The organism is Arthrobacter sp. 92, assembly GCF_050260325.1.
Taxonomy (GTDB): Bacteria; Actinomycetota; Actinomycetes; order Actinomycetales; family Micrococcaceae; genus Arthrobacter.
Genome location: NZ_CP189863.1, coordinates 1,020,034 through 1,076,649, shown reverse-complemented (window position 1 = coordinate 1,076,649; position 56,616 = coordinate 1,020,034). Strand labels below are relative to the sequence as shown.

General features: G+C 65.2%; 49 protein-coding genes (2 of these 49 cut by a window edge). 17 read left to right on the top strand and 32 right to left on the bottom strand.

Annotated elements, in window-relative coordinates:
• On the bottom strand, positions 1-122 hold the beginning of the coding sequence (locus ACP4XC_RS04975) for a glycosidase (protein WP_427173757.1). Its footprint begins 754 nt before the window's first position; 122 of the gene's 876 nt are visible here — the first part of the coding sequence; the start codon lies at positions 120-122; its stop codon lies off the left edge, out of view.
• A 322-nt stretch (positions 123-444) separates the two neighbouring features.
• On the opposite strand from ACP4XC_RS04975, the gene ACP4XC_RS04970 reads away from it, so the two are divergent.
• Together ACP4XC_RS04970 and ACP4XC_RS04965 are read left to right on the top strand one after the other, a co-directional pair.
• Positions 445-1,419: an aldo/keto reductase gene (locus ACP4XC_RS04970; RefSeq protein ID WP_427173756.1), complete on the top strand. Its 975-nt coding sequence runs from the start codon at positions 445-447 to the stop codon at positions 1,417-1,419.
• Positions 1,420-1,469: 50 nt separating this feature from the next.
• A complete protein-coding gene (locus ACP4XC_RS04965; protein ID WP_427173755.1) occupies positions 1,470-1,787 on the top strand; it encodes a DUF6457 domain-containing protein in 318 nt (105 codons plus the stop codon).
• 57 nt (positions 1,788-1,844) lie between these two features.
• Here ACP4XC_RS04965 and ACP4XC_RS04960 read toward each other — a convergent pair whose 3' ends face one another.
• Together ACP4XC_RS04960 and ACP4XC_RS04955 are read right to left on the bottom strand one after the other, a co-directional pair.
• Positions 1,845-4,145, bottom strand: a complete 2,301-nt coding sequence (locus ACP4XC_RS04960; protein ID WP_427173754.1) for an FdhF/YdeP family oxidoreductase — start codon at positions 4,143-4,145, stop codon at positions 1,845-1,847.
• Positions 4,146-4,337: 192 nt separating this feature from the next.
• Positions 4,338-5,459: an adenosine deaminase gene (locus ACP4XC_RS04955; RefSeq protein WP_427173753.1), complete on the bottom strand. Its 1,122-nt coding sequence runs from the start codon at positions 5,457-5,459 to the stop codon at positions 4,338-4,340.
• 48 nt (positions 5,460-5,507) lie between these two features.
• Between ACP4XC_RS04955 and ACP4XC_RS04950 the strand changes: the two genes are divergently transcribed.
• Both ACP4XC_RS04950 and ACP4XC_RS04945 read left to right on the top strand, forming a co-directional pair.
• Complete coding sequence (locus tag ACP4XC_RS04950) at positions 5,508-8,159, top strand: ABC transporter (RefSeq protein WP_427173752.1); 2,652 nt, start codon at positions 5,508-5,510, stop codon at positions 8,157-8,159.
• A gap of 231 nt (positions 8,160-8,390) precedes the next feature.
• Entirely contained in the window at positions 8,391-9,062 is a 672-nt protein-coding gene (locus ACP4XC_RS04945) for a transglycosylase family protein (protein ID WP_427173751.1), read from the top strand.
• 184 nt (positions 9,063-9,246) lie between these two features.
• On the opposite strand, the gene ACP4XC_RS04940 is transcribed toward ACP4XC_RS04945, so the two are convergent.
• Positions 9,247-9,819, bottom strand: a complete 573-nt coding sequence (locus ACP4XC_RS04940; protein WP_427173750.1) for a hypothetical protein — start codon at positions 9,817-9,819, stop codon at positions 9,247-9,249.
• Between the two features lie 185 nt (positions 9,820-10,004).
• On the opposite strand from ACP4XC_RS04940, the gene ACP4XC_RS04935 reads away from it, so the two are divergent.
• From ACP4XC_RS04935 to ACP4XC_RS04925, 3 genes are all read left to right on the top strand, one after another.
• Positions 10,005-10,916 (top strand): MSMEG_6728 family protein, encoded by a 912-nt coding sequence (locus tag ACP4XC_RS04935; RefSeq protein WP_427173749.1) that lies wholly within the window; start codon positions 10,005-10,007, stop codon positions 10,914-10,916.
• 20 nt (positions 10,917-10,936) lie between these two features.
• Complete coding sequence (locus ACP4XC_RS04930) at positions 10,937-11,878, top strand: NAD-dependent epimerase/dehydratase family protein (RefSeq protein WP_427173748.1); 942 nt, start codon at positions 10,937-10,939, stop codon at positions 11,876-11,878.
• Between the two features lie 124 nt (positions 11,879-12,002).
• Positions 12,003-12,473, top strand: coding sequence for a DUF1622 domain-containing protein (locus ACP4XC_RS04925; RefSeq protein WP_427173747.1), 471 nt, complete (start codon positions 12,003-12,005; stop codon positions 12,471-12,473).
• A gap of 105 nt (positions 12,474-12,578) precedes the next feature.
• Here the strand turns inward: ACP4XC_RS04925 and ACP4XC_RS04920 are convergent, their stop codons facing one another.
• The gene (locus tag ACP4XC_RS04920) at positions 12,579-13,169 is read right to left on the bottom strand and encodes a cysteine hydrolase family protein (protein WP_427173746.1); all 591 of its coding nucleotides are present in this window, start codon (positions 13,167-13,169) and stop codon (positions 12,579-12,581) included.
• A 309-nt stretch (positions 13,170-13,478) separates the two neighbouring features.
• Here ACP4XC_RS04920 and ACP4XC_RS04915 point away from each other — a divergent pair, with 309 nt between their 5' ends.
• Together ACP4XC_RS04915 and ACP4XC_RS04910 are read left to right on the top strand one after the other, a co-directional pair.
• Positions 13,479-14,156 carry a YqjF family protein gene (locus ACP4XC_RS04915; RefSeq protein WP_427175020.1) on the top strand — a complete coding sequence of 226 codons (678 nt, stop codon included), beginning with the start codon at positions 13,479-13,481 and terminating at the stop codon, positions 14,154-14,156.
• 187 nt (positions 14,157-14,343) lie between these two features.
• A complete protein-coding gene (locus ACP4XC_RS04910; protein WP_427173745.1) occupies positions 14,344-16,218 on the top strand; it encodes a DUF222 domain-containing protein in 1,875 nt (624 codons plus the stop codon).
• A gap of 238 nt (positions 16,219-16,456) precedes the next feature.
• On the opposite strand, the gene ACP4XC_RS04905 is transcribed toward ACP4XC_RS04910, so the two are convergent.
• The 4 genes from ACP4XC_RS04905 to ACP4XC_RS04890 form a co-directional block, all read right to left on the bottom strand.
• Complete coding sequence (locus ACP4XC_RS04905) at positions 16,457-18,247, bottom strand: gamma-glutamyltransferase family protein (protein ID WP_427173744.1); 1,791 nt, start codon at positions 18,245-18,247, stop codon at positions 16,457-16,459.
• A 4-nt stretch (positions 18,248-18,251) separates the two neighbouring features.
• Entirely contained in the window at positions 18,252-18,380 is a 129-nt protein-coding gene (locus ACP4XC_RS04900) for an MFS transporter small subunit (protein WP_427173743.1), read from the bottom strand.
• 1 nt (position 18,381) lies between these two features.
• Positions 18,382-19,776 carry an OFA family MFS transporter gene (locus ACP4XC_RS04895; protein WP_427173742.1) on the bottom strand — a complete coding sequence of 465 codons (1,395 nt, stop codon included), beginning with the start codon at positions 19,774-19,776 and terminating at the stop codon, positions 18,382-18,384.
• 158 nt (positions 19,777-19,934) lie between these two features.
• Positions 19,935-22,445, bottom strand: coding sequence for a Tex family protein (locus ACP4XC_RS04890; protein WP_427173741.1), 2,511 nt, complete (start codon positions 22,443-22,445; stop codon positions 19,935-19,937).
• Positions 22,446-22,564: 119 nt separating this feature from the next.
• Between ACP4XC_RS04890 and ACP4XC_RS04885 the strand changes: the two genes are divergently transcribed.
• Positions 22,565-22,861 carry a hypothetical protein gene (locus tag ACP4XC_RS04885; protein WP_427173740.1) on the top strand — a complete coding sequence of 99 codons (297 nt, stop codon included), beginning with the start codon at positions 22,565-22,567 and terminating at the stop codon, positions 22,859-22,861.
• Here ACP4XC_RS04885 and ACP4XC_RS04880 read toward each other — a convergent pair.
• The 3 genes from ACP4XC_RS04880 to ACP4XC_RS04870 are packed head-to-tail and all read right to left on the bottom strand — an operon-like array spanning position 22,858 to position 24,480.
• Positions 22,858-23,337, bottom strand: a complete 480-nt coding sequence (locus tag ACP4XC_RS04880; protein WP_427173739.1) for a hypothetical protein — start codon at positions 23,335-23,337, stop codon at positions 22,858-22,860. The two genes, ACP4XC_RS04885 and ACP4XC_RS04880, sit on opposite strands and share 4 nt — an antisense overlap.
• A complete protein-coding gene (locus ACP4XC_RS04875; RefSeq protein ID WP_427173738.1) occupies positions 23,312-23,884 on the bottom strand; it encodes a nucleoside deaminase in 573 nt (190 codons plus the stop codon). The genes ACP4XC_RS04880 and ACP4XC_RS04875 overlap by 26 nt, the downstream gene beginning before the upstream one ends.
• The gene (locus tag ACP4XC_RS04870) at positions 23,881-24,480 is read right to left on the bottom strand and encodes an SOUL family heme-binding protein (protein ID WP_427173737.1); all 600 of its coding nucleotides are present in this window, start codon (positions 24,478-24,480) and stop codon (positions 23,881-23,883) included. The genes ACP4XC_RS04875 and ACP4XC_RS04870 overlap by 4 nt, the downstream gene beginning before the upstream one ends.
• Positions 24,481-24,609: 129 nt before the next feature.
• On the opposite strand from ACP4XC_RS04870, the gene ACP4XC_RS04865 reads away from it, so the two are divergent.
• Positions 24,610-28,371, top strand: a complete 3,762-nt coding sequence (locus ACP4XC_RS04865; protein ID WP_427173736.1) for a TM0106 family RecB-like putative nuclease — start codon at positions 24,610-24,612, stop codon at positions 28,369-28,371.
• A 139-nt stretch (positions 28,372-28,510) separates the two neighbouring features.
• On the opposite strand, the gene ACP4XC_RS04860 is transcribed toward ACP4XC_RS04865, so the two are convergent.
• The 14 genes from ACP4XC_RS04860 to ACP4XC_RS04795 all read right to left on the bottom strand — a co-directional run bounded on the left by ACP4XC_RS04860 (position 28,511) and on the right by ACP4XC_RS04795 (position 42,708).
• Positions 28,511-29,332 carry a triose-phosphate isomerase family protein gene (locus ACP4XC_RS04860; protein WP_427173735.1) on the bottom strand — a complete coding sequence of 274 codons (822 nt, stop codon included), beginning with the start codon at positions 29,330-29,332 and terminating at the stop codon, positions 28,511-28,513.
• A 40-nt stretch (positions 29,333-29,372) separates the two neighbouring features.
• Positions 29,373-30,722: an MFS transporter gene (locus ACP4XC_RS04855; protein ID WP_427173734.1), complete on the bottom strand. Its 1,350-nt coding sequence runs from the start codon at positions 30,720-30,722 to the stop codon at positions 29,373-29,375.
• 138 nt (positions 30,723-30,860) lie between these two features.
• The gene (locus tag ACP4XC_RS04850; protein ID WP_427173733.1) at positions 30,861-31,031 is read right to left on the bottom strand and encodes a hypothetical protein; all 171 of its coding nucleotides are present in this window, start codon (positions 31,029-31,031) and stop codon (positions 30,861-30,863) included.
• Positions 31,032-31,042: 11 nt separating this feature from the next.
• Entirely contained in the window at positions 31,043-31,810 is a 768-nt protein-coding gene (locus ACP4XC_RS04845; protein WP_427173732.1) for an SDR family NAD(P)-dependent oxidoreductase, read from the bottom strand.
• A gap of 100 nt (positions 31,811-31,910) precedes the next feature.
• Positions 31,911-32,903: a 3-hydroxyacyl-CoA dehydrogenase family protein gene (locus ACP4XC_RS04840; protein ID WP_427173731.1), complete on the bottom strand. Its 993-nt coding sequence runs from the start codon at positions 32,901-32,903 to the stop codon at positions 31,911-31,913.
• A 2-nt stretch (positions 32,904-32,905) separates the two neighbouring features.
• Positions 32,906-33,400 (bottom strand): ribose-5-phosphate isomerase, encoded by a 495-nt coding sequence (locus ACP4XC_RS04835; RefSeq protein WP_427173730.1) that lies wholly within the window; start codon positions 33,398-33,400, stop codon positions 32,906-32,908.
• Complete coding sequence (locus tag ACP4XC_RS04830) at positions 33,397-35,148, bottom strand: dihydroxyacetone kinase family protein (protein ID WP_427173729.1); 1,752 nt, start codon at positions 35,146-35,148, stop codon at positions 33,397-33,399. Before ACP4XC_RS04830 ends, ACP4XC_RS04835 begins: the two co-directional genes overlap by 4 nt.
• Positions 35,149-35,255: 107 nt before the next feature.
• Positions 35,256-36,260 carry a sugar phosphate isomerase/epimerase family protein gene (locus ACP4XC_RS04825; RefSeq protein WP_427173728.1) on the bottom strand — a complete coding sequence of 335 codons (1,005 nt, stop codon included), beginning with the start codon at positions 36,258-36,260 and terminating at the stop codon, positions 35,256-35,258.
• A gap of 223 nt (positions 36,261-36,483) precedes the next feature.
• On the bottom strand, positions 36,484-37,194 hold the full coding sequence (locus ACP4XC_RS04820; protein ID WP_427173727.1) for a GntR family transcriptional regulator: 711 nt from the start codon (positions 37,192-37,194) through the stop codon (positions 36,484-36,486).
• A 188-nt stretch (positions 37,195-37,382) separates the two neighbouring features.
• Complete coding sequence (locus ACP4XC_RS04815; protein WP_427173726.1) at positions 37,383-38,453, bottom strand: alkene reductase; 1,071 nt, start codon at positions 38,451-38,453, stop codon at positions 37,383-37,385.
• Positions 38,454-38,666: 213 nt separating this feature from the next.
• Positions 38,667-39,434 (bottom strand): amino acid ABC transporter ATP-binding protein, encoded by a 768-nt coding sequence (locus tag ACP4XC_RS04810; RefSeq protein WP_427173725.1) that lies wholly within the window; start codon positions 39,432-39,434, stop codon positions 38,667-38,669.
• Positions 39,431-40,417, bottom strand: coding sequence for an amino acid ABC transporter permease (locus ACP4XC_RS04805; RefSeq protein ID WP_427173724.1), 987 nt, complete (start codon positions 40,415-40,417; stop codon positions 39,431-39,433). The genes ACP4XC_RS04810 and ACP4XC_RS04805 overlap by 4 nt, the downstream gene beginning before the upstream one ends.
• A gap of 6 nt (positions 40,418-40,423) precedes the next feature.
• Entirely contained in the window at positions 40,424-41,326 is a 903-nt protein-coding gene (locus ACP4XC_RS04800; RefSeq protein ID WP_427173723.1) for an ABC transporter substrate-binding protein, read from the bottom strand.
• 92 nt (positions 41,327-41,418) lie between these two features.
• On the bottom strand, positions 41,419-42,708 hold the full coding sequence (locus ACP4XC_RS04795) for an alpha-hydroxy acid oxidase (protein WP_427173722.1): 1,290 nt from the start codon (positions 42,706-42,708) through the stop codon (positions 41,419-41,421).
• Between the two features lie 234 nt (positions 42,709-42,942).
• Here ACP4XC_RS04795 and ACP4XC_RS04790 point away from each other — a divergent pair, with 234 nt between their 5' ends.
• Positions 42,943-44,481, top strand: coding sequence for a PucR family transcriptional regulator (locus tag ACP4XC_RS04790; RefSeq protein WP_427173721.1), 1,539 nt, complete (start codon positions 42,943-42,945; stop codon positions 44,479-44,481).
• Here ACP4XC_RS04790 and ACP4XC_RS04785 read toward each other — a convergent pair.
• Both ACP4XC_RS04785 and ACP4XC_RS04780 read right to left on the bottom strand, forming a co-directional pair.
• The gene (locus ACP4XC_RS04785; RefSeq protein ID WP_427175019.1) at positions 44,478-45,533 is read right to left on the bottom strand and encodes a 2,3-butanediol dehydrogenase; all 1,056 of its coding nucleotides are present in this window, start codon (positions 45,531-45,533) and stop codon (positions 44,478-44,480) included. The two genes, ACP4XC_RS04790 and ACP4XC_RS04785, sit on opposite strands and share 4 nt — an antisense overlap.
• Positions 45,534-45,682: 149 nt before the next feature.
• Positions 45,683-47,473, bottom strand: a complete 1,791-nt coding sequence (locus tag ACP4XC_RS04780) for an NAD(P)/FAD-dependent oxidoreductase (RefSeq protein WP_427173720.1) — start codon at positions 47,471-47,473, stop codon at positions 45,683-45,685.
• A gap of 149 nt (positions 47,474-47,622) precedes the next feature.
• Here ACP4XC_RS04780 and ACP4XC_RS04775 point away from each other — a divergent pair, with 149 nt between their 5' ends.
• Entirely contained in the window at positions 47,623-48,963 is a 1,341-nt protein-coding gene (locus ACP4XC_RS04775) for a GAF domain-containing protein (RefSeq protein ID WP_427173719.1), read from the top strand.
• Between the two features lie 36 nt (positions 48,964-48,999).
• On the opposite strand, the gene ACP4XC_RS04770 is transcribed toward ACP4XC_RS04775, so the two are convergent.
• The 3 genes from ACP4XC_RS04770 to ACP4XC_RS04760 form a co-directional block, all read right to left on the bottom strand.
• The gene (locus tag ACP4XC_RS04770) at positions 49,000-49,452 is read right to left on the bottom strand and encodes a hypothetical protein (protein ID WP_427173718.1); all 453 of its coding nucleotides are present in this window, start codon (positions 49,450-49,452) and stop codon (positions 49,000-49,002) included.
• A gap of 495 nt (positions 49,453-49,947) precedes the next feature.
• Entirely contained in the window at positions 49,948-50,595 is a 648-nt protein-coding gene (locus tag ACP4XC_RS04765; protein WP_427173717.1) for a DUF6318 family protein, read from the bottom strand.
• A 390-nt stretch (positions 50,596-50,985) separates the two neighbouring features.
• Entirely contained in the window at positions 50,986-52,707 is a 1,722-nt protein-coding gene (locus tag ACP4XC_RS04760; RefSeq protein ID WP_427173716.1) for a purine-cytosine permease family protein, read from the bottom strand.
• A gap of 173 nt (positions 52,708-52,880) precedes the next feature.
• Between ACP4XC_RS04760 and ACP4XC_RS04755 the strand changes: the two genes are divergently transcribed.
• The 3 genes from ACP4XC_RS04755 (at position 52,881) to ACP4XC_RS04745 (ending at position 54,408) form a co-directional block, all read left to right on the top strand.
• Positions 52,881-53,315 (top strand): pyridoxamine 5'-phosphate oxidase family protein, encoded by a 435-nt coding sequence (locus tag ACP4XC_RS04755; protein WP_427173715.1) that lies wholly within the window; start codon positions 52,881-52,883, stop codon positions 53,313-53,315.
• A 100-nt stretch (positions 53,316-53,415) separates the two neighbouring features.
• A complete protein-coding gene (locus tag ACP4XC_RS04750) occupies positions 53,416-53,841 on the top strand; it encodes a very short patch repair endonuclease (RefSeq protein ID WP_427173714.1) in 426 nt (141 codons plus the stop codon).
• A 207-nt stretch (positions 53,842-54,048) separates the two neighbouring features.
• Positions 54,049-54,408: an Hpt domain-containing protein gene (locus ACP4XC_RS04745; protein WP_427173713.1), complete on the top strand. Its 360-nt coding sequence runs from the start codon at positions 54,049-54,051 to the stop codon at positions 54,406-54,408.
• A 29-nt stretch (positions 54,409-54,437) separates the two neighbouring features.
• Here ACP4XC_RS04745 and ACP4XC_RS04740 read toward each other — a convergent pair whose 3' ends face one another.
• Positions 54,438-55,190, bottom strand: a complete 753-nt coding sequence (locus ACP4XC_RS04740) for a response regulator transcription factor (protein WP_427173712.1) — start codon at positions 55,188-55,190, stop codon at positions 54,438-54,440.
• Positions 55,191-55,291: 101 nt separating this feature from the next.
• On the opposite strand from ACP4XC_RS04740, the gene ACP4XC_RS04735 reads away from it, so the two are divergent.
• Positions 55,292-56,616, top strand: partial view of a sensor histidine kinase gene (locus ACP4XC_RS04735; protein ID WP_427173711.1) — the 5' portion only. 343 nt of this gene lie beyond the right edge of the window; the window shows 1,325 of its 1,668 coding nt (coding positions 1-1,325); the start codon lies at positions 55,292-55,294; its stop codon lies off the right edge, out of view.

Sequence of the window (56,616 nt, the reverse complement as noted above, 5' to 3'; positions counted from 1 at the left end):
ACCGTGGCCTGGGCCAGGACAGCGCCTGCGCCGAGGGTCTCTCCTGACAGGACGCTTTCTGCAAGGATGTCGAGCACCGACTTGAGTCGAATCGTGGTGTTGTCTGCAATAGCCGTGGGCATGTTTGTCCTTTCGAGCATGTGATCACTGAGTATTTTGCCAGTGATCCGTTAATTGATGCGACCAGAAGCGTTAACAGTGCGTGTCATGACCCACTGTGACGCCGCACGCGGCTCAAGTGATTCTAGGGTGTCAGCATATTTTCAGAATTATCACGGCCTTTAGGCCCGTTGACAAACCGTTGCCCCTACGCAAGGGAACCCGCTGGGGCGCCAGGCGTTGTGGCCCCGGAACGGACCTGCTTATAGTGGCGTCCTGCCTTTAACTAAGCAACCTTCCCATGAAGCCACTCCAGTCCGACATTCCCTCGATGAGGAGATCACCATGGAAACCCGCACACTTGGCACTTTGACCGTCTCTGCCCTTGGCCTCGGCTGCATGGGCATGAGCGAGTTCTACGGCACGGGCGACGAACAGGAGTCCGCGGCCACCATCCATGCGTTCCTTGACGCCGGTGGCACACTCCTGGACACGGCGGACATGTACGGGCCGTTCACCAACGAGAAATTGGTGGGCCGGGCCATAGCCGGGCGCCGGTCCGAAGTTGTCCTTGCCACCAAGTTTGGCAATGAGCGCCGGGAGGACGGCTCCTGGGTTGGCATCAACGGCCGGCCTGAATACGTCCGCTCGGCCTGCGACGCGAGCCTGCAGCGCCTGGGGGTGGACCACATCGACCTCTACTACCAGCACCGCGTGGACAAGACAGTGCCCATCGAGGACACCGTAGGTGCCATGGCCGAACTGGTCCAGGCCGGCAAGGTCCGCCATCTGGGCCTCTCCGAGGCCAGCCCGGACACCATCCGCCGTGCCCACGCTGTCCACCCGATCACAGCGCTCCAAACGGAGTACTCCCTCTGGGAACGGGAACCGGAGACGAAGGTCTTCCCACTGCTGGCGGAGCTGGGCATCGGCTTCGTGCCCTACAGCCCGCTGGGCCGGGGTTTCCTGACCGGCCAGCTGCGCACCCCCGAGGACTTCGGGCCGGACGACTTCCGGCGCCACTCGCCCCGGTTCCAGGGGGAGAACTTCACCCGGAACCTGGAGCTGGTGGACCGCGTGAAGGAGCTGGCAGACCAAAAGAAGTGCACCCCGGCACAGCTGGCGCTGGCGTGGCTGCTGGCGCAGGGCGAGCACATCGTCCCCATCCCCGGCACTAAGAAGCGCGAACGCCTTCGGGAAAACCTTGGCGCGCTCGACGTCGAACTCTCTGACGAGGACCTCCGCCGGCTCGATGAGCTGGCCCCGGCAGGGGTTGCCGCTGGCGCACGGTACCCGCACATGGATTCGATCGACGTCTGAGACCTCCTGCCCAAAACTGAACGATCCCCACCCGCAATGAAGGAGCTGCCGTGACCGAACGCAATGAGGAAGATCTGGCTTTGGCCCAATGGAGCCGGCGGCTGGCACATGCGCTGCAAATCCTGGACCTGGAGCTTGATCACGCGCTGATTCGTCGGCTGGCCAAGGAATCCTCCGAGGCCGTCAGCGGCGATGCGGGCCCCATCAGCGCGGTGGTGGTGGGCTACGCGGCAGGATTGTCCGCCGCCAAGGGGAAGGCCAGCCCCAGCGAGGCCATCGAGTCCGCCACGGACGTGGCGCTGAAGCTCTGCGAGCACGGTGCCGACGGCGGGCCAGACAGCGAAGGCTGGGGCGGAACCGCCCAGTAGCCCAGTAGCGAATGCGCGGGCATCCCGGGTCCTTAGAAGGCCCGGGATGCGCGTTGGCTACGCGGCGCTGGGCTCCAGCCGCACAATGACGGCCTTGGACACCGGAGTGTTGCTGCCCTCGGCCACACTCTCCAACGGAACCAGCACGTTCGCTTCCGGGTAATAGGCCGCAGCGCAACCGCGGGCCGTGGGGTACGAGACCACACGGAATTTCCGGAGCACACGTTCCACGTTGTCCTCGTAGACGCCGTGGATATCCACGTGCTGACCATCGGAGAGGCCCAGTTCGGCGATGTCCTCCGGGCTCACAAAGACCACGTCGCGGCCTTTCTTGATGCCGCGGTAGCGGTCGTTGTGGCCGTAGATGGTGGTGTTGAACTGGTCGTGCGACCGCATGGACTGCAGGATCAGTGTGCCCGCCGGGCGCTCCACGTGCTCGAGGTGGTTGACGGTCAGGATGGCCTTGCCCGTGGGTGTGGGGAACGTGCGCGAATCCCGGGGCCCGTTGGGCAGCACAAAGCCGCCCTTCTGGCGGATCTTCCTGTTGTAGTCCTCGCAGCCGGCCACCACATGGGAAATGTGGTCCCGGATGAGGTCGTAGTTGCGCTCGAACCCGGCCCAGTCGGCGTCGGTTGCTTTTCCATCGAGGGTGGCGCGGGCCAGCCTCGAGATGATGGCCACCTCCGAGAGCAGGTTCGGTGCGACGGGCCTCACCGTGCCATGCGAGGCGTGGACGGCGCAGACGGTGTCCTCCACCGAGACGAACTGCGGGCCGGAGGCCTGCATGTCGATCTCGGTGCGTCCCATGGTGGGCAGGATCAGGGCTTCCTGGCCCGTCACCGTGTGGGAGCGGTTCAGCTTGGTGGAGATCTGGACTGTCATCTCAGTGTTCTCCATGGCGGCTTCGGCTGCCTGGGAGTCGGAGATGGCCCCCACCAGGTTGCCGCCGAGGCCCACGAAGACCTTGATGTCGCCGTCGCGCATCCTGCGGATGGTTTCCACGGCGTCGGCGCCGTGCTCCCGGGGTGGAGCGAAGTTGAACTCCTTGCCCAGGGCATCAAGGAAGGCTGGCGGCATCTGCTCCCAGATGCCCATGGTGCGGTCACCCTGCACATTGCTGTGGCCGCGGATGGGGGAAGCCCCGGCGCCCGGCTTGCCCATGTTTCCACGCAACAGCAGGAGGTTGATGATCTCCTTGATGGTGGCCACGCCCTTCTTGTGCTGCGTGATGCCCATGGCCCAGGTGATGATGACCTTCTCGGCCTTCAGGTAGCGGTCGGCGAGTTCGTCGATTTCCTCGCGGCGCAGCCCCGTGGCCTCAAGCACTTCGCCCTCGTCCAGTTCCGCGAGGTGCTCCTTGAGTTCCTCCAGCCCCTGGCAGTGCTCCTGGAGGAACTGGTGGTCCAGCACGGTGCCGGGGTTCCTGGCTTCGGCGTCGAGAACCCGCTTGGAGACCGCCTGCAACAGCGCCATGTCCCCGCCGAGACGGATCTGCAGGAACTGGTCCGCAATCTGCGTCCCGTGCCCCACTATGCCCTTGACCTTCTGCGGGTTCTTGTACCGCCGCAGTCCGGCCTCGGGCAGCGGGTTCACGGCAACGATCTCGGCGCCGGCTTCCTTGGCTTCCTCGAGGGCGGTGAGCATGCGCGGGTGGTTGGTGCCCGGGTTCTGCCCCATGATGATAATCAGGTCCGCCTGCGCGAAGTCGTCGTAGGAGATGGTGGCCTTGCCGATGCCGATGGTCTGGCCCATGCCCCAGCCAGAGGACTCATGGCACATGTTGGAGCAGTCCGGCAGGTTGTTGGTTCCATAAGCCCGTACGAACAACTGGTACAGGAAGGCCGCCTCGTTGGACGTGCGGCCGCTGGTGTAGAACGCGCCCTCGTCCGGGCTTGCCAGGCTTTTCAGCTTGCCGCCCAGGATGGAAAAGGCCTCGTCCCAGCTGACCGGACGGTAGTGGTCCTCCCCGGCTGGCTTGTACACGGGTTCCGTCAGCCGGCCCTGCATCCCGAGCCAGTACTCGGACATCCCCCGCAGTTCGGTGACCGTGTGCTCGGCCCAGAATTCCGAGGGGACCAGTACCGGGGTTGCTTCCCACGTGACGGCCTTGGCGCCGTTCTCGCAAAACTCAAACGCCTTGCGGTGCCCGGGGTCAGGCCACGCGCAGCTCATGCAGTCGAAGCCGTCCTTCTGGTTCAACGCCAGCAGCGTCTTGCGGGTCCGGTCAACGCCCATCTTCTCAATGGCAGGCTTCATGGAGTGGTAGACGCCGGGAAAACCCGCGGCCCAGTCCTTAGGCTTGCCCACCTCAATGTTCTTTTCGTCAGCTTCTTCCACACGAGGGGTCTTGCGGGGCATGCTGCACTCTCCTTGTTGAGAACGGGGTGTTGAGTACCGGGGCGCGGTTCGGGGCCGCACTTGTTAACTAAGTTGGCTTAGGTTCAGGATTAGCAGGTCCGGGAAGCCTCTGCAAGGACGCCGCGCGCTGCCTGCCCGCGGCCCGGGCAGGCAGCTCCGGCCCTCGCGCAGCGTGGCTCCGTTTCCCGGTACTCAGGAGTAGCCAAGTTCGGCGAGCAGTTCGGCCTTCCGTTCCTCTCCGGCGAACGAGGACCGGATGGAGTTCGACGCCAGGCGGACACGATCGAATTCCGAGAACCCCAGCACCGCTTCCAGCTGCCCGAAGTTGTCGTCCACATACCCGCCGAAGTAGGCCGGATCATCCGAATTCACGCTGACGTTCAGCCCCGCGGCGAGCATGGCCGGCAGGGGGTGGTCCGCCAATGTGTCCACGGCGCGCAGCCGCACGTTGGACAGCGGGCACACCGTCAGCGGCACGCGGTCCGCCACGAGGCGCTCCACCAGTTCCGGGTCTTCCATGCAGCGGATGCCATGATCAATTCGCTCTACGCCGAGCAGTTCCAGGGAATCGACAATGTACGACGGCGGGCCCTCCTCGCCGGCGTGCGCGATCCGGTGCAGCCCCGCCTCCGCGGCCCGCGCGAACAGCCGCTGGAACTTGGCTGGCGGGTTGCCCACCTCGGCCGAGTCCAGGCCGATCCCGGCGATGGGCGCATCCATCGCCAGCAGCTTCTCCAGCACCTCCAGCGCCGAGTCCTCCGGGAGGTCCCGCAGGAACGCCGCGATCAGCAGGCTGGTCACCCCGAACTCCTCCTCGGAGGTGGCCAGCACCGATGCCACGCCGTTTACGCATGTTTCCAGCGCCACCCCGCGGGACAGATGGGCCTGGGGATCCATCATGATCTCCGCGTGGCGCACTCCGGCGAGCGTCGCACGGGCCAGATAGGCGCGGGTCATGTCCGCGAAGTCCTGCTCCGTCTGCAGCACCGCCATGTTGGCGTAGTAGAGGTCCAGGAACGACTGCAGGTCAGAGAATTCGTACCGGGCGCGCAGCTCGTCCAGCCCGGCGTACGGCAGCTGGATCCCGTTGCGTTCGGCAAGGGCAAAGATCAGCTCCGGCTCCAGGGTCCCCTCGATGTGCAAGTGCAGCTCGGCCACCGGTAAGAGCTTGCTGGGCTTTTCCCCGGCCTCCGCGTCGGGTTGTTCCTCGGGCACTTCTTCCCCGTGACTGTCAGGGGTTTCCGGCAGCGCCTCCGCGGCCTCATCGACGGGTTTGGGCTCGATGAGTTCGGTGCCGGCGTGGTTAGTTTCCATCCGGTAAGAATAGTGCCCGGATATGCCATCGCCGCTAGAGTCAGACCAATGTCTATTGAACAGCGTGCTGATGATTTGCTCCAGCTGTCCGCCGACTTCGCCACCGACGGCTTTGTGCGGGTCCGGGGAGCGCGTGAGAACAACCTCAGAAACGTGGACGTTGACGTTCCCCGCGACGCCATCGTGGCCTTCACCGGGGTGTCAGGCTCGGGCAAGTCGTCGCTGGCCTTCGGCACCATCTACGCCGAGGCCCAGCGCCGCTATTTCGAATCGGTGGCGCCGTACGCGCGCCGCCTGATCCAACAGGGCCACAACCCCAAGGTGGAACAAATCACCGGGCTGCCTCCCGCCGTCGCGCTTCAACAGCGGCGCGGAACACCCAGCAGCCGGTCCACGGTGGGAACGGTCACCACACTTTCGAATTCGCTCCGGATGCTGTTCTCCCGCGCCGGCACCTACCCACCCGGCGTGGCGCAACTGGATTCGGACGCGTTCTCGCCCAACACCGCCGCCGGCGCCTGCCCGGTATGCCACGGACTGGGCGTGGCACACACGGTCAGCGAAACGTCCCTGGTGCCGGACACCAGCCTGAGCATCGCCGAGGGCGCCATCGCCGCGTGGCCGGGCGCGTGGCAAGGAAAGAACCTCCGGGACATCCTCAGCCACCTCGGCTACGACGTCCACACCCCCTGGCGGAAGCTCCCCAAGAAACACCGCGACTGGATCCTGTTCACCGAAGAGCAGCCCGTGGTGGAAGTAACCCCGCAGCGGGACCGCGTGGCCAAGCCCTACAAGGGCCGCTTCTGGAGCGCGAAGAGCTACGTGCTGCACACCCTGGCCGATTCCAAAAGCGACACCATGCGCCAGCGGGTCCTCCGGTTCATGGAAACAGGCCCGTGTGAGCGCTGCAGCGGAAGCGGGCTGACGCCCGAGGCGTTGGCCGTGACCTTCGCCGGACGCACCATCGCCGAGTTCAATGCCGTGCCCATGAGCGGGTTGGCGGACATCATCCGGCCCACCACCAAGCTCACGGATGCCGGGACGGCTTCGCGGTCATCCTCCTCCGGCGAGACCAACGAAATAGCCGTCACCATCACCCGGGACCTGCTGCTGCGCATCACAGTTCTCCTGGAACTGGGCCTGGGCTATCTCGCGCTGGGCCGCGCCACTCCCACGCTCTCCCCCGGCGAAATGCAGCGACTGCGCATCGCCACCCAGCTCCGTTCCGGGCTGTTCGGTGTGGTCTATGTGCTGGACGAGCCCTCCGCCGGGCTGCACCCGGCCGACGCCGAACCGCTGCAGGCCGTGCTGGAAGCCCTCAAGTCATCCGGAAATTCGGTGTTTGTGGTGGAGCACAACATGGACGTGGTTCGCCGGGCCGACTGGCTGGTGGACGTGGGACCGCGCGCCGGTGAGGGCGGCGGCGAGATACTCTACAGCGGACCCGTGGCGGGGCTGGCGGAGGTGGAGGCTTCGGTCACGCGGCCCTTCCTGTTCGCCGGCGGCTCGCTCACGGCCGGGGACACCAGCTCTGGCCACGGCTCTGCTGACGGCGGCTCGCTCACGGGCGACGGCGGCTCTGCCGGAGGTACCCGGGCGGCTTTACGCCGGGAGCCGGAGGGCTGGCTGGAGCTCAAGGGCATCAGCCGGCATAACCTGCGTCAGCTCGACGCCGACTTTCCGCTGGGCATCCTCACCGCGGTCACCGGAGTGTCCGGTTCGGGTAAGTCCACCCTGGTCAGCCAGGTGCTGGCGGAGGTGGTGGGCCGGCATTTGAAGCCGGAGGCCACGCAGGACGCCAACGAGGCCAGCACAGGGGCCAGTGGCCGCGACCCGGACGGCGCAGACGCGCTCGATGCTGACCAGCTGGCCGAACCAGTGAGCGTGGACCACGCCTCCGGGATCGTCGAGAAGATCGACCGCCTGGTTCGGGTGGACCAAAAACCGATTGGCCGCACCCCGCGTTCCAACCTCGCCACGTACACCGGCCTCTTCGACGCCGTCCGCAAGGAATTCGCCGCCACGGAAGAGGCCCGGAGACGGCGTTTCGGCGCCGGCCGTTTCTCCTTCAACGTTGCCGGCGGCCGCTGCGAGACCTGCCAGGGCGAGGGCTTCGTGGCGGTGGAACTCCTTTTCCTGCCCGGCAGCTACGGACCGTGCCCGGAATGCGGTGGCACCCGTTACAACCCCGAGACCCTTGCCGTCAGCTACCGCGGCAAGAACATCGCAGAGGTCCTGGGTTTGACGGTGGACGCCGCCGCGGAATTCCTGGCCGACGTTCCGGCGGCGGCCCGGAGCCTGCAAACCCTGCGCGACGTTGGTCTTGGCTACCTCCGCCTGGGCCAGCCCGCCACCGAGCTCTCCGGCGGCGAGGCGCAACGGATCAAGCTCGCCACCGAACTGCAGCGCGCCCGCCGCGGGCACACCCTCTACCTCCTGGACGAGCCCACCACGGGCCTGCACCCCGCGGATGTCCGGCTGCTCATGGTCCAACTGCACGGCCTGGTGGACGCCGGCAACACGGTCATTGTGGTGGAACATGAGATGGACGTGGTGGCCGCCGCGGACTGGGTGATCGATCTTGGACCTGCCGGAGGGGACGCCGGCGGCGAGATCGTGGCAGCGGGGACGCCCGCCGTCGTCGCGCGTTCACAACAAAGCCGCACCGCCCCGTACCTGAGAGCAGCCCTCGGAAACTGAGCACCCGCGCCCAGTACACCGAGTATGTATCTCGATTTGATAACGGGCAGTGACTGTCCTAGCGTGGAGACACACCCGCCACGGCGGGACGAATGCCCGGTGCCGCCACCACCACCCACTGCCCAGCCGGCGGACACCGCACACGACCTCTAGTTCGTCAGGGGCGGGCAGTGGCGCGATAACGTCCGGGGACGGACCGAGCGCAGGTGGCCCTCAGGAGCATCCACCCTCATGAAGAAATCAACACTCAGCACTGCCGCGCGCCGCGGAGTTACTCTGGCCGCCGTTTCCGCTGCGGGCCTGGCCCTCTCGGCCACCGCCGCCAACGCGGCCGCCCCCACCACTGCGGCACCCACCGCAACGAGCGCCAGCACCTGGGATTCACTCGCCCAGTGCGAGAGCGGCGGCAACTGGAGCACCAACACCGGCAACGGCTTCAGCGGCGGCCTTCAGTTCACCAACAGCACGTGGGCAGCGTACGGCGGCACGGGCTCGCCCGCGAGCGCGCCGCGCGAGCAGCAGATCGCAGTGGCCGAAAAGGTCCAGGCCAGCCAGGGCTGGGGCGCGTGGCCGGCCTGCGCCGCCCAGCTGGGCCTGAGCGGTGGCGGAGGAGCGCCTGCTCCGTCGGCTCCGGTCACCCAGGCACCCACCCAGGTCCCGGTTCAGGCCGCCCAAGCTCCTGCAGCGGCACCGGTCCAGGTCCAGTCCACCCAGCCGCGCCATGCGGCACACGTGCCCCTGAGCGGTGAGACCTACACGGTTGCGAAGGGCGACACCCTGAGCACCATCGCCGAGAAGCTGGACGTCGCCGGCGGTTGGCAGAGCCTGGCCGACGCCAATGCTGACAGCATCTCGAATCCGGACCTTGTGTTCGAGGGACAGGTCCTGCAGCTCCCTGCATAGGGCTGTCCGGCCGGTCCGCTAGTTGCCGCACAGGCAGCCGGGTCCACACCGGCTAAAGGGCAACCGCCTGGACAACCACAACGACGCCGGAGCGTTCCCTTGCGGGTTCGCTCCGGCGTCGTTGTTAATTCAGCTGTTGAGTGAGCTGCTGATTCAGTTAACCGGGACGCGGCTACAGCCTCGCTTAGGCGGCCTGCGGCAGTTCCCGTACGATCCGTACTTTCCAGGCGGAGTCGTCGCTGGTGTCGAGCAGTGCCACGGTGCCGATGGCCAGGTGCAGGGCAACCCGCTTTGCCGCAAGCAGCTCGAGGTACAGGTGCTCGTTCATGCGCGTCGGGGTGTCGATCACGAACTTCACGGCGTCGCGCACCTTGCGGTAGTTTTCACTGCGCTCACGGTGGACGTGCAGTGCCAGCAGGTCCCGCTGCCGAAGGCGCGGTTCGTGCCGGTTCAGCAATGAGACGGCCGTGTGCACACCAATCACCAGGGCGAGTGACACGGCGTAGATCCACCAGCCGGTGGACAGCAGGAACAGCGGCAGGTTTGCAATGGCAACCACGGCGATGAACAGGCGAAGGGCGAGAATGCGGCGGACGGTCAGGGCCACTGCGCCCAGGGCTGCACGAAATCCGTGCTGCTCCTTGCGGGCGGCGGCGGGGTCCAGGGTGAATTCATCGAGAACCAGGATGCCGTTAGCATCCGGGCTCAGCATCTGTCCGTACTTGGGGACGAATGGCTCTGCTGTGATGGTTGTCATGAGGTGTCTTCCGGAGCGTGGTTGTTTGCGGTGATCCTAGTGGAAAGTTTGGCGTGTTGTCGTTGCTGTCTCATCATACGGTCCGGTAGGCTACGCCGTCATCCCAGCGCCCGGGCTTTCCCGCCCCGGCTCCGCCGCCGCGTCCGGCATTTGGTCTGGAACGATCACGGCTCCACACTTGAAGGATGCAGACCTTTCTTCCCTATTCAGATTTCCAGCAGAGCGCCGCGGTCCTTGACCGCGTCCGGCTCGGCAAGCAGCGTGTCGAGGCGCTGCAAACACTGCGTGCGCTGGTGATCCCCGAGTATGGCTGGCAGTCGCACCCGGCCATCCGCATGTGGATGGGCTACGTCCCCGCACTGACGCTCTACGGCCTGGCCATGGTTGATGAATGGACCGCCCGCGGCGGCGAGGACACCACCCGCGCCAAGATCGCCGAATTCGCACCGCAGGCCACGCACGCGGCCTACGCTGACAAGATTCCCATGCCGCCGTGGCTGGGCAACCCCGAGTTCCACCTGAGCCACCAGTCTCGGCTGCTGCAGAAGGAGCCGCGCTTCTACACTGAGCTGTTCCCGGGAACCCCGGCCGACCTGGAGTACGTCTGGCCCGAGCCCAAGCACGAGTTCCTTCCGGAGGACCCTCAGGGGGACCGGCTCTGGATCCTCCGCGCCCCGGTGGGCGATCAGGATCCGCAGCAACTGGACACGGTCAGCCTGCCTGACGCGGGTCGCCGCCAGCAGGCAAACGATGACGCCGACGAATACCAGTTCGTCTATGCGGACACGGGTTCCCGCCGCCCGGCCAAGCAGCCGCGCAAGCTGCCGCCCAAGCAGCTCGTGAAGAAGCCCACCCGGAAACGCCAGGCGCAGGAGGAAGCGTTCCGCACCCTCCCGGGCAACTCGGCCGTGGCCATCCCGTTCGAGGATGGCGCCCGCTTCGCTGTGGGTCGCGTTCAGGGACGTCCCATCACTGTTGACGGCCGCTTCGCGCGGAACTTCCAGGTCACCGAGATCCTGGACCGCTCGGCGTTTGACTGCCCGGCGCTGCTTCAGGACCCCCGACTGTTCTTCCCGGTTCCCGCGCTCCAGGACTGAAGGCTGGCAGACTGGCCGGTATGACTGTTCTCCTGGCCGGCTGCGGCGATCTTGGGACCGAAGCCGGGCTGCGTTTCGCTGCCGCCGGCCAGCGTGTGGTGGGCTGGCGGCGCTCACCGGAAAAGCTACCGGCCGCCATCGAGGGCGTGGCGGCGAACTTGACCACCCCGCCGCTGCCGCCCATCCCGGCGGACACCACCGCCGTCGTGGTGGCCGTCGCGGCCGATTCCCCCGCGGAAGAGGCCTACCGCGCGGCGTACGTTGACGGCCTCGCGAACGTGTTGGACGCCATTGACCGTTCCCGAGAGCACCACGGCGTTGCGCTGCCATCGCTGCTCCGCCGCGTCCTGTTCGTCTCCTCCACTGCCGTTTATGGGGACGCCCGCGGGGGCTGGGTGGATGAACGCACGACGCCGTCGCCCGACGGGTTCTCCGGGCCCATCATCCGGGAAGCGGAGGAACTGCTGCACACCCGCTTGGCGGGTGCCGGCATCTCCCCGGTGGTGCTCAGGCTCGGCGGCATCTACGGTCCAGGCCGCACGCGCCTCATCGATCAGGTGCGCGGCGGCTCGGCCCTCATTCCGGCAGAGTCCCGGTACACCAACCGCATCCACCGGGACGACGCGGCGGCCGCGATCGTGCACCTGTGCACCATGGACGCGGAACCAGGCCCGGTCTACCTCGGCGTGGACAATGATCCCGCGGAACTCGGCGACGTCCTGCGGTTCCTGGCCGATGAGCTGGGACTCCCCCAACCGCCGTCGGAGGGTTCCGCCGGCGGTTCTGGTGCGGGGGCCGCGGGCGGCCCTAGTTCGGGGGGCGCGGGCGGCGAGCCGTCCCGCAGCGGAAACAAGCGGTGCAGCAATGCGCTTCTCCGGAGCACCGGTTTTGAATTCATCTATCCCACGTTCCGTGAGGGATACCGCGCCATTCTGGCTGGGGAGGGTGTGCGACACCCCTGAGTCGGCGCCGACATTGGCCCTTAATCTTGAACGCACGGTTTCTTCGGCCTCTTGGAACGCTTTCGAACGCTCGGGCACTTGAAACGCGCGGCCTCGTAAAACACACAGTCTCGTAAGGGGACCCATGGATTTTCAGCACATTATTGAGACGGTCGGCAGTTTCATGGACTTTGCCGGCGTCGCCATCATGGTTATCGGCGCCTTGGTGTCCGTTCCCATGGCGCTACGCGGCTACCAGCCGCGGCGCCTGCCCGAAGGCTCCGAACCGTTGACCGTCTACCGCTCCTACCGGCAGCTGCTGGGCCGCTCCATCCTGCTGGGACTGGAACTGTTGGTGGCGGCAGACATCATCCGGACCGTGGCCGTGACTCCCACCTTCGAGAGCGTGGGCGTGCTGGCAATCATCGTGCTGATCCGGACCTTCCTGAGCTTCTCGCTGGAGCTGGAAATCACCGGCCGGTGGCCCTGGCAGAAACAACCTGCCAGCACGGGAGCCCAGGCAGGCAGCGGGGCCCAGACGGGGAGCGGGGCCCCTGCTGGAAGCGGGGCCCAGTCTGGGAGCGGGGCCCCGGCCCGGGCCGCCACGGAGACCTGAGCGCTCGTACCCGCTTCTGCCATCCCGGCGGAGGCCTGCGGAGCCCTAGTTCCTGCTCGTGTTCCGTCGGCAGAAGTTCAAGCGGGTGTTTGGCGGCCCGGACTCTCAGTTCAGGCTGGGAGGCGCGGCTCCAGCGGGCGATATGGCGGAGAAGTCGACGTCGTCTGCATTGACCGTCCCCGCGCTCCGGCCGGGCGCCTTGTGATACTGCCAGTACAGGTTCGTGTGCGCAATGACCTTCTCAGGCGAAGGCGCCCCGAACTCGGAGAGATCCTCTGTGGTGTGCGCGTCACCCACCAAGGTCACGTCGTATCCGCGGGTGATCGCGCCGTGCAGAGTGGAGCGGATGCATTCGTCAGTCTGCGCGCCTGAGACAAAGACACGGCCGATGCCGTGAGCTGCGAGCGCGGACTCCAGTTCGGTGTCTTCGAAGGCGTCGGGGTACTGCTTGTGTACGAGCGGCTCGGACTCACGCCGCACCAGTTCTGGCACATACTGCCAGTTCTCGGTGCCCTTGGGCAGGTCGTCGCTGTTGTGCTGGATCCAGATCACGTCCACACCGGCGGAGCGAGCCTTGTCCACCAGGGTTGCGATGTTGGCGACCACGTTGTCCCGGCGGTACGCCTCCCCCACGACGCCCTTCTGCATGTCGATGACGAGCAATGCGGTGTTTGGCCGGTCGGCGAGCGTGGTCATGGTGCCTCCCCAGGAGTGTGTCCAGAATTATGCGGTCCTGTCCCAGTCTAGATATGGCCAAAGTGCAGTCAACTGCCCCGGTTGCCCAAGGGTTATGGACCGCCGTATCAGGGGGTGCTCAGCCCGACGAACCGGACCGGGCCGTCAAGGCCTTCTTCCCTGTCGGTGCCCTCGGTTAGGCTCGGCCCATGACCGCATGGACAACTGGTTTTATGAGCGTTGCGTCCCGTGAGCCCTGACCCGCCGGCTGCCCGCGTCAACGGTCCGGATCCGTGGCCGGAACCTCCGGAGCTGCCCGCGCCCGTGATCATGGACCAGCGTTGGATGGATGCCGTGTTCTTGCACTGGCGCATCCCTGAAGCAGCCGCGGCCCGATTTATGCCGCCTGGTGTGGTCCCTGACGAGTTCGACGGCTCCGCCTGGGTGGGGCTGATCGGATTCCGCATGCAGGGCGCAGGGCTCGGCACAGGTCCGCCTGTGCCCTACTTCGGGACCTTCAACGAGATCAACGTCCGCCTGTATTCGCGGGAGCCTGACGGGACGCGCGGAGTTGTCTTCCTGAGCCTGGATGCGTCGCGGCTTGCCGTGGTGCTCGCTGCCCGCGCCGCCGGCATTCCCTATGTGTGGTCGCGCTCCCGCTTCAGGGCCGCCCACGAAGGCAGTCCGTCCACCGGCTATTCCGTGCGGCGCTTCCGGCACGGCGCGCGCAGTGATTTCGCCGTCGAGCCCGCGTTCGACGACGTCGCCACAGCCGATCCGTTGTCGGTCCACCTCACCGCGCGCTTTGGCCTGCACACGCGCTTCCATGGCCGCACCCTCTACGTTCCCAACACGCATGCGCCGTGGCCGTTGTACCGGGCGCGGCTCACAGTCTTTGAGGACAACCTCGTGGCCGCGGCTGGCATCACGTTGTCCAGTGCACCTGAGTCGGTGCTGTTCTCCCCCGGCGTGCGGACCCAGTTTGGGCGGCCGCGGATGCTGACGTAGCGGGTAGAATCCGGAACGTTCATGAGGCAACGCGTGGCCCTTTGGACCGGGCTCCAGCCACCCGTCCTCCTAAAATGTCAGACCCCTTTGGCAGAGTTATCCCATGGAAGCAATTGGGGGTCGGGCATCGGGAGGGGCCGTAAGGTGGTCGCTGCCGCCGTCAGTTCCAATCGCGACTGATCTTCGTGTGCGCAGCCTCCGCAGTGTTCCCGCGCAGGCCGACATCGGGGCTGCAAGGGTTGCTCCTGGCGGCGTGGTGGTCCCCGATTCCGTGCACGCAGCCGTGACGGCATGTGCGCGTCTGCTGGAATCGGGAAGCCCGACGGCGGCCGGTCAGGCGGCGCTGTTCAGCTTCCACGACGCGTCGGACTTCGCCGCCGATGTCGAGGAACTCTCCCGGAAAGTCGAGTACCTGCAACTGGTGGCCGCAGCCGCCGTGGACCGGACGAGGAGCCAGTCGACGGCCACGGTCGCCGCCAGCGCCCCGGCCGGCTGGCTCACCGGTTGGCACACCAACTCCCCCATCGCCCAGGCGCCCGCGGAGGGCAGCCCCGGGATCACGGGGGCTCCGCCTGCGGCTGCCTGCGCACCGTCACCGGTACCGGCGCCGGCTGATGACGGGTACCGGACCACCACCGAGTACCTCCGCGCCCGGCTCCGGATCGGCGCCTCCGAAGCGCGCCGACGCCTGGCCCTTGCCGCCACGGTGCTGCCCCGCACCGGGATCACCGGCCACCAGGTCCCGCCCGAGCACGCCGAACTGGCCCGTACAGTCGCCGCCGGAGACATCGGCTCACGCGCCGCAACCATCATCACCCTCGCCCTGGACAGCGTGCGCCGCTACGCCCCTGCTGACACCACTGCCCGGATGGAACACGCTTTGACCCGCACCGCGGCAGAAAACGACACCGACTTCCTCGCCCGCATCGCCCGCCGCTGGTGTGAGGCCATCGACCAGGACGGCGCCGAGCCCACCGACAAAGAATTCAGCCACCGCCAGGGCGCTTTCCTGCGCCCCATCCGCCACGGCCTCCACCACCTGGAAATCTTCGCCACTACCGACCAATACGAACACCTCCTCACCGTCATGAACAGCGCCACCAACCCCCGCAGCACCGGCGCCCCATCCGACAGCACCGGCAACACGGACGGTGCCACCGGGGACGCGGGCGGGAACGATTCAGGAGGCCCGGGCGGGGACGGTGGCGGGGCAGGCCACGTCCCGGCACGGCCCGCGGATGGAGACATCGGAGGCGGCGCGGACGCGGACGGGGACGGGGACACCGAGGGTGGTGCGGACGCGGACCTGGACCGGCGCACCCGCCCCCAGAAACTCCTCGACGGCCTCGTCGGCGCCTGCAAGGCAGCCCTGACCACCGGCACGCTCCCCGCCGCCGGAGGACTCCGCCCCCAGGTCATGGTCACCATCGACTACCGCGACCTCCTCGACAGACTCGAACACGCCACCGCCCAAGGACCCAGCTACCGCCCCCAGGGCGCCGGACCCTGGGACGGCACGGACTCCGCCAGCGGTTCAGCGACCGGCAGCTACGGCAAAGGGACCGGCCCGGCATCCAAGGAAACCCCCGGCATTTCCGGAACCCACGGCATCCCGGGTACACCAGGTACCCCGGGCATCCCGGGCACCGGGTCATTCATGTTCACCGGCCCCGTCACCGCCGCCACAGTCCGGAAGATTGCGTGCGACGCCGACATCATCCCGGTGCTCCTCGGCAGCGAAGGGCGCATCTTAGACGTCGGCCGCAGCACTCGGATCTTCCCGCCCCACATCCGCAAAGCCCTCACCGCCCACGACCAAGGCTGTGCCTTCCCCAACTGCACCATCCCGGCCCCCTGGTGCGAAGCCCACCACATCACCTACTGGTCAGACGGCGGAAGCACCAGCACCGAGAACGGCACCCTCCTGTGCTCGCACCACCATCACCTCATCCACAAAGAACAATGGAGCGTCCAAGTCGAAACCGGGGTTCCCTGGTTCACCCCGCCACCCCACATCGACCCCCGCCGGAAACCGCGAAGAAACCAGCACTTCCGCTCATAAACACCATCAGCAACGACTGCGCGGGACTCGTGGGCAGAGTGGCAGTGATGCGGCCGGGGGGAACGTCGCAGGTAAGGCTTTTCCGACCTCAGCCCGGTTCCTCGGGGCGCTTCGCCGGGCACGCCTGGCACCGCGAAGGCGGCGAAGGCGGCGGGGCCCCATCCGCGCCAGGTACGCCTGGCACTCTGTCGAGTACGCCGGGTACGCGGGGCACCTTGCCGGGTACCCCGAGGCGGGCCTACCGCCCTGCCGCGTAGCCCTGGGCGCCGCGGGGATTGGCGGCGGCCTGCAGGATCCCGGTGGCGGGGTCGCGCACCACGGCGGACAGCCGCCCGAGCGTCCAGCCTCCCGCACGTGTTACCCGATGGCCGCGGCGCTCAAGGGCGGCGATCACGTCCTCGCCCAGTCGGTCCTCCACCACTGCTCCCCCGGGCTCCCAGGTGCGCGGCCAAAACGAGCCGGGCACCGAAGTCGTGTGAAAGGTCGGTGCATCGATGGCCTGCTGGGGCGAGTAACCACCTACGAGCGTTCGCAGCAGGTACGTCAATTGCCACTGATCCTGCTGGTCGCCGCCCGGCGAGCCCAAGGCCGTGATGGCGTGGCCGTGGCGAAGCACAAGGGTTGGGGTGAGCGTGGTCCGGGGCCGCTTGCCCGGGGTAAGCGTGGAAGGCGCCCCAGGCTCCAGCCAGGTCATCTGCAGCCTCGTCCCCAGACAGAATCCGAGCTCGGGAATAGCTGGTGAGGACTGCAGCCAGCCTCCCGACGGGGTCACCGAGATCATGTTGCCCCAACGGTCCACGACGTCGATATGACAGGTGTCGCCCCGGGTTTCCCCGCTGGGCCGCACCGTGGGTTCGCCCACTCCCTCCGCACCCGGGAGCGCATACTCAGTACGCAGGGAAGGCCGGAACGGCGCATGCCCCGGCACCCGGCCTGGGCGAAAGTCGTGGGACGCCCGATCCGTGATGAGCGCGCGCCTCGTAGCCGCATACTCAGGGGAGAGAAGATGATCGAGCGGAACGTCCGTGTCGCCGTAGTACGCCTCGCGGTCCGCCAGCGCCAGTTTCTGGGCCTCCAGGATAGTGTGCGCGCCGAGTTCGGTGGATGGATCGAGATGATTGTCGTCGCAACCGTCCAGGATGGCGAGCATCTGCAGGAGTGCAGGGCCCTGGCCCCAGGGGCCGGTCTTGGCAATTGTGTGGCCGCGGAACTCGATGGTGACTGCAGGTTCGTAGGCCGCCCGGAGGTCCTCCAGGTCCCCCATGGTGAGCACTCCCCGGTGGTCCGTTCCGCTCGAATGCCGATGGGGAGTCTGGACGGACTGCACCAGGGCCTGGGCGACAAATCCTGTCCGCCATTCGTGCCGCGCCGCATCGATGCGCGCCTCGCGGGATGACGCGCCCCCGCCCGCACCCACGACCCGCTGGAGCGTCCGGGCGTAGGCCGTATTCCGGATGATCTCGCCTTCAGCCGGGATCCTCCCTCCGGGCATCCACAGCTGAGCCGAGCTTGGCCAGTGCTCCCGGAACAGCTCTGCCACGGCCGCGATAGTGGTGCCCACCCGGCCCAGCATCGGGTGCCCGTCCCGGGCATACCCGATTGCATATTCGAGCACGGCGTCCAGTTCCCAGGTGCCGTGGTCGCGCAGCAGCAGAAGCCAGGCGTCGACGGCGGCCGGTACCGCAGCGGCGAGGGCGCCGGCTCCCGGAACAAGGTCCAGTCTCTCAGCCCGGAAGTGCTCAGGTGTTGCGCCGGCCGGCGCGGGTCCCTGGCCCATGAGGATCACGGGGGTGCCAGGTTCCGCGGCGGTCACAAACACGCCAGCCAGGTCCCCGCCGGGCCCGTTGAGGTGTGGTTCCACCACGTGCAACACAAAGGCGCCGGCCACGGCGGCGTCGAACGCGTTGCCTCCACGTTCGAGCACCGCCTGGGCGGCCGCCGTCGCAAGCCAATGAGTGGACGCGCTCATCCCGAAGGTGCCTTGCAGTGTGGGCCGGGTGGTGAACGGCGCGGGACGGGTGAAGGTCACGGGCTCAGCCGAAGAGGGCGGCCACGCGGGTCAGGGTCTCGTAAACGCCATAGGCCAGGGGCACTCCAACCAGCGCCCAGGCGATTGCCAGTTTTCCGGAAGACCGTCTAACTAACGTCGTTGCACCACTCATCTCAAGCCTCCATAGCAGGTTCTTCGGGGCGGAGCCGGTCCGGCCGCGGTTCGTGGAAGCGCGCATCGACCGGCTTCACCATCAAGTTTGCGATAAATCCGACAATCAGCAGCCCCACCATGGTCAGCAGCGCCGGCTGGTAGGAGGCGGCGTTCAGTTGCCCGGGCTTGCCCTGGGCGTCCAGGAAGGCGTTGACGATCAACGGCCCGGCGATTCCTGCCGCCGACCAAGCCGTCAACAGGCGGCCGTGGATGGCGCCCACCTGGAACGTGCCGAAGAGGTCCCGCAGATAGGCCGGGACCGTCGCGAAGCCGCCACCGTAGAAGGAGATGATGACGAACGCCAGTGCGACGTACAGGATGGTGGTGGTTGAGCCAGCCAGCGCCAGCACGGTGTAGAGCACTGCCCCGACGCCGAGGTACACCATGTAGATGCGCTTGCGGCCGGTCACGTCCGAGGTGGCGGACCAGGCGAAGCGTCCGGACATGTTCCCAATGGAGAGCAGCCCCACGAAGCCGGCGGCGACGGCGGCACTGACCAGGGACACGCCGTCGGGCTGGCGGAAGAAGTCCTGGATCATCGGCGCGGCCTGTTCCAGGATTCCGATCCCTGCCGTGACATTGCAGAACAGTGCGATCCAGACGAGCCAGAACTGCCTGGTCTTGACGGCGTTGGCGGCGGAAACGTTGTCCGTGGTGACGAGTTTGGAGGCTTTGACCTTGGCGGGGTCGAAGCCTGCGGGCTTCCAGCCCTCAGCCGGCACCTTGATGGTGAAGGCACCAAAGAGCATGTACGCGAGATAGACGACGGCGAGGGTCAGGAAGAGCTTGCCCACCGAATCGCCGCTGGCCACCCAGCCTTTGGCGCCAGAGTTGGGGTCGTATATTTTCAGCAGGGCGGTTGAAACGGGGCTGGCGATCAGGGCGCCGCCACCGAAACCCATGATGGCCATGCCGGTGGCCAGCCCCGGCCGGTCCGGGAACCACTTGATCAGGGTAGAGACCGGGGAGATGTAGCCGATGCCCAGTCCGATGCCGCCAACGAAGCCATAGCCCAGATACACGAGCCACAACTGCCCGCTGAAGATGCCGAGCGAGCCGATCAGGAAGCCGCTGGCCCAGAAGACCGCGGAGGTGAACATGGCCTTGCGGGGCCCGTTGGTGTCCACCCACGTGCCCATGACCGCGGCGGAGAGGCCCAGCATCACAATGGCGATCGAGAAGATCACACCGATTTCGGTCAGGCTGGCGCCGAAGTGCTTGACCAGCGCAGTCTTGTAGACACTCGTCGCGTACGCCTGGCCGATGCACAGGTGCACGGCGAGCGCCGCGGGCGGCACGAGCCAGCGGTTGAAGCCCGGCGGGGCGATCGTTCGTTCACGGTCCAGCCAGCCCATAGTTGCTCCCCTTGCTTGTCGAAGACGTCGGTGTCCCGGCGGCATAGAGGCAAATGGCCCGCAATGTGGGCCGTTGCCTTCGGCAATCATGGTGCAGATCATCAGCAAACGTACTAGTTGTGCGCCGAGTGGTAGGAAATCCTCGACGAGCGGTCGGGCTACTTTCCGAGTCCGGCTCTCCGGAGCGCCTCGGCCATGGCCGTGTTGGCGGGCGGAAGGGGCGCGGATTTTTGCGGCTGCCCGGCGGGAGTCCGCCGCTCCGGTGCCGGTTTCCGGGCTGGCTGCTGCGACGGCGCCCGGCCGGAGGACGCGGGACCCGCCTGCGCTGCCGCCTGCCGGGCATCCGCGCGGCCGCCGGACTGTCCGCGTCCCCCGGAAGGTCCGCGGCCGCCGGAAGCTCCGCGTCCGCCGGACTGTCCAAGTCCTCCGGAAGGCGAGGGTTCGTCGTCGAGCCTCAGCGTCAGCGAAATCCGCTTCCGGTCCGGATCGGCCTCCATCACCTTGACGCGGACAACCTGACCGGACTTCACCACCTCGCGCGGATCCGAGACGAAGCGGTCGGCGAGCGCGGACACGTGGACCAGACCGTCCTGGTGCACCCCGATATCCACAAACGCGCCGAACGCCGCCACGTTGGTGACCGTTCCTTCCAGCACCATGCCGGGCTTGAGGTCGGAAATCTTCTCGATCCCCTCGGAGAATTTGGCCGCGGCGAAGGCGGGCCGCGGATCCCTGCCCGGCTTTTCCAGCTCCGCCATGATGTCCTTGACCGTGGGCAGGCCGAAGGCACCGTCCACGAAGTCCTGCGGGTTCAACGCCGAGGCCGGACCGTTCTTGGCGGCGGCCTTGATTTTCCGTGCCACGGGATACGCCTCGGGGTGCACGCTCGAAGCATCCAGGGGCTCCGCTCCCCCGGTGATCCGCAGGAAGCCGGCGCACTGCTCAAACGCCTTCGCTCCCAGCCGCGGCACCTTCTTCAATTCGCTCCGTTTGGCGAAGGGGCCATGCTCGTTCCGGTAGGCCACGATGTTCTCGCTCAGCAGGGGCCCGACGCCGGCCACGCGGCTCAGCAGCGCGGGTGACGCCGTGTTCACGTCCACGCCCACAGCGTTCACGCAGTCCTCCACCACGGCGTCCAGGCTGCGGTCCAGCTTCGCTGCCGTGACGTCGTGCTGGTATTGGCCCACACCGATGGACTTCGGCTCGATCTTCACCAGTTCGGCCAGCGGATCCTGCAGGCGCCGGGCGATGGACACCGCGCCGCGCAAAGATACATCCATGCCGGGCAGTTCGGCCGCTGCCAAAGCCGACGCCGAGTACACCGAAGCTCCGGCCTCGGACACCACGAGCTTCTCGGGAGCGGCCGCCCCGTCCCCGGACAGCTTTTTGATCAGCTCCAACGCCAGTTTGTCCGTCTCCCGGGACGCTGTTCCGTTGCCAATGGCCACGAGTTCGACGGCGTGCTGCCGGGCCAGCTTGACCAATGTGGCCAAGGCTTCGTCCCACTTCCGCGCCGGAGCGTGCGGGTAGATGGTGTCCGTTGCCACCACCTTTCCGGTGCCGTCCACCACCGCCACCTTCACGCCCGTGCGCAGTCCCGGGTCCAGGCCCAGGGTTGCCAGGTTCCCGGCGGGTGCGGCCAGCAGGACATCGCGCAGATTCGCCGCGAACACCCGCACGGCCTCATCCTCGGCGGCGGCGAACATGCGGCCGCGCAGGTCCGCCGTGAGCCGGGCCAGGACCCGCGAGCGCCACGCCACCTGCGCGGTCTGCAACAGCCACGCGTCGGCGGGACGGCCGCGGTCCGCAACGCCGAGGAACCTGGCCACAGCGGATTCGTAGCGGCCGCGGGCGGCGGCCAGGGCGTCGTCGTCGGCCGGTTCCGCTTCGGCGAGATCCAGCTCCAGCACACCGTCCTTCTCACCGCGCAGCAGTGCGAGCACCCGGTGCGACGGCATCCCGGATGGCGCCTGCGAAAACTCGAAGTAGTCCTTGAATTTCTGTCCCTCGGCTTCCTGGCCCTTCTTCACGCGGGACACCATGCGCCCCTGGGTCCACAGCCGCTCGCGCAGCGTCGTGGCCAGATCAGGATCCTGCGCCACCCGCTCCACCAGAATGGCCCGGGCCCCCGCGAGCGCCGCCGCGGCGTCGTCGATCGAGTGCCCGGCGTTGAGGTACTTGGCCGCTTCACGCTCCGGTTCCAGCTCGGGGCGCTGGAGTAGCATGTCCGCGAGTGGCTCCAGGCCGGCCTCGCGGGCGATCTGCGCCTTGGTGCGCCGCTTGGTCTTGAAGGGAAGGTAGATGTCCTCCAGCCGGGATTTGGTATCAGCTTCGAGGACGGCGGCCTGAAGTTCAGGCGTCAGTTTTCCTTGCGCGGCGATCGCTTCCAGGACGGCACGACGGCGGTCCTCCAACTCGCGGAGGTAGCGCAGCCGTTCCTCGAGCTCCCGGAGCTGCGTGTCATCCAGCGTTCCCGTGGCCTCCTTGCGGTACCGGGCGACGAAGGGAACGGTGGACCCGCCGTCGAGCAGTTCCACGGCCGCTTTCACCTGCCAGGCCTTGACGCCGAGTTCCGCGGCGATCTGCTCGGCGATCATCGAGTCGACGTCGGCAACCGGGGTTGCTGGGGAAAGGGAGGGGCGCTGCGGGATGTGGTTCACCCACAACATTTTGCCTTACCGGTGCGCTCACCGCCTGCCTGCGGGCGTGGTTTGGGTCTATCCAGCCCGGTCCGGAAGTGGTGTAGTGGCTCTTAGGGGAGCCCAGCTATCAACGGAGGCGGTCCACCATGCAGGAGTTGCTCATCATCCTTCAGGGCGGCTTCGAAGAAGACAATGTCACCGTCACGGTCAACGGCAAACAAGCCCGGCGCGATACCGAACTGTCCACTCACCCCATGCTGGGCATCGCGGCCGAAGTTGCCGTGGAGTTGCCCGCCCGGGGCGCCACCATCGGCGTCGAGGTCACCAATCGCGGGCTCGCGGGGACGGTGAAACTCAGCGGCAAACCGAAGAGCCTTCTCGTGTCCATTGAGGATGGCCACCTGGTGCTGCGGGAAGGAACCGGGCGGGAAGCGTTCCTCTAGGTGCCAGGGCTTCTTCGGCTTTGGCCGCGCTGATCCATTGGACTCTCCCGATCCGCTCCTGCCAGGCGTCCCGCTTGGCTCAGCCGCCGGGTGAGGAGTGCGGCCTGGCCACGCGCCCGGGCAGCGTGGAGGTTCCGACGGTGCAGGCCATATGCCAACAGGATCAGCGGCACGTGGATCACCGGCAGGTTCCGGGCAAACCACTTCGGCAGGTAGATGTCCGTGACGGATCCGGCCTCGTCACCCAGCTTCCTGGCTACAGCGGTGAGGGGGCAGTGAAAACCGTTCGCGGCGAAGACGAGGGTCTCGACGGCCACCACCGCCGCGGCAATGCCCGCCCGTTTGTCACTGCGTCCGCGGAAACCGGCGTAGAGCAGATAGACCATGCAGGCCTCGATGATGAACCAGGCCAGCGTGTGGAAGGACTTCACGGCCCGCAGCGTCAAGCGGTCAGGGTCCACGGCCGTCTGTCCCAAGGTTTGAGTCTTCCGCAATGTCCTCGGCCCACAGTTCGGGGTGATCGCGCTGAAAGCCAGTCATCATCTCCACGCAGCGCTGGTCGTCCAACACAATCACCTCCACGCCGCGGGAGCGCAAAAGCTCGAATTCGCCCGGGAACGTCCTGGCCTCCCCCACCACGACGCGGGGGATCTTGAACTGGATGATGGTTCCGGTGCACATGGCGCAGGGTGCCAGCGTTGTGTACAGCGTGGTGTCCCGGTAGCTCCTTTGCCGGCCAGCAGCGCGGAGCGCCGACATTTCCCCGTGAGCTATAGGATCGCCGTGCTGCACGCGCTCGTTGTGGCCGGCGGCAATCACCTGGCTTCCCCTGGCCAGGGCCGCCCCGATCGGAATCCCGCCCTCGCTAAGACTCTTCCGCGCCGCTTGCACCGCTGATTCGAAGGCCGCGGCGTTGTACGTGGCGGCGGTCGAAGCGGCCGTGTCCCTGGCGGTGCCGGCGGTGGGGCCCGTGGCGGCCGAAGCGGCCGCGTCCCTGGCGGTATTCCCTGGTTGGCTGCTCATGAGGCTTCTCCCTTCCGGCCTGTTAATCCCTCCGACTCCTCGATATCCTGGACCACTTCGTTCTTCCTGAGGAACCAGGGCTTGAAGGGCGGGTCAAAGCGCGCGAACCGTGGCGCTCCGATTGGCTGGAGCCCGGCTTGGGCCAGTGCTTCCTGCAAGTCATGGTTCCGCTTCTCGAAAGCCGATTCGGACCCGCGCCCGGAGAATCCCAGCACCGCGGCCACAGAGCCGGGAACGGAACGGATTTTTACTTTCGGATTGGTGGGCACGGGGGCAGTCCCTGCCGTGACGTTGGAGGGAAGAACGAAGGAAACGACGAATTCGCTGTCGCCGAGCGCGCCGCTCTGGACCACCGGCGCCGTCATGGCCAGTTTCCGGGAGGGTGCGGGAGTCTGCAGGACCGGGGCGGTCATGGAAACCGACTCGCGTGCGTTGTTGTTGCCGCTGATGTACCCGAAAAGTAGCCTGAAAGCGGCGTTGCCAGCGTTGTCAAAGGGCGCTTTCACGGTCACCTCGGCAACAGCGTGCGCCGGGTAACGGCGTACTTCAAAATCAGGGAACCGCTGGAGTACTTCAAAAGGCTGTTGTTCAGTCATATTCCTCAGACCATACGCCGACCCTGCCTGCCCGGACCAGTGGTTAGTAGCGAACTAAATTGTCAGGGGGCTTTGATAGCTTGGCATTAGGACATCAACAGCGATGGTTTCAACGGCAACGGGGGCGCAATGTTTCTTCTTGAACCGGAAACTCCAGGCGGTGCGCAGGATCTGGTCTTCTCGGCCAGCGATCTGGTCATTGCCGCCACCTGCGAATATCAGCTGCTGCGGAAGCTAGACGAAAAACTCGGCCGCTCCCCCAAAGCAGAATTCGATGTCGACGAGATGCTGGAACGTGCGGCCAAGCTCGGTGACGTGCACGAACACAAGGTGCTCGACAAATACCTGGCCCAGTTCGGCGAATGGGATCCAGCCGCCGGTCGCGGTGTTTACGACGTCGCTGAGGCCGCAACCATGGATCGCGCCGCGTTGCGGGCCAAGCACGCCGAGTCCCTCGAGGCGCTGCGCGCGGGGGCCGACGTCGTCTTCCAGGCCGCCTTCTTCGACGGCCGGTTCCATGGGCGCTCTGACTTCCTGGTCAAGCAGGCCGGCGGCGCTTACGCCGTCTATGACACCAAGCTGGCCCGCCATGCAAAAGTGACGGCGCTCCTCCAACTGGCCGCTTACGGCGATCAACTGCTCCAGGCTGGAATCACCCCCGACCCTGAGGTGACCCTGATCCTCGGGGCCACCATGCCGGTTGCCGGTGGCGGCTTCGATTATGTCAGGAGCAGCCACAAACTCCGCGAGATCCTGCCGGTCTTCCGGGAACGCCGCGATCGGTTCGTGGCGCTTACAGACGCCCACCGTGCTCAGTCCGATGCTGTCCGCTGGGGGTCTCCGGGCATCACGGTGTGCGGTCGGTGCGATTACTGCAACGAACAGGTCAAGGCCACCGACGATCTCCTCCTCGTGGCACGGATGAATTCGGTGCAGCGTAAAAAGCTGCAGGAGCAAGGCATCTTCACGGTGAAGCAGCTGGCTGACGCGCGCCTCCCGGGCGCCAGCGCCTCACTCCTGAATCTTCAGGACCAGGCACGCATGCAGAGTGGCGCAGGTCCCTTCGACGGCTCGGTCAGCTATGTCAAAGACGGCGAAGAACATCGGGTCAGCTACCGGGTCATGCCGGAGAACACGCTGGCGGAGCTGCCGGCCCCAAATGCCGGCGACATCTTCTTCGACTTCGAAGGCGATCCTCTGTGGCAGGAAACCTCTACTGGAGTGTGGGGGCTCGAATACCTCTTCGGGGTCATCGAGGCTCCCCCGGAACCGGACAGGCAACCGGTGTTCAGGCCCTTCTGGGCGCACAGCCGCGCGGCCGAAAAGCATGCGTTCCTGGACTTCCTGACGTACGTGGAAGACCGCCGGCAGCACCACCCGGACATGCACGTTTACCACTATGCCCCTTATGAGAAGACCGCGCTCCGCAAACTCTCCGTCATGCATGTGGCCGGAGAGGACACCGTGGATGGATGGCTGCGCGACGGCCTCCTGGTGGATTTGTATCAGACCGTCCGGAACAGCATCCGCATCTCCGAGAACTCCTACAGCATCAAGAAGCTCGAACCGCTCTACATGGGAACCAACCTGAGGTCCGGGGACGTGAAGGATGCCGGAACTTCCGTGGTGGCCTATGCCGAGTACTGCGAGGCCCGCGACGCCGGGCTGGCCCAGGAAGCCGCTGCCATCCTGTCCGCCATCTCCGACTACAACCAGTACGACTGCCTCTCCACCCTTGAACTCCGAAACTGGCTGCAGCGCCTGGCCGCGGAGCGCGGAATCAAGACCGGCAGCACGGAGGGTCCGCCCGGGCCGGACGGGGACCGCGGGGCGAAAAAGGACAACGCGACGGCCGCCTCGTCCGTGGTTGCCAGCGCCATGGAGAACGGCGGTCGGGCCGGAAGCTCCGAGCTCGCTATCAATGCTTTCCTCGAGCGGGCAGCACAGGCCCGTGCAGCGGGTCTAGGCGAAAAGGCTGCCGTCGCTCCCAGTCCCGCCGGCGCCGCCCAGACTTCCGCCCCGGACGCAGATATGCAAGCCGTCGCCATGGTTGGCGCGGCCATGAGCTACCACCGCCGCGAACGCAAAGCCTTTTGGTGGGCGCACTTTGACCGCTGCGAAAACGGGCCCGACACCCACCAACAGGACCGGAACGTCTTTCTTGTGGAGAAGGCGGAGGTCCTGGGGGACTGGTGGAAGGACGGCGCCAGGCTCCCCGAGCGCAGGGTGAAGCTTACCGGCTCCGTGAGCGCCGGCTCGGATCTCCGCGAGGGCAGCACATGGTTCCGGATGTACGATGCGCCGTTGCCGGGCGGCCTGGAAGGCACCGGCGAGAACGGCACCGGACGCAACGGATGGTTCGGAACCGAAATCCTCGAACTGGGGCACGAGGACGGCAAAGACACTGTTGTCATTCGGGACAAACTCCGGCGCAACGCCGAACCCTACAGCCAGCTGCCTATCGCGCTCACGGAAGACCAGCCCATCCAGACCAAGAGCCTGGAAGAGGCACTCGCGCGGCTGGGCGACGAGGTTGCGGCCGCCCTGCCGGGTGTTATGTCCGCCGCGTCAGGTGGCACCGGAGCCCCCACTCCAGCCCCCTCCGGGAAACCAACGTTCCGCAAGCATCCGGGACTGGACCTCGTCCGCAGGATTCCGCCCCGCCTCGTGGACGGTACATCCCTTCCCGTGCCAGGCACCGGTCCGGATCGCTTTATTGATGCCGTCACGGCTGCTGTCGAGGATTTGGACTACTCGTACCTTGCCGTTCAGGGACCGCCGGGAACGGGCAAGACACACGTTGGCTCGCACGTTATCGCCAGGCTCGTGCACCGCGGCTGGAAGGTGGGCGTGGTGGCCCAGTCCCATGCCGTGGTCGAGAACCTGCTGCAGACAGCCGTGCTGAGGGCGGGTGTGGATCCGCAACGGGTGGCTAAGGACGTGAAACATACCGGGGACCTTCCCTGGGATCAGCGTGTCGCCGCCGATGTGGAACGGCTGCTGAGCTCGCCAGGCGGAGCACTGATTGGCGGGACGGCCTGGACCATGACGGGCGCCACCGTTCCCGCCGGGTCACTGGACCTCTTGGTGATTGACGAGGCCGGACAATTCTCGCTGGCAAATACGCTTGCCGTCGCCCAGGCCAGTCCGCGGCTCTTGCTGCTTGGCGATCCGCAGCAACTTCCCCAGGTTAGCCAGGGCCGGCATCCCGAGCCCGTCAATGAGTCCGCACTGGGCTGGGTTTCCGCCGGCCACGCCACCCTCCCGCCGGAGCTCGGGTATTTCCTCTCCGATTCGTGGCGAATGACGTCCGAGCTATGCACGGCGGTGTCCGAGCTCGCCTATGAGGGCAGGCTGCGGTCGGCGGCCGCTGCCGATCTTCGTTTCCTCGCAGGCGTTCCGGCGGGGATAGAGGCGGTGATGGTGCCTCACAGCGGCAACATCACGTCATCAGTTGAGGAAGCCGCCGAGGTGGTGCACCAGGTGAACCGGCATCTGGGCCTCATGTGGCGCGACGAATCAGGCAACCGTCCACTGGGCGCGACCGACATCCTGGTGGTGGCTGCCTATAACGCCCAGGTGAACCTGATCAGGGAAGCGTTGGACGATGCCGGGCATACTGCAGTTCGGGTGGGCACGGTGGATAAGTTCCAGGGCCAGGAGGCGGCCGTAGTTATTGTGTCCATGGCCTGTTCAGCCGTGGCCGAGGCGCCCCGCGGAATGGACTTTCTGCTGTCACGCAACCGGATCAACGTGGCGGTCTCGCGCGGGAAATGGCGCGCTGTGGTGCTCCGAGCGCCGGAACTGACCAACTATTTGCCCACGCATCCCGAGGGTCTGGCACTCCTCGGCAGCTTCATCGGGCTGTGCCAGCGGTCCGTGCCGGCCTGACCTTTGGGACATGCCCATTCTTCGCCACCCGGACCGAGGAACATGCCCATTCTTGGACGCAAGTGCTGGGCACAATGAGAATCTGCCCACTTTTTGTGGCCGAGAATGGACATGTCCCGCCGTGCGCGGGGGCTGGCTGCTAGGCGGACGCGGAATGCGCCGAGGCGTCTTCGGCAAGCCCGTCAGCCAGCAGCAGGGCCTCATCCAGCACCTTGCCGAAGTTCGATGCGTCGTGGGCGAACCGGCCCAGGAAGAGTCCCGAGACGCCGTCGAGCGCGGGCAGCAGTCCTGGCTTGGCTGAACCGCCATAAATCACCGGAAACTCCCCCAGCCCGTGACGGGTGAGATGCCCGCGAAGCTGCTTCACGACGTCGGACACGTACGCCGCGGCGGCGGGCTCGGCGGCCCCGATGGCCCAGACCGGTTCGTAGGCGATGACCAGCCGGGCGGCCAGCTCCCAGTCCCCGCGTACAGCCGCTTCGATCTGGGCGTAAACAAACCCGGCAGCATCCGAACTCTTACCCGCTGTCCCCTCCCCCACGCACAGCAGTGGCGTCAGCCCGGCGTCGTCCGCGGCTTTGACCTTCAGGGCCACCACACGATCGTCCTCGGCAAAGTGGGCGCGGCGCTCGGCGTGGCCGATCTCCACCAGCCGGACACCGAGCTCGGCAAGCATGGACGGAGAAACTTCCCCGGTCCAAGGCCCGTCCGCCCAACCGCAGTTCTGCGCGCCGAGCAACATCGGGGAACCGGCAAGAAGGCCGGCGGCCGCCGGAAGTGCCGGAAAGGACGGGATCACAAACGGGACAACCCGCCCGGCCGAGAGGGCCGGACGGGTGTCCACTTCGTGGCGCAGACGTTCCAGCCAGTCCAGGCTGTCCCGGTAGCCCAGGTACATCTTGGCGCTGACCCCCACCAGGATGCATCCGGAGGAGGAAGGGCCGGCTGGAGTCTGTTGCATTGTCGCTGCTTTCGGAAGGTGGTTTCGCCGTACGAGGCGGCTACTTTTCGAGGAGTTCGTCGGCCTTGTTCTTGAACCGCTTGGTCAGGTACATCATGGCTGCGGCCAGGAACGGGAGCACTCCGAGCGCGTAGACGCCCATGGTGCCGGTGTCCGATGCCGTCATCTGGTTGACCGAGGTCCGCAGGATCGGGGCCACAAAGCCGCCCAGGTTGCCGAGGGAGTTGATCAGGCCGATGCCCGCTGCTGCCGCGGTGCCGGTGAGGAACGCGGTCGGATAAGACCACGCGATCGGACCGATTGAGAGGAAACTGCAGACTGCCAGGGTGATAAATATGATGCCCAGTGCCGGGAGGTGGTTCGCGCCGGCCCATGCCGAGCCGAAGATGCACAGGCCTGTGGAGAGGAACAGCCCGGTGCCCCATACGCGGCGGCGGACAATCGTGTTGGCCGCTTTACCGATGAAGTAGCAGGCGAAGATGCCGAAGAACCACGGGATGGCAGCCATCAGGCCGACGGCTAGGCCCACCTTCTGTCCGGTCAGCTGCGCGACTTGCTGCGGCAGGTAGAAGGTCACGCCGTACACAGCGATCTGCAGGCAGAAGTAGATGACTGTGAAGTACCAGACCTTGCCGTTCCTCATGGCGGCCAGCACACCACGCGGACCGGTTTCTTCCTTGACCGTATCTTCCAGTGCCATGACGTCCAGGAGGGCTTTCTTCTCACCCGGGTTCAGGAACTTGGCGTCCTGCGGAGTGTTGATCAGGAAGAAGAACGCGGCCACGCCGGCAAGGACCGCCAACATGCCCTCAACGAAGAACATGACCTGCCAGCCCTCGACGCCCGGGAACTGGTCGCCGATGTTGATGAGCCAGCCGGAGAGCGGCGCGCCCATCATCTGGGAGAAGGGCTGCGCGAGGTAGAAGATGGCAAACATCTTGACCCGGACCTTGTTCGGGAACCAGGCAGCCAGGAACATGATCACGCCCGGGAACAGTCCGGCCTCGGTCACACCCAGCAGAAAGCGGAGGATGATGAAGGAGGTCTCTCCCTGGACGAAGGCGAAGCAGGCGGAGACGATGCCCCACGTGATGGCGATGCGGGCCAGCCACACCTTCGCCCCGAACTTGGTCAGCAGCAGGTTGCTGGGGATCTCGAACAGGGCGTAGCCGATGAAGAAGATCCCGGCGCCCAACGCGAAGGCGCCGGCGCTAATGCCCTTATCCACTCCCAGGGCCGCTTCCGAGAAGCCCACGTTGGTGCGGTCCAGGAAGGCCACGACGTACAGGATGACCAGCATCGGCATCAGCCGGAAAGAAGCCTTGGAAATGGCCGACTTCAAAATCGGCGAGTCCAGGAGCTCCTTCGTTGTAGTTGTTGTTAGGGACATCAAAACTCCTCTTTGAGTAAATCCGTTGAGAGCATCGGTGGGTACTGCAGGGCCTATCGGTGAAAAGGCAGCGCGGGTCCAGCCGCCTGCGGGTCTGGTTGGCCTCCGGGTCTGGTTGGCCTCCGGCCGGCTGCGGGCCTAGCCGGAGAAAGCCATGATCAGGACGCCGGCCACGCAGGCGAGAATGCCAACCGCGAGGTAGATTTTGCGTTCCTTGGTCCAGGACCTGAGTCCTGTGGCCCTAGTGGGTGTTGCCGCAGTGGGCCGCATGCCGGCTTTGCTGCGCTGTGCCATGTTGCGCGTTGCCATGGGTTCCGTTCCTAGTGCATGTAAAGTCCGCCATCCACATTCAGCGTCTGGCCGGAGATGTATCCGGCGTCCTCGCTGATGAGGAAGGCGATGGCTGCTGCGATGTCGCGGGTGGAACCGACGCGGTTGACCACGAGGTCTTTGGTGAGTTCGTCCTTGCGTTCCTCACTAAGGGTGCCGCCCATAATGTCGGTGTCGATGGGGCCCGGTGAGATCGCGTTGACCGTGATGTCGTATTCGCCTAGTTCGCGGGCTGTTGCCCGGGTCAGGCCGATCACGCCGGCCTTCGCTACCGAGTACGGCGTCTTGGAGAACGTGCCGCCGCCGCGCTGCGCGGACACGGAGGAGATGTTCACGATGCGTCCGATCCGGTTCGTGACCATGGATTCGGCGACCCGGCGGGTGGCGTAGTGGACACCGTTCAAGTTGATGTTCAGCACGCGGTCCCATTCGGCGGCGTCGAGTTCCAGATACGGAACCGGAGAGCTGACGCCGGCCACGTTGGCGAGTGCTACGATCTGCGGCAGCTCCGCTTCGAGCTCATCGATCGCCCGGCGTACGGATGCTTCATCGGCCACGTTGGCGCCGACGCCGTGGGCCCTGACGCCGTGCTGGCTGCTGATCTCTTTGGCCGCGGCCTTGCACAGGGCGTCGTCGAGGTCGATGATGCCGATGTTCCAGCCCTGGGCGGCCAGGTAGTTGGCGGTGGCGCGGCCGATGCCGCGCTCGGAGACGGCGCCGGTGACGATCGCCGTGCGTTCTGCGGGAAAGCTGCTCATAGGGGTGTTCCTGGTGTGTGACTGCGAACGGACAGTCCTTGCCCTGCGGGGTGCGGTCCGCAAGGTCAAAGACGGTGCCTGGTTGGAGGGTGCGCCGGCGCTAGTTGATGGGAGCCGGGCCCAGGTCCTCGATCAGCTTCTGCATGGCGACGTAAGCCTTGTTGCGGTAGGCGATCAGTTCCGGGGTGCGCTCCGCGGGGACGTTGAGGAATCCGGCGCCGGTCTTGGTGCCCAGTTTGCCCGCGTCCACGAGGTCGGTGAGGATCTTCGGAGTGGCGAACCGCTCCGGGAAATCGGTCTGGAGGGACTTGTAGCAGAAGTTATAGACGTCCAGGCCGGCCATATCAGCAATGGCGAACGGTCCGAAGAACGGCAGCCGGAAGCCGAAGGTGGTCCGGACCAGGGTATCCACATCCTCCGCCGTCGCGATGCCCTGTTCCACCAACTGCGCCGCTTCGTGGAAGAGCGCGTACTGCAGGCGGTTGAGGACAAAGCCGGTGACGTCCTTGACCACGGCGGTCTGCTTTCCGGCGGCGTGGACGAGTTCGCGGACCGCGCCGACCGTCTCCGCAGAGGTGCCGGCGTGAGGGATGATCTCCACACCGGGGATAAACGGCGACGGGTTGGAGAAGTGCACACCGAGGAACCGCTCCGGGTTGATCACGGGTTCCGACAGGTCCGCGATGGAGATAGTGGAGGTGTTGGATCCGATGATGGCGTCCGGCCGGGCCGCGGCGCTGATCCGTGCGAGCGTCTGGTGCTTGATGGCGATGACTTCGGGGACGGCTTCCTCGATAAAGTCCGCGTCCGCCACGGCCTCCTCAATGTCCTTCGCGGGCCAGAGGTTCTGCTTCAGGATTTCCGTGGCGCCCTGGGGGAACAGTCCGTCGGCCACGAACTGGTCGGACTCGACAAGGAGCCGGTCGTAGTTCTTCTGCGCCACCTCGGCGGATACATCGGCCAGGGCAACGCGTGCCCCGCCCAGGGCCAGAACCTGTGCGATGCCGCCGCCCATGTAGCCGGAGCCGACGACGGCGATCTTGCGTGCTCTGTTTGCTGCTGCCGCGGGGGTGGTGTTTGCTGCGTCGGTCATGATCAGACTGCCTTCGTGTAGTCGGGCTCGTAGGAGCAGATTGCGTCCACCTTGGCGGCGGAGGAGGAATTCTCATCGAAGCGGTGGCTAAGCCATTCGCCCACCAGTTTCTTGGCCAGTTCCAGGCCGATCACGCGCTGCCCGAGTGCGAGCACCTGGGCGTTGTTGCTCAGTACCGAGCGTTCCACGGAGTAGCTGTCGTGGGCCGTGACGGCGCGGATGCCGGGAACCTTGTTGGCTGCGATCGCCACGCCCAGCCCCGTTCCGCAGATCAGCAGGGCCCGGTCGGCCTCGCCTTCGGCCACTTTGCGGGCGGCGTCAACGGCCACGTGAGGGTAGGCGGTGGAGTCGTTCGCGCCGACGCCCACGTCCTGAACGGACGCCACGCGGGGATCCGCCTCGAGGAGTGCCTTCAGGGCGTTCTTGTATTCCACGCCTGCTTCATCGTTGCCGACGACGATGCGCCAGCCCGTTGTTGTGTTGGGGCTTGTGCTCATTGTTGTGCTCCTTGTCCGGCCGCGGCCGCCACTTCAGATTCGATGTGGGCTGAGATCCGGGCCGCGATCAGCCCGAAGGAAACTGCGCCTGGATCCGGGTGGCCCAGGCTCTTTTCGGCGAGCGGCCGCGCCCGTCCCTTAAGGGGACGCAGGGCCGAGGTCTGCTCTGCGGCCTTCTGCGCGGCGGCGGCCGCCGCGGCGAGCGCCCCGCTGACCGGTGTTCCGCCGTCGAACGCGGCGAGGAAGGCATCACGGAAGGGCAGGAGGGCGTCCACCATGGTCTTGTCCCCCAGGTCCGCCTTGCCGAGTTCGGTGATGGCGTCCACGAAGGAAGTAACGGCCGCGGCCGCGTCCTCGCCGGCGTAGCTGTCCCGGTTACCCAAGGCCAGGCCGGCTGAGATGATCGCCGAACCCCAAAGGGCGCCCGACGTTCCGCCGGCGCGTTCGCTCCAGGCCTCCCCCGCGGCGGTCAGTACCCTGGCCGCCGACGCGCCGGCGCGGTTCGCGGCCGCCTGTTCCGCGGCGGCAACAGCAGCGTCCACGCCGCGGCGCATACCGATTCCGTGATCGCCGTCGCCGGCTATGGCGTCCAACCGGCCCAGTTCCGCTTCGTGCTCGACGACGACGTCCCGCACCTGGGCGAGCACGGCCACTGCCTGCCGTCCGAGTTCGGCGGCCGCCGCGGTGGGGCGTTCGACGTCGGCCGCCACCTCGGCCTCCGGACCGGCCAGTTCCCGCCGGGGATGCGGCGCGAGGTTTCCCTTGCGGAAGGCCGGGGTGTCTGCGGGGGCGGCCCAGTACTGTTCGAGTTCCTCGTCCAGCCAGAGCAGGGTCAGCGAGAGTCCGGACATGTCCAAGCTGGTGACCAGCTCTCCACATTCGGGCTCAACGACGGTCAGGCCGGCCGCGACGAGGAGTTTCTCGATCTTGCCGAAGAGCAGGAACAGCTCGTCGTACTTGACAGTGCCCAGGCCGTTGACGATCGGCACCACGCGGCTACCGGCGTCGTCGGGCTTATCAGCCAGCAGCTTTGAGACGAGCAGTTCGGCAAGTTCGGAGGCCGTGGGCATCGGGTGTTCGGAGATGCCCGGTTCGCCGTGGATGCCCAGGCCCAGGGACATCTGCCCGGCGGGGACGTGGAAGAGGGGCTCCTTGGCGCCGGGGAGGGTGCATCCGTCAAAGGCCACCCCCAGGGAACGCGTGCGGTAGTTGGTCCGGATGGCCAGCCGTTCGACCTCGTCGAGGCTCAGTCCCGTCTCGGCAGCGGCCCCGGCGATCTTGAAGACTGTCAGATCGCCGGCGATGCCGCGGCGTTTCTCGATTTGGTCCAGGGGCGCGCTGGCGATGTCGTCCGTGACCAGCACCGTGCGGGTCTCAATGCCTTCCGCGTTGAGGCGCAACTGGGCCTGGCCGAAGTGCAGGACGTCGCCGGCGTAATTGCCATAGCTCAGCAGCACGCCGCCGCCGGCATTGGCGGCCTTGGCCACGCGGTAGACCTGGCCGGCCGCCGGGGAGGCGAACATGTTGCCGCAGGCGGAGGCGGTGGCGAGGCCGGGCCCAACGAGGCCGGCGAAGGCCGGGTAGTGGCCGGAGCCGCCGCCCACCACCAAGGCCACCTGTCCGGCCGGGACCTCGGTGGAGCGGACAACCCCGCCGTCCACGCGCGCCACATAACCGCGGTTTGCTGCCACAAAGCCGTCCAGTGCCTCATCCGCAAAATCAGCGGGATTATCGAAGATCTGGGTCATGGTTCCTCATTGAATCCGTGTTGGTTAATTGGTATAGGGTTAGCCCCCGGATGGCGGCTGTCCGGCGTTCCGGCCAGCCGCCGTCGAGCATCAGAACTCTGAGCGGGTCAGACGTTGGCGAGTTCGCTGGCCGCCGGCTGCTGCCGTCCTTGCGCCACGTGGCTCTGCCCGAGGACGTAGCCGTCGGTCTTCGGCAGGACGTGGCGGCGCAGGTACTCCTGGTTGCTGGCCGTGACGCTGAGGCCGTCCCCGCCGTAGTGCTCGGTGCAGAGGATGCCCTGGAAGCCCACGGAGACCGCCAGCTTAAAGGCCTCGCGGTAGTTGATCAGGCCGCTTTCCATCGGCGCGGGCATGGCCACGTACATGTCACGGGCCGCGTCCTCATCGCGAATGTAGTTCTTCATGTGCCAGTAGTTGGAGTACGGCAGGGTCTTGGCCACCATCTCGCGCCAGTCCTCGATGGGCCGGTGCAGGCGGATCAGGTTGCCCAGGTCCGGGTTGAGTCCCACGTTGCTGAGGCCGATGTCCTGGACCATCTGGACCGAGGAGTCCGCGGTGCCAAGGAAGGTGTCCTCGTACATTTCCAGGGAGAGCAGGACGCCCACCTCGGCGGCGTGCCGCCCCAGTTCACGGAGCCTGGACACTGCATTGGACCAGGCTTCCTTGTCCCCTGCCGGATCTTTGTAACCTTCCACCGTCCAGAACCACAGCTGTTTTTGCTGCTCCGCGGTGATGGCCTGGTGCAGACCGAAGGAGACAACTTCGCAGCCCAGTTCCGCGGCGGCGTCGATGGTGCGGTGGCTGTAGGCGAGGTTGGCTTCCCAGTTGCCTTCCTCGATGACGCTGCGCCGGATGGCCGAGATCACCGGGATGCCGATGCCGACACTCTCCGCGGTCTTCTTGAATTCGGCCAGGCGGGCGGAACTCAAATCGCCGGGGCGCACCCAACTGTCAGTGAGGTCCGCGTTGGCGAAGCCCGCCTCCTTGACCTCGGTGAGGACCTCGGCCCAGGCGGAGGGCTCGGCGTCGTTGATGTGGTTGCCCTGGGCGTCGGTGCCCGGAAACTGCAGCAGCGCCGCGGTAATGGGCCAGTTCTCAGCTGTGTAAGCCATGATGTTCACTCCCTTGTGCAATCCTGTTTCCTATAGGATCTACTATCCGAATGGAGTTGTCAAGGTCACACTTAGGGTGGTCCCAGCCCAACTAGCTGGCACTAGATGCCGTTATGGGACCCCATAACGGCATCTAGTGCGACTCAGTTGGGCGGGGCGTTGGACTCAGTTGGGCGGGGCGTTGGACTCAGTTGGGCGGGTCGTTGGGGCGGGCGCCGGGGCCTCAGCCTTCGGGCGCGTCCGCTATTGCCCGGCCGCGGACCTTTCGGACGTGTTCGGCCATTGCAGCGGCAGCCTTCTCCGGCTCGCCGGTGGAGAAAGCATCCAGGACGGCCTGATGCTCGGCGATGGCGTTCTCCGCGTCGGTGATCCCGACGCCGCCAAAGAGTCGGAACCGCTGGACCTGTCCACCAAGTGCCGCATAGGCGGCCACCATGAACTGGTTGCCGGTCTGTTCCGCAATGAGCCGGTGGAAGCGTTCATCCGCTTCGAGATAGTCGCGGTACTCGGCGAACGACGGTCCACGAGGTGCAGTCCTCAGGTCGCTCACGGCCTCCTTCAGCTCGGAAAGTCGTTCCGGCGTTAGCCGCGCGCAGGCGAGCCGGGCGTTGACCGGTTCTATTGCGAGGCGCGCCTCCATGAGCTCGGCAAAATCTTCGCGGGTGAAGACCGGCGCCACCCGGTAGCCCTTGAGCGCCACCCGCCTGACCATGCCAGTGTGTTCCAGACGGGCCAAGGCCTCGCGGACCGGGGTGGGCGAAACATCTAGTTCCCGCGCCGTTCCATCGATGCTGACAGTGGCGCCGGGCTCGAGCCGTCCATCCATGAGTGCTTCCAGCAGCTCCTCATAGACGTGGTCGGCCAGCACCTGACGGCTGACGGTCCGGCCTGGGGCGCGGCCGCCCGCACTGCGTGACGGGGGCAGAACTTGCATGTTCAGATCCTATAGGACCGGTGCCGCCGCGCCCCCACCGGAGGGGACATGCTCATTCATAAGCGCGCAGCCCGACCCAAACCACGGGACATGCTCATTTTTAACGGCGAAAAGTGGGCAGAATGGCATTCTGCCCACTTTTCGTGGCGGCAAGGGGGCATGTCACCTCGCCGGGGGTGGTGCTGAACCTAGTTCTGGTACGCGGGGTAGTCGGTGTAGCCCTCGGCACCGTCGGTGTAGAAGGTGGCCTGGTCCGGCTCGTTCAGGGGCAGGCCCTCGCGCCAGCGGCGGACCAGGTCCGGGTTGGCGATGGCCGGCCGTCCGACGACCACTGCGTCGGCGTGGCCGTCGGCGATGAGGGAAACGGCTTCGTCCCGCGTGGTGATAACACCGAATCCGGTATTGACCAGGAATGTGCCGTTGAAGCGCTGCCGCAGCTCCTGGACAAGCTCCCCTGTGGGTTCCTTGTGCAGGATGCTCAGGTAGGCCAGCCCGAGCGGAGCTATGGCATCCACGAGGTGGCTGTACGTTTCGCGGACGTCCGCCGGGTCCAGTTCGACGGCGCCTTGCACGTTGTGCTCAGGGGAAATCCGGATGCCCACGCGGTCCGCACCTACGGCGTCCACCACTGCCCGTACCACCTCTATGACGAACCGGGCCCGGTTCTCCGGGGAGCCGCCGTAGATGTCGTCGCGGTGATTGGCCGAGGGCGCGAGGAATTCGTGCAGCAGGTAACCATTGGCGGAATGCAGCTCTACGCCGTCGAACCCTGCGCTGATCGCGTTGAGTGATCCCTGAACAAATTCCTGGACAACACCCTTCAACTCGTCAGTGGTCAAGGCGTGGGGCACGGGGAAGGGCTGCTTCCCCGTGTAGGTGCGCGTCTGACCCTCAATAGCGATCGCGCTGGGAGCCACAACCTCTAAGCCCCCGTTGGTGTCGCCGTGGGTGACACGGCCGGCGTGCATGACCTGGGCAAAGATCCGGCCGCCCTCGGCGTGGACTGCGGAGGTGACATTGGCCCAGCCCTCAAGCTGTTCCTTCGTCACGAGGCCGGGCTGGCCGGGGAAGCCCCGGCCGGCCCGGCTGGGGTAGGCACCCTCGCTGACGATGAGTCCCAGCGAGGCGCGCTGGCGGTAGTGCTCCACAACGAGCGGTCCGGGCACGCCTTCCTGGCCGGAGCGAACGCGGGTCAGCGGAGCCATCACAAGGCGGTTCGGCAGTTCAAGCTCGCCAAGGGTCAAGGGGGAAAACAGCATGCGCGGTTCCTTTCAAAGTGGATTGTGTCCACTCTCCCCAACTGCCCGGCGCCTGCAACTATTCCGGGTGAGACTCGGATCACTTCGATCGCCGGTCCCCGGCCGCCAGCCGCCGGCCCGGTCGATCGCCGCCCCGGCCCCCCGGTCCCCGGCCCGGATGATCGCCGCACCCGGACCTTTCGCCCTCCCCTTGCAGGACCTTGGACAGGAGCCCTACAGGACCTTGGACAGGAACGCCTTGGTCCGATCATGCTGCGGGTCGTTGAGAACTTGGCGGGGGTCACCGGACTCCACCACAATGCCGTCGTCCATAAAGACCAGGGAATCGGCAACCTCGCGGGCGAAACCCATCTCGTGGGTCACCACGATCATGGTCATTCCGCTTGCGGCCAGCTCCTTCATCACGTCCAGGACCTCGCCCACAAGTTCCGGGTCCAGCGCGCTCGTCGGCTCATCGAACAGCATGAGTTTCGGGTCCATGGCCAGCGCCCGGGCAATGGCCACCCGCTGCTGCTGGCCTCCCGAGAGGTGGGCCGGATAGTAGTCGCCCTTGTCCCCCAACCCGACGCGCTCCAGCAGATCCATGGCCCGCGCCGTCGCTTTGGTTTTGGAGATGCGCTTGACGCGCATAGGCGCCTGGATGATGTTCTCCACCGCCGTCAGGTGGGGAAAGAGGTTGAAACGCTGGAAGACCATGCCGATTTCGCGGCGCTGGAACGCGGCTTCCTTCGGTTTGAGCTCGTACAGCCTGTCACCCTTTTGGCGGTATCCAACGAGCTGGCCTTCCACGGAGAGCCTGCCGGCATCCACCCGCTCAAGGTGGTTGATGCAGCGCAGGAAGGTCGACTTTCCCGAACCGCTGGGACCCACGATGCACAAGACTTCTCCGGCGTTGACCGTCAGGCTGATGCTGCGCAAAACCTTGTTGCTGCCGAAACTCTTTGACACGCTTTCCGCGAGCACCATTGGCATGCCGGTCATCCTTTGCCTCCTACGTCATTGCCTGTGGGCGCGTCAACGGCCAGCGCCGCCGTCGGGCTGGTGGGCGGCGCAGCCTTGTCCGCCTTCCGCCGCCCGGTTCCCCGCGAGAAGCGTTTTTCGATGAAGTGCTGGCCCACCATCAGCACTGAGGTGAAGAGGAGGTACCAGATTGACGCGACGATCAGCAGGGGCACCGGCGTGAACGTCACGGCTGAGATGCCCCGGGACACCCCGTACAGGTCAATACTGAGCGGGATCGCAGCCACCAGCGAAGTTGTCTTAAGCATCGAGATAACTTCGTTGCCCGTGGGCGGGATGATGATCTTCATGGCCTGCGGGACCACCACGTATCGCATGGTTTGCCCCCAGGACATGGCCAACGCCGTGGATGCTTCCTCCTGGCCCTGGTCAACGGAGAGCAGTCCGGCCCGCACGATCTCTGACATGTACGCTGCCTCGTTGAGGGCCAGCCCGATCACCGCAGTGATGAAGAGATTGGTGAAAATGCCGTTTGGAATCGACAGCCACGGATCCATAAACGGTATTCCCACCGTGAACACCGGATAGATCAGCGAAACGATGCCCCAGAAGACGAGCTGCACATAAACCGGAGTGCCGCGGAAAATCCACAGATAGAGCCACGCAACGCTCTTGACCACCGGATTGGGTGAGAGCCTCATAATGGCCAAGACGAGTCCCAGCACGATCGCCGCGACCATCGAATAGACCGTCAGTTGCAAGGTGACCAGGGCCGCCTGGCTGATTCGGCGGTCGAAGAGGTACTTGCCGACGTCGGCCCAACCGTAATCCTCCCGCTGGGCGGCATCAATGATAAAGATAGCCAATGCAAGGACCAGCACGACGGCGGCCAGCGACCGCCAGGGATGGCGCAGCGGGACCGCTTTGATGGCCTCGCCTTCCGGATGGGCCGCTTGAACGACACTTGCCGGCGCGGGCGCGTGGCCGCCGTCAGGAGGATTCACGACCGGTTACCCCTTCGCGGCAACATTGAGCGCCGCAGACTTGACCCCGCCGCTCTGGACTCCCCATTTGGTGAGGATCTTCGTGTACGTTCCGTCATCGATCAGTGCCTGCAAGGCCTTCTGGAGCACCGGCTTGAACTCGCTGTCCTTCGCCACCGGAATGCCGTAGGGCGCTACCTCGAATGCGTCCCCGGCAGCCTGCAGCTTGTCCTTCGTCTGCGAGATCGCGTAAAGCGTGACGGGTGAGTCGGCACTCATTGCGTCAACCTGTCCCACGGCCAACGCATTCGTCGCCTGATCCTGGGCATCGTATTTGAAGATGTTGATTGCCGGCTTGCCCGCGTCCGTGCATGCCTTGGACTTTGCCGGGACCTCGTCGGTGTCCTGGTAGGTGGTGGCCTGCACCGCGACCTTCATTCCACAGGCGTTCTTCGGATCGACGGTCTTGCCCTTTGCGGAGGCCCACTGGATGCCCGCGGAGTAGTAGTTGATGAAATCAGTCTGCTTTTCCCTTTCCACCGTGTCGGTGAAGGAGGACATTCCCATATCGTCCTTGCCCGCCTTGATGGCTGGCAGGATGTTGTCGAAGGTGCCGATGTCGAAGTTGACCTTGAGCCCAAGCACCTGCCCGAGAGCATTGGTCAGGTCCACAGACCAGCCTGCGGGCTTGCCCTGCGCGTCCTTGAACTCGTTGGGCGCGTAATTGTTGGCCATTCCCACGTTGAGTACTCCGGCAGTTTTCATCTTTTGCGGCAGCATTGCGGCCAGAGAATCGTTCTTGGCAACCGACGCGGGCTCACTGGAGGCAGCGGATCCTTTGCTTGCTTCCGGAGCCGTGTTGTCGACGCAGCCGGTAAGCATCAGGGCCGCGGCTGCGGTAAGGGCGGGAATGGCGTATCTGGCTCGCATGGTTTTCCTTAGTGTTGGCAATGGAGTTGTTCTTATAAAGCGTTCTGTGGGGCCGTGGTCTTCAAAGTACGGTAAGAACCCGTGGCGGTCGGCTAAGTGGCGGCCAAAAGACCGGTGTCCTTGGAGTCTTTGCCTTCACGGTCCAGGAATTGGGCTGCATATCGGACGTCGCGGACCACTCCCGGACCGCGGTCCTTGAGCTCGGCAATAGAGGAGACCCCCACCAACGTCATGGTCCGGCGCAGTTCCTCGGCAAATATGTCGATGATGCGGCTGACGCCCGGGGATCCGGCCGCGACGAGCCCATAGAGGTAGGCCCTGCCAATGGAACAGGCATCTGCGCCGAGCGCGATGGCTTTGACGATGTCGCTGCCCCTGCGGATTCCGGAGTCAACGTAGATCTCCATCCGGTCCCCAACCCTCTGACGTGATTCCTGGAGGACGTCCATCGGGCTGAGCATGTGGTCCAACTGCCTGCCGCCGTGGTTACTCAGTTGCACCGCATCGAGGCCGATGTCCGCGGCGCGGGCCACATCGTCAGGGTTGACGCAGCCCTTGAGGACGATCTTGCCCTGCCAGGCTGCGCGCAGTTCCTCAAGTTCATTCCAGCCGCTGCTGGCGTCCGAGTGGCCAAGGATCTGCTGCCACATAGACGGCGTCACTACCGTTGACGGCTGATTGCCGGACTGGAGGTTGGGGAATGTAATGCCTTCGGCCCTAAGAAAACCGGTCCACCAGCCCGGGCGGGTGGCAATATCGACGAGGGTGGACAAGGTCAGTGCCGGCGGCGCAGTGAAGCCGTTGTGGAGATCCCGTTCCCGGGAGCCCAGGGCCCGGGTGTCCACGCCTACGATCAGGGTCCGGTAGCCCGCCGCTGCGCACCTTTCCAGCTTGGCGTCCCTCGCTCCGGCATCAGCGGACAGGCCAAAATTGAACCAGCGGTCCAGGTCGGGGTAGTGCTCGGCAACGGACTCCATGGACACGGTGCTTAGGCCGGCGAGGCTGTAGGGTACCCCCGCTTTCAGGGCAGCCTTGGCGACTGCAAGTTCTCCTTCGGGGTGGAAGAGACGCGTTGCCCCTGTGGGCGTCAGGGTTAGCGGCAGCGAACACTGCTGGCCCAACAGTGAGGTGCCCGTATCGGGGCCGGATACCGGGCCCCAGCTCGGCATCAGGCCCCATCCGTCGAAGACGGCACGGTTGCGCCGGAGGGTCACCTCGTCCTCGGAACCACCATCCAAATAGTCGAAGATCCCCGCGGGAAGCACCCGACGGGCGGCATTTCGGTATTCCTCCACGTTGTACGCGTTGGCCAGTACGCGGCGTCGCCGTGACATCACCGGTGCTTTGATCTGGACCAGCTGCCTGGCGTCAGCGAATTTCAAACGGAACCTCCCCTGGTGAGCGTGTGCTCTTGGGTTCAGCCTAGAAAGCTATAGCCTGTGTCGACATAGACAATCCGACAAGGTTAGGTCCTCCAGGTTGTGATCAAATACCAAGCTCCCGATCGGAGTCCGAATGCCTCCAGGCGAGCGGCGGCGGGCACAGGCGGAGACCGTCTGCCGACCCTTGCGGCGGTGGCCCGTGCGGCGGGGCCCGAGTTCGTAAGTCTTGTGGAGATGCCCGCCGGCGACCTGCAAACCGTCTCCGGGTCCGTGCTCATTGATCCCACGGCGAGGCCTTTGCCATTTCCGGGTGCCATCGCCCTGGCTATCGGTCTCTCAATGTCGGGCAAGCGGCTCGAGTCCAAGCTCCAGGAAATCAAGGACGCCGGCTATGTGGCGGTGGTTTACAAGGCCAACGGCGTTTCGGATGAAGGACTGCGCCTCACCGCGCACACAGTGGGCATGGCGTTGTTCCGCGCCTCGGACTCGGTTCCGTGGGACCAACTCATGGAAATCATGAACGCGGCGGTGGCTCCCCACAGGGAATCGGGCCGCACTCTGGTGGACATCCGCCCCGGGGATTTGTTCGATCTTGCGAACACGGTGGCCTCCCAGGCGGGCGGCGCCGTCGCCATTGCGGATCCCGAGCAGACGATCCTGGCCTATTCCACACTGCCGGACCAGCCCATCGACGATACCCGCCGTGATTCAATCCTCCGGCTACAGGTTCCGCGGAGCGCGGAAAACGACGCCGATTATCGCCGGGTGCACGCGGCCAGGGACGTGGTGAGCGTACCGAATGAGGAACCCAGCCTCCGGCGCTCCGCCATCGCCATCCGGGCCGGGGACGTCGTCCTCGGATCCCTCTGGCTCCTTGAGACCGCGTCGAACCCCAACGAGGACGCCGCGAGATTCCTGCGCGAGGCGGCCAACGTGGCGGCCCTTCACATCCTGCACAGGCGGACGGCCTACGTCTCCACGCTGACTCGCCAGATCGACCTGGTCAAGCCGCTACTTTTTGAACCCGGGAGGGTGGAACTCGCCGCCATCCGACTTGGGATTTCCGCTGACACTATCCGGATAGTGGCCGTGAGCGTTTGGCCTCCGCAGGCCAACGCACCGGACACGCTGCAGTCCCGGCTGAGGCTTTTCGACATTGTCCGGACCGCCTGCGCGGTCCGGCTCCCCACGGCTGTCTGTGGGCTCGCCGACAACATCGTCTACATAGTCTTGCCGCAGAACACCGCGAAGTCCCGCCAGTTCCAGCACGATACCGTCCTCCGGATTGTCCACAACACCCGCCGCCTGCTAGACCGGCCGGTCCTGGCCGGGGTGGGCCGCACCACTCCGATCGCGAGATTGGAACAGTCACGCATGGACGCCGAGGAGGTACTGGCTGAGCTGCTGCGCAATGCCGATGAAGGCCGGGTGCACGTTGATTCGAAGGATGTTGTGGCGGACCGCGACTCGCTCGGTTCCCGACTGTACCTGCGTCAGATTGTGACCGAACTTCATTCTTCCGGCCACTTGCCCGGCATCTACGCCGGGCAAGTGGCGGAGCACGATGCTCTGAAGAAGACCGCCTTCGAAGAAACCGTCCGCGTCTACCTTGACTGCGGCGGCAATGCCATTGAGGTGGCCAAACAACTTGGGGTTCACGTCAACACGGTGCGCTACCGCATCTCCCGGGTGAAGGCGCTCTTCGGCTTCGACCTTGCCGACGCTGAAACCCGGCTCTTGCTGTGGTTGCAGTTGTGGGCCCGGCACAACTAGGGATGCACGATGATCTTCACTGCGGTGTCGTTGTGGTTGATCAGCGTGTCGAAGCCCTTGTCCACGAGGTCTTCCAGGGCAATTCTTCCGGTGATGAACGGTTTGAGGTCCACTTTCCCCTCCCGGACGAGCTTGATTACCGCGGCGTGGTCACCGCGGTAGGCGATGGTCCCCCGCAGATCTATCTCCTTGAGGACAATCTTCTGCATGTCCACGGTTGCCGGACGTCCCCAGATGGACACGTTGACCACCACTCCGGCGGGCTTCACGACGTCGAGCATCGTGTCCAGGACCGCGTTCACGCCGGCACATTCAAACGCCGCGTCCGCGCCGGCGCCGCCGGTCAGTTCCAGCACCCGTGCCTTGACGTCATCGGTGCTGGGATCCACGACGTGATCCGCGACGCCGGAGGAGCGGGCCTTTTCCTTGCGCGCGGCGGATAACTCCGTGACCACCGTGGTGATTCCCAGTCCCTTGAGGACGGCTGCGGTCAGCAGCCCAATGGGCCCCGCACCTCCGATGACGGCGGTCGCGCCGGCGGTCAGCCCGCTGCGGCCCACCGCGTGATGGGCAACGGCCAAGGGCTCGATGAGTGCGGCCTCGTCCAGTGGAATGTCCCCAATCGGGTGCACCCAGCGGGCGTCGACCACAATCTTTTCGCTCAGGCCCCCGCCTCCCCCGGCCAATCCGATGAATCCGAGCTTGGTGCACAGGTTGTAATTCCCCTCCCGGCACGGCCCGCACTCACCGCAGACAAAGTAGGGCTCCACCACCACGTTATCCCCCACGGCAAGTCCGGAGACGCCGTCGCCCACTTCTTCGATGGTGCCGGAGAACTCGTGCCCCAGGGTGACGGGGGCTGCTTCACCGGTAAGGACGTGGGGATGGCCCGGCGCCGGCGAGAAGATGGGCCCCTCGAGGAACTCGTGCAGATCGGTGCCGCAGATGCCGCACCAGGCGACACTGATCTTGACTGCCCCGCTGCGGAGATCCGGTTCAGGAACGTCTTCAATCCGCAGATCCTTGCGGGCATGGAATCGTGCTGCTTTCATCATGTTTCCCCTTCGAATTACCCGCTGTGGATGCGCCCGACCAGGCGCATCCACAGCCGTGATTGTCACAACAGGTAGCCGACACCCTCAGTCTGGCCGCCGGGAACGCCCTTGTCACGGCCTCTCGGTCAGCTGTCACGGACCCCTGGTCAGCGTGTGTGGTGCGTGGGCTGGAGTTCGTAGACGGGAGTAGGGAGGCCCTCCATCCTGGCTTTGAGCTGCAGGGCAAGGTAGTTGGAGTAGTGGCGGCTCTGATGCAGGTTGCCGCCGTGAATCCAGAGGTTCTCCACGTTGGTGGGTTTCCACATGTTGCGCAGTTCCCCTTCCCACGGTCCCGGGTCCTTGGGAGTGTCCGAGCCGAACCCCCAGCACTTGCCCACAGCGTCCGCGACCTCCGGCGAGACGAGATCCGCAAGCCAGCCGTTCATCGAGCCGTATCCTGTGGCGTAGATGATGACATCAGCTTCGAGCTCCTTGCCGTTGTCCATGACCACCGCGTTGCCGGTGACCTCGTTGACCTGTCCGTTGGCGAGCTTCACCCGTCCGTCGATAAGCAGCTGCGAGGCGCCGACGTCGATGTAATAGCCTGAGCCCCGCCGCAGGTACTTGAGGAACAGGCCTGAGCCGTCCACACCGAAGTCCAGGTCAAAGCCGGCGGCTTCCAGCTGGGAGTAGAACCCGGCGTCACGCTTGGCCATCTCCTGGTACACGGGGATCTGGGCCTCCGGCAGGATCCGGTATGGAAGCGACGCGAACAAGAGGTCGGCCTTTTCGGTGGTGACACCGTTTGCCAGGGCACGTTCCGAATAGAGATCGCCGAGGGCCAGGTCCATCAGGGACTCACTCCTGGCAATGTGCGTGGACGAGCGTTGGACCATGGTGACGTCGGCGCCGTGCTCCCACAGGTCGGCGCAGATGTCGTGGGCCGAGTTGTTGGAGCCAATCACCACGGCCTTCTTACCGGTCCAGTCGCCGCCGCCCGGGTGCTTGGATGAGTGGTACTGCTGCCCCATAAAGGACTCCGCGCCATCGAAGGTGGGCACGTTTGGATACCCCGAGACGCCGAGCGCGAACACGAGCTGCTTGGGGCGCAAGGTGACGGGTTCGCCGTCGCGCACCACCTCGACCACCCATTCCTGGGACGCGTCATCAAAGCGGGCATTGGTGCACTCGGTCTTGGACCAATAATTCAGTTCCATGATTCGTGTGTAGTGCTCCAGCCAATCTCCGATCTTGTCCTTGGCCGCGAAGACGGGCCAGTCGTCGGGGAACTTCAGGTACGGGAGGTGGTCGTACCAGACGGGGTCGTGGAGGTGGAGGGATTTGTAGCGGTTCCGCCACGAGTCTCCGGGACGTTCGTTCTTCTCGATGATGATGGTGGGGACGCCGAGCCTGCGCAGTCGCGCGCCCAGCCCGATTCCGCCCTGGCCGCCGCCGATGATGACCGTGTAGGGCTGATCCTCATAGCCAAGGCGCGCCTCGTGCTCCTCTTTGAGTTCCAGCCAGGACTTGCGGCCTTTACTGATTTCGTGGGCCACGCCCTTCTCCCGGTTGGGACCTTTCTTTTCCTCGAAGCCCTTGAGTTCCTTCATGGTGGTGAGGAGGGTCCAGCATTTGCCGTCGCGAAGGCGCAGATGGGCATATCCGCGTGCCTGCGCGGTTTCAAAGTCCACCCATGCTTCGGTGGTCGCGGCATCGCCCGTGGCGTCCTCGGCCAAGGCCCAACCGCCGGGCCGCACATGGTCGAGGGTGGCTTCCAGCATTCGTTTGATTGCCGGTCTTCCCTCAAGGGTCTTGAGGTTCCAGGTGAAGGACACAAAATCGCGCCAATACGATTCGTCCTCGAACAGTTCAAGTGCGGCATCGATGTTCTTGCTGCGCAGCGCCTCATCGAACTGCGCCAGCCAGGCTTCCACGATGCCGTTTGGTGTCTCAGGCATAATTCCTCTTTCCATTGCTGACGGTGGGCCACTCCTGATCCGCGCCGTACGACCATCCAGTGACCCGCATCACAAGTAAATGCCGCGGAGGGTTACAATCGGGTTACACGGGCTGGGCAAGGATTCGATGGCGAGTTTGGAGATTGCGCATGCGGCAAGGCAACGACGCCTCGATGCACGTTCGCGATCTCAGGTTCACCTCCCCGGCGGAGTTCGCCCGGACGCTGCGCAAGGCACATGAGGCCACGATCGCCGGCAATCCCGATCCCCACATTTCGGCCTCCCTCATCAGATCGTGGCAGCGTTCCCTGGCGCTCGGCATCAACCCGGACCAGCATCGGCCCGTTCACCGGCACGAAGTTTCCGAGGCCCGCTCACTCAGCGCAGGGCACCGGCTGGCCGCCGTGATGCCAGCCCTATCCCAGCTGCTGGCCGATGAATCGGTCGCCGGACCGCATCTGCTGATCGTCACGGACAAGCAGGGCGAAGTGCTGTGGCGCGTCGGGAGCCGGCAGGCGCTGAGACTGGCGGATTCCTTGGAGTTTGTGGAAGGCGCCGACTGGTCCGAGTCCGGCGTGGGCACAAACGCCATCAGTGAGGCCCTGGTGACGGGGGCGGAGGCCCAGCTGTTTTCCGCGGAACACCTGGTGCGCAGCCATCATGACTGGGCCTGCACCGCAGCCCCCATCCGGGATCCGCTCACGGGCGAAGTGGTGGGTGTGCTGGATGTATCCGGTCCGTTCGAGTCAGTCACCCCTGACAGCCTGCGCCTGGTGCGGTGCGGTGTCCGCCTCGCCGAAGAAATGCTGAAGACCGCCAGCGCCGGCGTCGCTGGCCGAGCGCCCGGGGCGCATGGGCAGAGTTCGTGGGACGGCCGAGGAACGCCCGACGGCGCGGTCCGGCCAACGCTTTTCCTCCGGCTGCTGGGCGACAGGCCCTCCGCCGAGCTCGACGGCGGTGCCCGGCTCCCGTTGACACTGCGACGAGCTGAGATCCTGGCGCTGCTTGCCTCGAGGACCCAAGGCTGGAGCGCGGATGAACTGGCCTACCACCTGCATGGAGAAGACGGGGCGGCCGCCGCGATCAGGACAGAAATGTTCAGAATCCGCAGCCTCCTGGGAAACGTGGTGGACCCCAACCCCTACCGCTTTACTGCTGGGGTCCACGTCGTAACGGACGCTTCCCTCGTGGCCGGCCACCTCCGCGAGGGCCGGGTAGAGGAGGCTGTTGCTGCCTACCCGGCCAAACTGCTCAACAGATCGGCCAACCTGTCCATCGAACTGATGCGGGACGAACTCAACGAGGCAGTGGGGTCCTGCGTACGATCAAGCGGAGACGCCGGACTCATCATGCGTTGGTGCGGAAGCGACTTGGGCGCAGCGGACACTGCGGCGGCCGTGGCAATGGGGCGCCTTATCGGGCCACATGATCCCCGTTATCAGCTGGCCCGGGCCCGAGCCGACCGGCTGGACCGGGAACTTCAGGACTGACGGCTACTCCGGTTACGGTGCTGTTGGCTGCACTGGCTACGGCGCAGAAGGGACTCCGGGGCAACCCTGGCCCTGGGGATTCCTGATGCAGTCGTCCGCGTAGTTCCGGGTGATGGTCCGCCAAACACTGATGGTCTGCGGGGGTGAGCCGAACTGGCCCTGGCCCGGGATGGGCAGAGGGGGCCCGTCGTTCACCGAGTAGGTCCCCTGGAAGTGGGTCGTCAGGACAATCCGGTAATCGCCGGTCTGCCCATAGATGTGGCTGGTACGGGTCTTCTCTCCCCAGCGCTCCTGCGGGAGCGGGCCGCCCGCTGACGTAGTCGGCCCAAGCGAGGCCCCGTCACCATAGTCGAACGAATATTGGGCGGGGGTGGCGATGATATGAATTCTTTGGCCAAGAATGATCACATCGAACTGCTGTTCCTCTGCGTTGGCATAGACGTTGGTCTCGGCTCCCCGGAGCGTGTGGGGACTTGGTTGAACAGACAATTGGGAAGCCTTGACGGGCAGGTTGCGGAACTCATTCAGTATCCGTGCCGCAATCCGTGGCAGGAGATCTTCCGGGCTCTGGTCATAAAGACACGATGGCCCGGTTCCGTTTGGCGTCCAGTCCGTCCAATCGGGATTCTGTATCGCTTTGGGCGCCACTTTCCAGATCACGGGGATCCCGGCTTTACCGTCCTCCCCGCGGGGCGGGCATTGCTTTTGTCCCTGCAAACACTTCACACTCAGATTGTTCTCATCGATCTGGCATTGCAGGTCCGCCTTGTACTGATTGGGGTCATCATTGACCTGACCGGGGACCGCCGGAACAGGGAGCCCCGTGTCTTTATCAATCGCCCAAACATCGGCCCCTACGGCAATTCCTTTGTCCTCGTAGCCGATGACAATCGGAGGCTCGTCGGCGTGAGAGACCGCCGGCGCGATAGCCAGAAGCAACGCAATGGCAGTGGCTGCCCGGAGCCTTGAGACCCATTGCATCGTTTATCGAATCAGCCCGAGGTCGGTGAATATCCAACCGTTTCCGCCGAAAGCTGCAGTTGCTTGACTCGCGGTATTCGTGGCCTTGGTAGCTTCCTGGTAGAGACTTCCATCAGGTTTATGAATCCCGATTTCCTTCTGAACGACCTGAACCGTTGCATGGGATACCCCGGGTGAGAGCTGTACCGTTACGGACGGCGTATCAATAGTTCCGCCCTCTACCCACCGGCCATCCCGCCATGCAGCCGCGACACCCTCACGCAATCCATCACAGAATACGCAGTTAGGACCGCTTGCAGCCATCACGAGAGCCGTATCGCCAGTCTCGTACGCGTAGCTGAGTGTTGAGTACCAGTACTTCGCGAATGCCTCCAGCCCCTCCTTGGTCTGCGACTTGGCGGCCTCGGGCAGCACCGGCACGGGAACATTCTGGGCTTTGCCCTTCGCGTCGGCCGGTTTATAAACAGCAGCCGGTGTGGGCGTCAGGCTCGGCGTGGTGGAGGCGGACGTGGAAGGTCCCGGCGCGGGGGACGTTGCCTGGGCTCCGGGAGCAGTGCCGCCGCTGCAGGCGGTGAGCCCCACCGCGCCCGCGGCGAGAAGGGCGGCAATGAAACCGTGCGGCCGGGCGGAAGACCAAGTGCGAGATGTCATGGGCAGCTATTCCCCCGATAGTTTTCAAGACGTCCGAGACCGGCTGGTAAATCCGAATACAAATCCAAACAATGATTAAAGGGTAACCGAGGTCACACTTTCCCGTTCAGAGTTATCCACAGACACCACGCTCGCTCCCACTACCGCCCTTCAGACCGACAGCCACGCAGTCGCCGCCGCCCCGCTGGACTGCCATCCCGCCCCGCTGGAACTGCCAAGCTGCCAGTCGACTGCTGAGTAGTGACGCACCAAGTCGCCGCCGACCCTCCAGTCCCACGGCATGAAGCCCGTCACGCCAGCGGGCCCGGACGTTCTCCCGTCCGGGCCCGCTGCGCCCAAGCGCCTGCCTGCCTGCGGCCGGCAGATACAGCAGCCAGCTCGCAGCCTCCGCTACTTCTGCGCCGGCAGCACCAGGCTTCCCTTTGTGTCAGTAGACAATGCGAGCGATGACACGAACTGCGGCTCGCCGTCGGGCCCGTCCTCCGCGGAGCGGATCATGTCCGGACGCTCGAATTCGATGCCCGTCACATGGCACAACAGCCTGGCGTCACTGGGATTCCCGTCGGCGTCGAACATCGGCAAATCAATGCCGTCGTCGGTGCGGCGGAGGTAGTACTTGCCTTTGGTCGCCGTGGCGAGGATGGGCGGGAGGACCAGTGCCAGTCCCACGGCAAAGACCGGCGAGTACGGCTGGATGCCGGCGCCGAACGCCCCGAAAAAGACCTCGATCGAAATTCCCGCTGAGACGAGCATGGATACAAACCCCACCGGGTTGACGGCATAGAGCATGCCGCGACGGAACTCGGGAACCTTGGGCGAAACCTTCAGGAGGTACTTGTTAATGGCGATATCGGACGCGACGGTGACCACCCAGGCCATGGCGCAATTGGCGTAGAAACCCAGGATGGTGTTCAGGAAATCGAACATGTTGGCTTCCATCAGCACGAGGGCGATCACCAGGTTCACCACCACAAAAACCATCCGGCCCGGGTAGGACTTGGTGATTCGGGTAAAGCTGTTGGTCCAGGCCAGGGACCCGGAATAGGCATTCGTCACATTGATCTTGATCTGGGAAATGACCACCAGCACCACGGCCAGCGTCATAGCCAGCCATGCAGGCATCATCTCCTGGTATACGCCCAAGAATTGATGCACCGGTTCATTGGCTGTGGCGGACGCGTCTGGATCCAGCTTGGCGATGAGGTAGATGGCAATGAACATGCCCACGATCTGCTTGATGGCCCCGAAGATCACCCAGCCTGGGCCGGCCAGGATCACTGCACGCCACCACGCGCGGTTGTTCTCGGCAGTTTTGGGCGGCATGAAGCGCAGGTAGTCGATCTGTTCCGCGATCTGGGCCATCAGGGACAAGCACACGCCGGCGGCGAGCATCACGGAAGCCAGGTTGGTTCCTCCGGCGCCTGTTTTTCCGGTGAAGGCGAAGAAGTCGTCGATACTTCCGGGGTGGGAAACGAGGAGATAGGCCACCGGCACAACCATGAGGAGCAGCCAGAGCGGCGTTGTCCACACTTGGAGCTTGGCGAGTGTGTTCATCCCGTAAATCACCAGTGGGATGATGAGGATGGTCGACGCCGCGTAGCCGAGCCACTGCGGAATCCTGAGTCCCAGCTCCAGGCCCTGCGCCATGATGGATCCTTCGAGCGCGAAGAAGATGAATGTGAACGTGGCGAAAATGACGTTCGTGACCACGGAGCCGTAGTAGCCAAATCCGGAACCGCGGGTGATGAGATCCAAGTCAATGTTGTACCGGGCCGCGTAATACGCCAGTGGAAATCCCGTGGCGAAGATAATCACCGCCGCCACCACAATGCCGAGCATCGCGTTTACTGTCCCGTAGGAGATCCCGATGTTGGCGCCGATGGAAAAGTCGGCGAGGTAGGCGATGCCGCCAAGCGCGCTGGTGGCCACCACGCCGGCACTCCACTTCCTGTAGGACCTTGGAGCAAATCGAAGCGTGTAGTCCTCCAGGCTTTCCTTGGTGGCGTTGAGCGCATCGGCGTTTCCCTTTGGACTGGTCCCCCCGGCTCCGCGTTCGACGGCGGTTGTCCCGGCCGCCTCAAGTAACTGCGTGTCCTTAAGCTCATTGGTCATCAGTAATCGCTTTCGTTGTCGGATCGTCCTTGCTGACGCTATCCACGGCGTGCAACGGGCCTGTCTCCAGGCCGTTTCAAAGACGTTACGAATCTGCGGCCGCGCCCAGCAACGAGATGTTTTGTGACCTTAGGGCTCTGGTCTTTGTCCTCGGTGGGTTGAACAATGGGCACATGATGTTCACGCACCCTGATGGCAACCCCATCCTGAATCTGGACGACGACGAATCATGGCGCCTTCTCGAGGGCACCAAACACGGCCGTCTCGTAGTCATCGTGGCCGGCGAGCCCGATATCTTCCCCGTGAACTATGCGGTGGGCGGACGCCGGCTCTACATTCGCACCGCCCCAGGAAACAAACTCGCCGAGCTAACCATCAATTCCAAGGTCCTCTTCGAAGCGGACGGCATTTTGTCCGACGAAGCCTGGTCCGTGGTGCTCCGTGGCAACGCCCGGGTGCTGGACAAGGCCGCCGACATCGCCGAAGCCGAGGCCCTTGGGCTGAAGCCGTGGGTTCCCACGCTGAAGGACTTCTACGTGGAGATCGAGCCGGTGTCAATCAGCGGACGGCATTTCCAATTCGGTGAACATCCAGAACGCGAGATCTAGCTGAACTTCCAGTCCTCCGGCCAATGAGCCGGTTTCCTGGTCCGGCTCCCAGATCCTGCCGCCAGGAAGTTGCCTTCCGCTGGCCGCCTAGACTTAACCCATGGCAGACCAGCTGACCCCGGAGCGGCGCAGCTGGAACATGTCGCGGATCAGGGGCAAGAACACTAAGCCCGAGCTGCTGGTCCGCCGTCTGCTGCACGCGAAGGGCTACCGCTACCGGCTTCACGGCAGTGCGGGCGGCGGCAAGTTGCCCGGAAATCCGGATCTCGTGTTCGCGAGCCGCCACAAAGTCATCTTCGTGAACGGATGTTTCTGGCATTTCCATGACTGCAAGGCGGGCCGGCGCGCCCCAACGGCGAACGCCGAATTCTGGGAGACAAAGCGCACACGCACCAAGAACCGCGATGCCGAGCAACTCAGCCGGCTGGAGACGGCAGGCTGGAAGGTGCTCACCATCTGGGAGTGCGAGCTCAGGGACCGGTCCGCCCTCGAACAGCACCTGGATCAGTTCCTCACCGAAGAATAGATTGTGCCCCTTCGCGGGACGGCGCCTGTTACTCCAGGCTGAACCGGCGGACGGTGGTCTCTCAAGATTGCCGCAAATTTCGCCGGATATCCCGGATACGGCGTTTGGCCGTTCCACCCCGGCCCTACTGTAGATGAGGCAATAACCACCACAGCGAGGGAAGGAAGGAACCAGTTGCCCGGGTCGACGGACACCAACACTCCCTGCGTGGATCCCTCCGTCCTTGCGCTTCTTCGGCGTGAGCTGGAGCCGGATGCGGCGTTTTGCACCGTCTTTGTCGACAGCTACATCCAGCAGCTGCCGCGCCGGGTGGGAAGGCTGCGGTACGCCTTGGACACCATGGACTTCGAGGTTGCCATGGATGCGGTCCTCAGCATCAAGACGTCCAGCCAAATGGTGGGCGCCGCGCATCTGAGCTACCTGGCGGACCAGCTCGAGTCAGTCCTGAGGCTGTTCGGCTCAGATCCTGACACCGGCACCGGAGCGTTGGTGCGGACGGGGCTGCTGGAGCGCATGGATGCCTGCATCGGACAGACGGTGGCGGGGCTGTCATCAGCAGCGGCCTGAACGGCCGGCGGTCCGCGCCCGGCCTGCGGTCAGCGCTCGGCCGGGGCCAGCCTATAGCCAACGCCGCGGACAGTCTGCAGCCACCGGGGGTTCTGCGGGCTATCCCCCAGCTTTTTGCGCAGGTTGCCCATGTGTACCTCGACGGAGCGTTCGTCCGCCTCGGAAATGTAGCCGCCGACGTCGTACGGTTCATCCCGGAGCCGCCTGACAAGGTCAGACTTCGTGCGTACCACGCGGCCAGCCTCCAAGAGGGCGTGGAGCAGGTCGAATTCGGTTCGTGTCAGATGCAGTTCGCGGCCGTCCACCACCACGGTCCGGGACTCATAGCTGAACTCCAGGCCATTGTGTTTGAGCATCGTTACAGGGGCACCGGCGGTAGAGGCGGTCTCCTCGGCCGGGGTCTCCGGCGCCGAACGCGGACGCCGCATCATGGCCGCCACCCGCGCGCGCAATTCCCGGGGCCGGAACGGCTTGGTGAGGTAGTCGTCCGCACCTGATTCCAAACCGATGAGGGTATCCAGCTCCTCGGCGCGGGCAGTTAGCATCACGATGTAGGCGTCCGAGAATTCACGGATCTGGCGCGCCACTTCGAAGCCGTCGATGTCCGGAAGGCCAAGGTCAAGGGTGATCACGGCGGGTTTGAGTTCCTTGGCTGCCAGAACTCCCTCTGCCCCGCTGCTGGCCACCTGTACATTGAAGCCGGCCTGAACCAGAACCACCCGCACCAGCTCACGGATGTCATGGTCGTCTTCGATTACCAGACCCACACGTGATTCACTCATCGCAGCCCCCTCAGTCCGCTCGATACCGTCAGAAGTATAGCCCGCGCCGGATATCATGCTGGCATGCGTACAGTAAACGACACTTCCCCGCTCAACACCCCATGAGTCGTAACGCAACCTGGAATATTCCCTCCGGCCGGATGCTGCTCTTCAGGCGGCCGTTCCACGAGTACTCACTCCGCCGCCGCGTGACGTTGAGCCAGCTGCCGTTATCCGTCACGGCGGTCCTGACCGGGGTGCTGGTATTGCTCTTCTTTCCGGAAACGCTCTCCCAGCCGCTGTTTTTTGGCTTCCTGGCTTCGCAGTGCGTTCTCCTCGTCCTTTGTTACGCAATTCCGTGGGAGCGTCTGCCGTTCGCCAGCGTCCTGCTGATTCCCGTCCTGGACTTTGTCTCCATCGCCTTTGGGCGGGAAGGCGGCCAGGACAGCCTGACCGGCATCAGTCTCCTGGCAGTATTTCCCGTCATCTGGCTGTGCGCATCGGGCCTGTATCCCCGGGCCGCCGTCGTGATGTCGTTCCTTGCGCCGCTGGCGATCATCTGGGTTCCCCTCGTTATCAAGGGCGCCTTGACTGGCCAGGACCTGGCCCGGTCCCTGCTCCTGCCCGTCTTATTGCTTGGCATCGGCACGTCCATCAGCGTCATGACCCTGAGCATGGTCCGCCAGCAGCGCGATCTCGAGGACAAGGATACGCAGCTGCGAGGGGCACTGGCGGACAGCAAACGGCAGGAAGAGCTGCTGAACACGGTACTGGAGACAGTGCACCTGGGTGTCCTGGCGGTTGACGCTGAAGGCCACGACATCCTGATGAACCGCAAGCAGCGGGAGAACCATCGCCTGGCTGCGCCGCCCGGCAACACCAATCCCAACGAATCCCAGCTGCTGGTTTTCGACGCCGACAGAACCACGCAGATCCCGGCGGAATCCCGCCCCGTGCGGCGTGCGGTGCTCGGTGAGACGTTCACCGACAATCTGATCTGGCTCGGCCACGGAAGCGAACAGCGGGCCATCACCACCAGCGCGCGGGCCATGAAGGACCAGGACGGCCACTTCGCCGGCTCGGTGATTGTCTTCAGCGACGTGACAGACCTCGTGAACGCGCTGGCCGCGAAGGACGACTTCGTCTCCAACGTCTCCCACGAGTTCCGCACCCCGCTGACCTCGATCCTGGGCTACGTGGAGCTGCTGCTGGATGACGATGACGAGCTGCCAGCGTCCCACCGCGAAATGCTCATGATTATCCGCCGGAACTCACAGCGGCTGCTGGGCCTTGTGTCGGATCTGCTCGCCAGCCGGAACGGGCAACTGATCGTCAGCCCCCAGGCGGTGGATGTGGCGGACCTCGTCCACGCAAGCGTCACCGCTTCGCTCCCCCGAGCCCGCACAGCCAACGTTCACATCCGCGCCGAGACGCCGGATCGCCTCGA

What these genes read in the sequence shown, in the direction of transcription:
- ACP4XC_RS04885 (WP_427173740.1), top strand. Translation starts at nt 22,565, where the DNA reads ATGCAGGAGTTGCTCATCATCCTTCAGGGCGGCTTCGAAGAAGACAAT.
- ACP4XC_RS04920 (WP_427173746.1), bottom strand. Translation starts at nt 13,169, where the DNA reads ATGACCACGCTCGCCGACCGGCCAAACACCGCATTGCTCGTCATCGAC.
- ACP4XC_RS04780 (WP_427173720.1), bottom strand. Translation starts at nt 47,473, where the DNA reads ATGCCTGAGACACCAAACGGCATCGTGGAAGCCTGGCTGGCGCAGTTC.
- ACP4XC_RS04895 (WP_427173742.1), bottom strand. Translation starts at nt 19,776, where the DNA reads ATGGGCTGGCTGGACCGTGAACGAACGATCGCCCCGCCGGGCTTCAAC.
- ACP4XC_RS04740 (WP_427173712.1), bottom strand. Translation starts at nt 55,190, where the DNA reads ATGAGTGAATCACGTGTGGGTCTGGTAATCGAAGACGACCATGACATC.
- ACP4XC_RS04760 (WP_427173716.1), bottom strand. Translation starts at nt 52,707, where the DNA reads ATGACCAATGAGCTTAAGGACACGCAGTTACTTGAGGCGGCCGGGACA.
- ACP4XC_RS04815 (WP_427173726.1), bottom strand. Translation starts at nt 38,453, where the DNA reads ATGCTGTTTTCCCCCTTGACCCTTGGCGAGCTTGAACTGCCGAACCGC.
- ACP4XC_RS04865 (WP_427173736.1), top strand. Translation starts at nt 24,610, where the DNA reads ATGTTTCTTCTTGAACCGGAAACTCCAGGCGGTGCGCAGGATCTGGTC.
- ACP4XC_RS04850 (WP_427173733.1), bottom strand. Translation starts at nt 31,031, where the DNA reads ATGGCAACGCGCAACATGGCACAGCGCAGCAAAGCCGGCATGCGGCCC.
- ACP4XC_RS04960 (WP_427173754.1), bottom strand. Translation starts at nt 4,145, where the DNA reads ATGCCCCGCAAGACCCCTCGTGTGGAAGAAGCTGACGAAAAGAACATT.
- ACP4XC_RS04945 (WP_427173751.1), top strand. Translation starts at nt 8,391, where the DNA reads ATGAAGAAATCAACACTCAGCACTGCCGCGCGCCGCGGAGTTACTCTG.
- ACP4XC_RS04820 (WP_427173727.1), bottom strand. Translation starts at nt 37,194, where the DNA reads ATGCAAGTTCTGCCCCCGTCACGCAGTGCGGGCGGCCGCGCCCCAGGC.
- ACP4XC_RS04800 (WP_427173723.1), bottom strand. Translation starts at nt 41,326, where the DNA reads ATGCGAGCCAGATACGCCATTCCCGCCCTTACCGCAGCCGCGGCCCTG.
- ACP4XC_RS04925 (WP_427173747.1), top strand. Translation starts at nt 12,003, where the DNA reads ATGGATTTTCAGCACATTATTGAGACGGTCGGCAGTTTCATGGACTTT.
- ACP4XC_RS04870 (WP_427173737.1), bottom strand. Translation starts at nt 24,480, where the DNA reads ATGACTGAACAACAGCCTTTTGAAGTACTCCAGCGGTTCCCTGATTTT.
- ACP4XC_RS04970 (WP_427173756.1), top strand. Translation starts at nt 445, where the DNA reads ATGGAAACCCGCACACTTGGCACTTTGACCGTCTCTGCCCTTGGCCTC.
- ACP4XC_RS04940 (WP_427173750.1), bottom strand. Translation starts at nt 9,819, where the DNA reads ATGACAACCATCACAGCAGAGCCATTCGTCCCCAAGTACGGACAGATG.
- ACP4XC_RS04840 (WP_427173731.1), bottom strand. Translation starts at nt 32,903, where the DNA reads ATGACCGACGCAGCAAACACCACCCCCGCGGCAGCAGCAAACAGAGCA.
- ACP4XC_RS04830 (WP_427173729.1), bottom strand. Translation starts at nt 35,148, where the DNA reads ATGACCCAGATCTTCGATAATCCCGCTGATTTTGCGGATGAGGCACTG.
- ACP4XC_RS04775 (WP_427173719.1), top strand. Translation starts at nt 47,623, where the DNA reads ATGCGGCAAGGCAACGACGCCTCGATGCACGTTCGCGATCTCAGGTTC.
- ACP4XC_RS04765 (WP_427173717.1), bottom strand. Translation starts at nt 50,595, where the DNA reads ATGACATCTCGCACTTGGTCTTCCGCCCGGCCGCACGGTTTCATTGCC.
- ACP4XC_RS04810 (WP_427173725.1), bottom strand. Translation starts at nt 39,434, where the DNA reads ATGACCGGCATGCCAATGGTGCTCGCGGAAAGCGTGTCAAAGAGTTTC.
- ACP4XC_RS04825 (WP_427173728.1), bottom strand. Translation starts at nt 36,260, where the DNA reads ATGGCTTACACAGCTGAGAACTGGCCCATTACCGCGGCGCTGCTGCAG.
- ACP4XC_RS04955 (WP_427173753.1), bottom strand. Translation starts at nt 5,459, where the DNA reads ATGGAAACTAACCACGCCGGCACCGAACTCATCGAGCCCAAACCCGTC.
- ACP4XC_RS04900 (WP_427173743.1), bottom strand. Translation starts at nt 18,380, where the DNA reads ATGAGTGGTGCAACGACGTTAGTTAGACGGTCTTCCGGAAAACTGGCA.
- ACP4XC_RS04915 (WP_427175020.1), top strand. Translation starts at nt 13,479, where the DNA reads ATGGACCAGCGTTGGATGGATGCCGTGTTCTTGCACTGGCGCATCCCT.
- ACP4XC_RS04875 (WP_427173738.1), bottom strand. Translation starts at nt 23,884, where the DNA reads ATGAGCAGCCAACCAGGGAATACCGCCAGGGACGCGGCCGCTTCGGCC.
- ACP4XC_RS04855 (WP_427173734.1), bottom strand. Translation starts at nt 30,722, where the DNA reads ATGTCCCTAACAACAACTACAACGAAGGAGCTCCTGGACTCGCCGATT.
- ACP4XC_RS04890 (WP_427173741.1), bottom strand. Translation starts at nt 22,445, where the DNA reads ATGTTGTGGGTGAACCACATCCCGCAGCGCCCCTCCCTTTCCCCAGCA.
- ACP4XC_RS04845 (WP_427173732.1), bottom strand. Translation starts at nt 31,810, where the DNA reads ATGAGCAGCTTTCCCGCAGAACGCACGGCGATCGTCACCGGCGCCGTC.
- ACP4XC_RS04785 (WP_427175019.1), bottom strand. Translation starts at nt 45,533, where the DNA reads ATGAAAGCAGCACGATTCCATGCCCGCAAGGATCTGCGGATTGAAGAC.
- ACP4XC_RS04835 (WP_427173730.1), bottom strand. Translation starts at nt 33,400, where the DNA reads ATGAGCACAAGCCCCAACACAACAACGGGCTGGCGCATCGTCGTCGGC.
- ACP4XC_RS04950 (WP_427173752.1), top strand. Translation starts at nt 5,508, where the DNA reads ATGTCTATTGAACAGCGTGCTGATGATTTGCTCCAGCTGTCCGCCGAC.
- ACP4XC_RS04790 (WP_427173721.1), top strand. Translation starts at nt 42,943, where the DNA reads ATGCCCGCCGGCGACCTGCAAACCGTCTCCGGGTCCGTGCTCATTGAT.
- ACP4XC_RS04935 (WP_427173749.1), top strand. Translation starts at nt 10,005, where the DNA reads ATGCAGACCTTTCTTCCCTATTCAGATTTCCAGCAGAGCGCCGCGGTC.
- ACP4XC_RS04755 (WP_427173715.1), top strand. Translation starts at nt 52,881, where the DNA reads ATGATGTTCACGCACCCTGATGGCAACCCCATCCTGAATCTGGACGAC.
- ACP4XC_RS04860 (WP_427173735.1), bottom strand. Translation starts at nt 29,332, where the DNA reads ATGCAACAGACTCCAGCCGGCCCTTCCTCCTCCGGATGCATCCTGGTG.
- ACP4XC_RS04750 (WP_427173714.1), top strand. Translation starts at nt 53,416, where the DNA reads ATGGCAGACCAGCTGACCCCGGAGCGGCGCAGCTGGAACATGTCGCGG.
- ACP4XC_RS04930 (WP_427173748.1), top strand. Translation starts at nt 10,937, where the DNA reads ATGACTGTTCTCCTGGCCGGCTGCGGCGATCTTGGGACCGAAGCCGGG.